The sequence below is a fragment of the Paenibacillus vietnamensis genome (assembly GCF_020169515.1).
Classification (GTDB): domain Bacteria; phylum Bacillota; class Bacilli; order Paenibacillales; family Paenibacillaceae; genus Pristimantibacillus; species Pristimantibacillus vietnamensis.
The window spans coordinates 1-57,671 of record NZ_JAHMHW010000009.1 but is presented as its reverse complement, the minus strand read 5'-3'; the positions used below and the strand labels follow the sequence as shown (position 1 = coordinate 57,671).

Below are 57,671 nucleotides of genomic sequence, written 5' to 3'. Positions count from 1 at the left end.
GCGACTGGGATCCGGCGGCCGAAACGACGGAGATGGACAGCTTGGGCAACGGCTATTACAGCTTTACGGGCCGGCTGCCCGCGGGAACGTATGAATACAAGATCGCCATCGGCGGCAGCTGGGACGAAAGCTACGGCTTCGGAAGCTACTCTAACCCGGGCGGAGAACAATCGGGCGAAAATATTAAGCTGACTTTAGGAACCGATTCGGATGTAACCTTTTATTATAATCATATGACCCATAAAATAGCTGACTCGACTTATTACGAGCCGATTGCCGCCGGCAAGCAGCCGAGAATCGCGGGAGATGTGCAGACGGCGCTTGGGGAAGCGGGCAACTGGCGGCCTGATTTATCGCGGGCGATGCTGGAGGATGCGGATTTCGACAACTTATACACGCTGACGAAGGAGGTGCCTGAGGGAACTTACAGCTTCAAGGTTGTATTGGGAACTTCATGGGAGGATGCCGCAGCTTACCCTGCGGAGAACAAAGCTCTCGTGCTGCCCGAGGCGCTTCCGGTCACGTTCAAATATGATGCAGAAACTCATGAGGTTTTGGCGGACTTTACCGTGCTGGCCGATCCGGCCGAGGATCCGGTGCCGGCGGGCCACCTGCGCGTGCATTACAGCCGGGCGGACGGCCAGTACGACAATCAAGGCTTATGGCTGTGGGACAACGTCGCGTCCCCGTCGGGCAATTGGCCGTCGGGAGCGGTGCCGTTCCCGTCCGGCAATAGGGATGCCTACGGCGCATATGCGGATATTCCGCTTGCGGATCAAGCAAGCAAGGTGAGCTTTCTAGTAGTGGACCGGGTGAGCGGAGCGAAAGACGGCGGGGATAAATCGGTTGCGCTGACATCGCCGTTATTGAACGAAGTATGGATCCGGGACGGCTCCAATGCGGTTTCGACTTATGAGCCGGCGGACATTCCGGCCGGCACGGTCCGCATTCATTACACGAGAGACGATAACGGGTATGCGCCGTTCGGGGTATGGACCTGGGACGGGGCGGCCACGCCTTCCGACGGCAGCAAGTGGCCGGCGGACGCCCTTCCTTTCCGGGAGGAACACACAGACAGATATGGAGCTTACGTCGACGTTCCGCTTAAGGACGGGGCCAAAAAATTAGCTTTCCTGATCGTGAACCGGACGACCGGCGTCAAGGACGGCGGCGACAAAGCGTTTTCGCTGCTCGACCGCTATAATCGGCTCTGGATCAGGCAGGGGGATGACAAGGTCTATATTTCGCCTTACGGCGAAATGGCGACCGGTCTGGTTTCGGCGGAAATTTTGTCGGAATCGAAGCTTCTGCTGGGCTTTACGCTGACGGACGGCCTGGATGAAGCGGCTTTGGCGGAGGAAATCGGCATTACGGATATCAACGGCAATGCCGTTGCCGTCAACAAAGTGACGATTAAAAACGCAGCGGCGGCAGAGGTGGAGGCGAGCCTCAATCTTGAGCATGCGCCCTTTGCCGTTACCTATTCCGGCAGGACGGTGCAGGCGGACACGGGCTGGAGAATGCTTGATGAAATGTATGCATACGACGGGGACGATCTTGGCGCAGTTTACGATGCGGCTTCTGGAAGCGCTGCGCTTAAGCTTTGGGCTCCGAAGGCTACGGAGGTGAAGGTGAGGCTTTACGATAAGAACGATTCTGCGCGGCCGGTCGGAAGCGCGGAGCTCAGTAAAGGCGAGCGGGGCGTCTGGTCGGTCACGCTCGCTCCGGGCGAAGAGGAACTTTCCGGCGTAACCGATCTGCTGGGGTATTTTTATCAGTATGAGGTGACGCATAACGGGGTGATGAAAAAGGTACTCGACCCTTATGCCAAGTCGATGGCCCCTTTCCGGGTCAATACGAAGGGAGAAGCGGGGCCGGACGGCGATACGGTCGGCAAGGCGGCAATCGTCGATTTGAGCGGAACGAGCCCGAAAGGCTTTGATTTTGCCAAGATAGACGGATACAGCCAGAGAGAGGATGCGATCATCTGGGAGGCGCATATCCGCGATTTGACGGCCGACCCGGCGATTGAAAAGGATTTGGGCGAGGACGTAAGGTGGGGGACTTACAGCGCTTTTTCCAAGAAGCTTGACTACATGAAATCGCTTGGCGTCACCCATATTCAGCTTCTCCCGGTTATGGCCTGGTATTTTGGCGACGAGCTTGCCATGGACGAACGAACACTGGCGTACTCCGCCAAGGATAACGAGTATAACTGGGGTTATGACCCGCATGGGTATTTCTCGCCGGACGGGGCTTATTCTAGTAATCCGGCAGATCCGCACCTGAGGATCAAGGAATTAAAAGGGCTAATCGATGCGATTCATCAAAAAGGGATGGGCGTCGTGCTCGACGTCGTCTACACGCATATGGCGAAGGCCAGTTTGCTGAACGATATCGTGCCGGGCTATTACGCGTTCCAGAAGCCGGACGGCACCTTTATCGGGGGCTTCGGCAACAACCTGGCGACGAACCGCATCATGGCGGAGAAGTTGATGGTTGACTCCGTTAAATACTGGTTCGAGGAATACAAAATCGACGGCATGCGCTTTGATATGATGGGCGACGCAACCTACGAGGCGGTGCAGCATGCGTATGACGCGGCGGCGGCCGTCAATCCGAACGCTCTCTTCATCGGCGAAGGGTGGAGAACGTTCGGGGGCCAGCTTTCCGATCCCGCCCTTGAAGGGATGGGCGCCGATCAGGACTGGATGGACGCGACGGACGACGTCGGCGTGTTCTCCGACGAATTCCGCAACGAGCTGAAATCGGGCTACGGCTCCGAGGGAGAGCCGCGCTTCATTACGGGCGGCGCAAGAAGCATTCAGACGATCTTTAACAACATTAAAGCGCAGCCTGCCAACACGCCGGCCGACGATCCGGGCGATATGGTGCAGTACATCGAAGCGCATGACAATTTGCCCCTGTACGACGTCATTGCGCAGTCGATCAAAAAAGATCCGGAACTTCCGGCAGGCGATCTTGAGATTCACAAGCGCATCAGGCTGGGCAACCTGCTCCTTCTGACCTCTCAGGGGACTGCGTTTTTACAGGCGGGCCAGGAGTACGGCCGCACGAAGCAGTGGCTCGCGGAAGGGACGCCGGAGCAGAAGTTCCATGAGTTTAAGGATGAAGACGGCAATCCGTTTACGCATCCGTATTTTATACACGATTCTTACGATTCCTCCGATGCGGTTAACATGTTCGATTGGTCGAAGGCGACCGACGCGGCGCGTTATCCGGTCAATTACGAGACGAAGGAATATACGGCCGGCCTGATCAAGCTCAGAAGGCATACCGACGCCTTCCGCTTGGGCGACAAGGAGCTGGTGGATTCCAATGTCACCCTCATTAACGCCCCTCAAATCAAGGCGGAGGATCTGGTAATCGGCTACAAAAGCAAGGCGACGGACGGCACCGGCCAATATTACGTATTCGTCAATGCGGACAACGAGAAGAGGACGCTGACGCTGAACGAGGATTTGACGGGCGGAGACGTGCTCGTGGATAACGACGAAGCGGGCGTAAAACCTGTCAAAGTCAAATCCGGCTTTGTATTGACGAACACCGCCATTACGCTCGATCCGCTGACGGCCGTCGTGATCCGGATGAAGGCGGCCGCACCGAAGCTGAAATTGCTTCAGCTGGACAGCGGCAAATATTCGCTTGTTGCGGGTTCATCGCATAAGACGGACGTATACGCGGTCTATGATGACGGCAGCAGAAGAAAAGTAACGGCCAATGCCGTTTACGCTACGGATGACGCAGCGGCAGCCGCGGTATCGGCCTCCGGCCTTGTAACGGCGGTCGCTCCCGGCAAAGCGGTTATTACGGCGACATTCGGCGGCATGACGGCAAGCGCAGATGTAACGGTAACCGAGCGGCGTTATGTGCAGCTGAATTACATCCGGCCGGACCGGGATTATACGGACTGGAATTTGTGGGTGTGGAATACCGGCGTGAGAAACGATCAGATTTTGTTCGATAAAGTGGAGAACGGAATTGCGACGGTCATGCTGGAAATTGCGCCGGAGACGACCGGTGTCGGCTTCGTCCTCCGCAAGGGCACGAATTGGGAGACGGCGAAGCAGGATTACCCGGATGACCGGATCATTCCGGTTGCTCCGGGGGCTGTTTTTACGAAGGTGAACGTGACCAGCATGGTGCGCGAGCTTGATATCGTGCCTGATGTCAACGGTCCGCTGCTGCAGGACGGCAGCCTGACCTTCCTATACCGCGACGATGCGCTGTTCAGGGCGGGCCAAATGGAGAGCATTGACGGCGTGAAGGTGAAGATCGGCGGCGTCAGCCGGGATATGCTTTACGATATGCGGAGAGAATGGTTTGCTTATACGGTAAGCGATTTGAAAGAGGGCACCTACGAGTACACGTTCCTGGTCGACAGGGACGGGACGGTAACGGAGACGCCTGATCCGAAAAATTCCGTGGACGGCAAATCGGTCGTCGTCTACAAGAAGCCTAAGGCAGTCATCAAAAGCTCCGTCGAGCCTGCCTCGATCTCGTATAACGAAAGCGCGGTCGTGTCGGTGAAAGCTTCGTTCTCCGAGGATACGGCGCTGCGGGAAGGCTACATGGATTTAACGTCCCTGGGCGGCCCGGCGAAGGTGCCGTTCGATACGGAGCTGATGCAGCAGTCCGTTTCCGTGAAGGATTCCGTTACGGCCGGAGCGAAGAGCGTGCCGGTGACGCTGGTGGACGAATACGGCAACAAGCATACCCATAACGCCTCCGTGAATATAAAAGCCAGAATTTCCGCAGGCAGCCTTGATTTCGACTGGGACGAAGCGCGCATTTATTTTGCGCTGACCGACCGGTTCGCGGACGGCGACGCGGCGAATAACGAAGACGTCGATAAAAGCCATCCGGAGGCGTATCACGGCGGCGACTTCGAAGGCTTGATCGGCAAGCTCGATTATTTGCAGGAGCTTGGCATTAACACGCTGTGGATCACTCCGATTGTAGACAATATCGATTTTAATGTGGGAGCGGGCTTCACCCAATACGGCTATCACGGCTACTGGGCGAAGGATTTTACGAAGCTTGACGAGCATTTGGGCGATATGGAGACGTTTAAGGAACTGATCGAGAAAGCGCATGACCGCGGCATCAAGATTATGGTTGACGTCGTGCTTAACCACACGGGCTACGGGCTGAAGCCGGCGGATAACCGGCCTGAGGTGACGGAGCAGGATAAAGCGCGATTCGAAGGCATGCTTCGTACAGACGGCGTATCCGCGGATACGAATCCGGTAGAGGGCGAGCTTTCGGGGCTTCCGGATTTCCGGACCGAGGATCCGGCCGTCCGTGAGCAGATCGTGGAGTGGCAGGCCGGCTGGCTGGAGCGCGCCCGGACAAAGCGCGGCGACACGATTGACTATTTCCGCGTGGATACCGTAAAGCATGTGGAGAGCTCGACCTGGGTCGCCTTCAAAAATGCATTGACCGAAATCAATCCGGACTTCAAGCTGATCGGCGAATACTTCGGGGCGACGGCCGACAGCGACGGCGGCACGCTGCGAAGCGGCCAGATGGACGGCTTGCTGGATTTCGGCTTTAAGGACCGGGCTCTGGCTTTCGCGAATGGCAGCATTGATGCGGTTGACGCTTATCTGGCCGAACGCGAGGCTAAGCTGGACAATGCGGCTACGATGGGGCAGTTTCTGAGCAGCCATGACGAAAACGGCTTCCTGTCGCATTATGCGGACGGGGATGAAGGCAAGCTGAAGGTCGCTGCCGCGCTGCAAATTACGGCCAAGGGCCAGCCGGTTATTTATTACGGCGAAGAGCTCGGACGTTCCGGCGCGAATGCGGGCGATATGAGCGCAGGGGAGTTCAGCGAGAACCGCGGCGATATGCCTTGGGACCGGCTGGATGAGGAGCGGTCGCTGCACGGCCACTACCGGAAGCTGCTGAACATCCGCGCAAAATATTCCAAGGTGTACTCGAAGGGTACACGCACGAAGATTGGAGGCTCCGATGCTCTGGGTTACTTGGCTTTTAACAAGCAATACGGAGGCGTGAATGTTGTGACTGTCATTAATACGGCGGCAGCGGGAATAGCCGTTACCGTGGACGTTCCGTTCGCGGCGGGCACGAAACTGCTGGATGAATACAGCGGCAAAAGCTATACGGTGACGCAAGAGCGGCAGGTGACGTTTGATCTGCCGGGCAGGGATGACGGCGGGACGGTTATTTTGGCGGCAGTTCCTTCGCCGGATTCTTCAGAGGCGGAACAGCCGCAGACGGCGGGCGATGCGTGGATCGTGAGCGCGGCCTCGCTGCAGGGCGGGAATGACGGCAAAGCGGCGGTTTCGCTTCCGGCCGGCAAAACGTCGGCACTGCTTCCGATGGAGGCAGCCGATCTGCTTGCAGGCAACGACCTCGAGCTGCAGGCAGGCGGGCTGTCCGTTACTCTGCCTCATGAGCTGCTTGGCAAGCTGCAGAAAATGGTCTTGGACGGCGGTGGAGCGGGAATGGGCATTTTGCTCGAGGCGAGACCGCTGCCGGCCGCTCAGTCCGGCGCGCTGCTGAACGGGCTGCAGACGGAGCAGGCCGCCTGGAGAGCGGCTTCCGATATCTATTCTTTCAGGCTGAGCATTGTAACGGCAGGCGGCGGATCGGTGCCGGTGCCGACCTTCGAAGAGCCGGTCGTGCTGACCTTTAAGCTGAATGCCGACGCCGATCGTACGTTAACCGGCATCTATTACGTGAGCGAAGACGGCGCGCCCGAATATGTCCGCGGGAAGCAGGACGGGGATCGGATCAGCGCGGAGGTGTACCATTTCAGCAGCTACGCCGCGCTTGAATTGGACCGGACGTTCGCGGACGTGCCGGCCGGCCACTGGGCTTATGCCGCCGTCAAGGCTTTGGCGGCTAAGCATATCGCGATCGGGCGGAGCGGGGCCCGCTTCGAGCCCGAAGAAGGCGTGACCCGCGCCGAATTCGCGGCGATGCTCGTTCGGATGCTTGGCGCGAAGGCGGGGGGCGCCGTGGGCAGTGCGGGAGCAGGCTCCGCGGAGGCAGGAGCGGGCGCTGTGCGCTTTACCGACGTCAACGAGGACGCCTGGTACGCCGCTTACGTCGCCTCTGCGGTTGCGCTCGGCATCGTCAAGGGGCGGAGCGCGGTGAAGTTTGCGCCGCACGAGAAGGTCACCCGAGAGGAGATGGCGGTCATGCTCGTTCGCGCTTTGGCGGCGAAGAACGGCTCAGACGCCGTCCGGGATGACGGTGCCGTTCCGGCCTCCGGCGCAGGCGCGGACTTTACGGACAGCGGGCAGATCAGCGCATGGGCGCAGGACGCCGTGAGCTTTGGCGCGGAGCAGGGGCTCCTGCGCGGACGGCCGGACGGCAGCTTTGCGCCAAAGGCGGGCATGACCCGCGCGGAAAGCGCTCAGGTTATATTTAATCTGATGAATAAGCAATAACGTTAAAAAATCCCTTGGCCTTGCTGCGGCCGAGGGATTTTTTATTGCGGTGTGTCTCGCTCATCTGAAACTCGTAAAGTGTCCGGACCGTCGTTTACCGACAGTGCGGCGCAAAATTCACAAGACCGACAGCGCCGCGAAGGTTTCTGGCATTTGTTTGTCTATTCCGCCGCCGCCGCCGGGGCAGGAGCTGCTGTCAGCTCCAGCACGATCGGGCAGTGGTCGCTGCCCATAATTTGCGAATCGATACGGGCCTCGGAGACGTAAGAGGCAAGGCGGGAAGAGACAAGAAAGTAGTCGATTCTCCAGCCTACATTCCGCTCCCGGATTTTCGGCATGTACGACCACCAAGAGTACGCATCGGTCCGGTCCGGGTACAAATGCCTGAACGTATCGATGAAGCCGGCTTCCAGCAGCTCCGTCATTTTGCCGCGTTCCTCGTACGTAAACCCGGAGTTGCCGATGTTGGCTTTTGCGTTTTTCAAATCGATTTCCTGATGGGCGACGTTCAGATCCCCGCATACGATGACAGGCTTCCGCTTGTCCAGCTGCTGCAAATAGCCGCGGAACCGGTCCTCCCATTCCAGCCGGTAATCAAGCCGCGAGAGGTCGCGCTTCGCATTGGGCGTATACACATTGACAAGGTAAAAGCCTTCAAACTCCAAAGTAAGGATGCGGCCCTCGGGCTCCAGATCCTCCTCGATTCCATAGCGGACCGTCAGCGGCTTCACCTTAGAATAGACCGCCGTTCCGGAATACCCCTTTTTGACGGCGTAATTCCAGAACTGATGATACTCCTCGCTTATTTCCAGACAAATTTGCCCTTCCTGCAGCTTCGATTCCTGAATGCAGAACAGATCGGCGTCCATCTCGTGAAAATAATCCAAAAACCCCTTGTTGACGCATGCCCTCAGGCCGTTCACGTTCCAGGATACCAGCTTCATCATCTTCAATCTCCCTCTATATATGTGTTGTCGACTTCCGTTCCTGCAGCGTTGAAATAGTTATCAATTTGGATTTCAAAATAACTGGAATCATTGTATTTAAATCCGGCGGATCGCCTTCTTTACGCAAAATAGCTGGATTTCCTGAATATAAACTTAGAAAAATGGGCCGTACCGGGTTTATGGATGAATTAAACGGACCAATTCCAGTTAAATTGCCCAATGCAGCCTCTTCTCCCAAAATAGATGCATCAAATCCAGTCGGACCGCGTAGCCAGCACGGCACTTCTTATTATATCATCTATGGAATCGTCGGGACCATGAAGGTCAGATGATAGATAGAGAGAACCGGGCAGGAGCAGCAACCGGGAAAATAGCAATTGACGGCCTTCGCCGATTCGGATAGAGTAGCCTTACTTGCCATAATCGGAGGAAGGAGAGCTATATGAGCACGACGAAATCAAGCCGGTCTATCGGCCGGTATTACGAAATGCTGAAGCGTTATTTGCTTCCCCAGAAAAAGGCGCTCATCACGCTGGCGGCGCTTCTTTTCGGAACGATCGCCCTGCAGCTGGTGAACCCGCAAATTATCCGCTACTTCATCGACACCGCCCAGTCGGACAAAGCGATGGAGCCGCTTTACTATGCAGCCGGGCTGTTCATCGGCTTCTCGCTGATCCAGCAAGCGATCTCCGTCATCGCCACCTACGCAAGCGAAAATCTGGCATGGCGCACGACGAACCGGCTGCGCGGCGATCTGGCCGAGCACGGGCTCGGGCTGGACATGTCCTTTCATAAAGCGAACACCTCGGGCTCGATTATCGAACGAGTGGACGGGGATGTGAATGCGCTTGCAAACTTCTTTTCCAGCTTCATTATCCATTTGGCCGGCAATTTGCTGCTTATGCTCGGCATTATTATTTTGCTGTTCCGTGAAAACGCCATCGTCGGCGCAGGCATGCTGCTGTTCGTCCTGTTCGCCGTATACGTCATTCAGTGGATCCGCAAATTCGCCGTGCCGGTCTGGGCCAAATGGCGCCAAATTAACGCCGAGTTTTACGGCTTCATCGGCGAGCATCTCGAGGGGACCGAGGATACGCGTGCGAACGGCGCGACGGGGTTCGTCATGGGCCGCTTTTACTCGCTGCTGCGCCGCATGCTGCCGCTCAGGCAGCGGGCGTTTCTCGGTTTCTCCACGATGTGGATTACGACGATTATCGTGTTTGCGCTCGGCAACGCGATGGCGTTTGCGATCAGCGCCTTCCTATGGAAGAAGGGCAGCATCAGCATCGGCACGGTTTATTTGATTTTCTATTATACCGAGCTGCTGGCCAAGCCGATTGAAAAAATCCGGACGCAAATCGAGGATTTGCAAAAAGCCGACGCCAGCCTTCTCCGGATCCGGGAACTGCTGGCCACCCGTCCGAAAATCGCGGACGGGCCAGGCGCGAAGCTGCCGGAAGGACCGCTCGACGTGGCTCTGAAAGAGGTTACCTTCGGCTACGACGAGCATCCGACGCTCGAGGAGCTGAACCTGCGGCTGAAGCCGGGCGAGGTGCTCGGCCTGCTCGGCCGGACGGGCAGCGGGAAAACGACGCTTGCCCGGCTGCTGCTGCGGTTCTACGACCCGCAGCAGGGCAGCATCGAGCTGGGAGGCGTCGACATCCGGCAGTGCAAGCTCGCCGAGCTCCGCTCCAAGGTCTCGCTGGTGACGCAAAATATCGAGATTTTGCAGGGAAGCGTTCGGGACAATTTGACCTTTTACGATGAAAGTATTCGGGATCAGGATATTATTGCCGTGCTTGGGGAGCTCGGACTCACGGAGTGGTACGAATCGCTTCCGGACGGACTCGATACGCCGCTTGCCTCTGGAGGCGGAAGCTTGTCGGCGGGCGAGGCGCAGCTGCTGGCGTTCGCAAGGGTGTTCCTGGCGAAGCCCGGACTCGTTATTCTCGACGAAGCCTCGTCAAGGCTGGATCCGGTTACGGAGCACCGTTTGGAGCAGGCTATCGGCAAGCTTCTGAACAGCCGGACCTGCATCATTATCGCGCACCGCCTGACGACGGTTCAGCGGGCGGATCATATCGTGATTTTGGAGCAGGGACGGATCGTCGAGTCGGGGAGGCGGGCCGAGCTGGCGTCCGATCCGGACTCGCGCTTTAATCGGATGCTGTCGGCGGGGCTCGAGGAGGTGCTGGTGTGAGCACGTTTACGTATATGTGGAGGTTAATCCGCTACCGGCCAGGCTGGTATATGACCAACGCGATTGTATGGACGGTCATTTATTTGATGCCGATTTTTCCGGGGCTCATTACGAAGGCGTTTTTCGATTCTCTGACGATGGATTCTGCAGTCGAAGTCGGGACATGGGGGCTGGTTGCACTGCTGCTGGGGGCTGCGCTTGCCCGGAGCGGAGTTGTGCTTATCGGCTTCATCACCGATGTGAACTTCCGGTTCAGAATGGGCATGCTGCTGCGCCGCAACGTGCTGGAGCATATTTTGAAGGAGCCGGGAGCCAAAGCCATCCCTTGCTCGCCGGGCGAGGCGATCAGCCACTTCCGCGACGATGTCGATCAGTCGGAGGAGGCGGTCAGCTGGTCCGTCGACGTGTTTGGCATGACCTGCTTCGCAGCGGTATCCTGCTTCATCCTCATCCGCATCGACGCGCAGATGACGCTGCTTGTGTTTCTGCCGCTGGTGATCGTCGTCGTGGCGGCCCAGCTGGCGACGACCCGGCTGCAGAAGTACAGGGAGGACAGCCGCGAATCGACGGCCAAGGTAACGGGCGCGATCAGCGAAATGTTCGGCAGCGTGCAGGCGATTCAGGTGGCGGGAGCGGAGAAACGCGTCATTGCGCGGTTCCGCGAGCTGAACGACAACCGCCGCAAAACGATGCTGAAGGACAAACTGATGACGGAAGCGCTGGATTCGATCTTTTCCAATTCGGTGAACCTGGGAACGGGGCTGATCTTGCTGCTGGCCGGGCACAAGATGCGCGGCGGCGAGTTTACGGTCGGGGACTTCTCCTTGTTCGTCTATTATCTGACCTTCGTGACGCAGTTTATTTCCAATTTCGGCAAGTTTTTAACCTATTTCAAACAGATGGCGGTTGCCCTTATGCGGCTGACCGGCATTTTGCAGGGAGCTCCGGCCAAGGTGCTTACCGAAGCGAATGCCCTTCATCTGAGCGAAGACAAAGCGGAGGCGCAGGAGCCGGAGCTTGGTGAAGCCGAACGCCTTGAGCGGCTCACGGTGAAGGGGCTGACCTACCATTATCCCGAGACGGGCCGGGGCATCGAGAGCATCGATCTCGAGCTGCGAAGGGGGACGTTCACCGTCGTCACGGGACCGATCGGCTCGGGCAAAACGACGCTGGTGCGCGCCCTGCTCGGCTTGCTGCCGCAGGATGGAGGAGAGGTGCGCTGGAACGGCAGGCTCGTAGGCGATCCCGGCTCGTTTTTTGTGCCTCCGCGGAGCGCTTACACCGCGCAGGTGCCGAGGCTGTACAGCGATACGCTGCGGGAAAATATATTGCTCGGCCATCCGGACAAGGAGGGCCGGCTCGATAGGGCGCTGCATACGGCGGTGCTCGATGAGGATATTGCGCATTTTCAGCAGGGGCTGGACACGGTTATCGGGCCTCGCGGAGTCAAGCTGTCGGGAGGCCAGGCGCAGCGCACGGCTGCAGCGAGAATGCTCGTCCGCGACAGCGAGCTGTACGTCTTCGACGATCTGTCAAGCGCTCTTGACGTGGAGACGGAGCAGAAGCTGTGGGCACGGCTGTTCCGGGAGCGCGGCGATGCGACCTGCCTGGTCGTCTCCCACCGCAAGGCGGCCTTGGCCCAGGCCGACCGGATCGTGCTGATGAAGGACGGCAAAATCGAAGCGGAAGGCACCGCGGAAGCTTTGCTGGCGGGCAGCGAAGCGTTCCGGAGGCTTTGGCACGGCGAGGAAGGATAGGCAGAAGCTGAACCGCTAAATTTGCAACGATCGTCAAAAATTGAAATGCCGGGTTATCTATTTTTCCCCTATAATAAAAATATTCGATCAAAGGAAAGGAATGGAGTAAATGTCAAAACAAAGAGTCATTCTATTTCAAGGCGATTCGATTACAGACGGTGCAAGAGGAAGGAACGAGGATCCGAATCATATTTTGGGGCACAGCTATGCCTATCTGATCGGCGCAAGGCTGGGCTTCGAGCAAGCGGAGCAAAGGCCGGTCATCTACAACCGGGGAATCAGCGGAAACCGCATCTCGGATGTGTATGCCCGCTGGAACGAGGACGCGATCAGCTTGAAGCCGGACCTGATCAGCATTCTGATCGGCGTGAACGATGCGTGGAGAACGATGAACGCGCTGCCGAGCGGCGTGACGGACCGATTTGGACGGGCCTACCGGCATCTGCTGGAAGAGACGCGTGAGGTGCTGCCGGACACGGAATTGGTGCTTTGCGAGCCGTTCATTCTGAATACGGGCGCTCCCGCCGAAAACTGGCCGGCCTGGTCAGAGCTTCTGGCGTCGTATCAGAATACGGTCCGCGAGCTTGCCCAGGAGTTCGGCGCCGTGTTCGTTACGCTGCAGTCCGTCTTCGATGCGGCTTGCGGGCGGGCTGAAGCCTCGTACTGGCTTTGGGACGGCGTTCATCCGACCGCGGCGGGTCACGAGCTGATTGCTCAGCAGTGGCTTGCGACGGTAAAAGCCGCTGGCTTGGACAAATAGACCGGATGCCGGTGCCGGAGGGCAATCGGGAAGTGGGCGGACAAGCTTGGGCTTGTCCGCTTTTCTGTTTTTGCCAGGGACGGGAGGGCCCTGTCCGCCCGGTTCACCGTCCTGCTGGCAATTTGGCGAAATAAATGGATTGTCTGTATTTAAATCCGGCATAACTCCACTTTTTGCTAAATAACTGGAATTCGCCCATATAAATGCTGGGAATTGGCTGATTCCGGACAGACTGGCCGAATTATATGCAGCGAATCCCGTTATTTATCCGACTACTATAATTTCGTTAGAATTAAATGCGTTAAATCCAGTTACGGAAAAGGTATACTAACTAATAAAAGGGTCAGGAGGAAACCGCCATGGAATGGAACTATTACAATACGTTCATTACGGTATCGCCCGATTGCCTTGCGGAATTCGGCGTCGTGCCGCCGGACAAGAAGAGCGGACGCACGAAGCCCAGCCTGGAGTACGAGCTTGCCAGCCGTCCTTACGCCTACACGCAGGAGGACTTGCTGTATGAAGTACATGTTCGGCACAAGGGGATTTCGGCCGAGGAGCTTGCCGAGAATGGACCGGAAATCCGCGAGGCGTTTTTTTCGAAGCCGATGGCCTGCATGCGTGCATCGATGCTCCCGAAGAAGTACGGCTGGGGCATTCACTTCAACGGAGAGGGCAGGATGAAGCTGATCCCGCGGGAATCCGCCGAATACGCCCATTTTGCGGAAGGCGGGAACGCGAATGTGAAGGTCGTAGCAGGCATGAGGAGCAGTAAAAAATAAGACCGGCAAACGCGCCATCCTTCTAAAAAAGCTGATGCGGCCCTTCTGTGAAGGACTGTGTCAGCTTTTTTTAAATATAAGAGTCTATAAGTTTAAGTTTATAACTGACTTGTATATCTACGCGAAACGAGCTTTAGCCACCAAAGACGGCAACAGCCGTTTATGCTTTGATAGGTCTTTATGCCTATTCAATGAGGGCTGAATTTTGTCGATTAACGACTTAACAGACAGAGGGTGGAGATGGTAGTATGCCTTACATTCGCAGGCTTTCGTTAATGGTTAAATTGACCGCGGCGGCGGGAATTGTTGTCGCAGCGGTGCTTGGCGCTATTTTATTTTTGAATTTGAATCAATTGAAGACGGTTACGGTGGCGAACGGCGAACAGGAAGCGGTCGAGGCGGGCCGGGAATATGCCACAACGTTCAAGGATACGTTTACGGAAATTACCGCTTCGCTCACAACGCTCTCGGAGCTGCTGCTGGACACGCGGGACGATCAAAGCCTGTCGCGCGAGGAGGCTGTTTCGCTGATGAAAGGCATGCTGGCCGAGCGTCCGGACGTTTTTGCGCTTTACACGCTTTGGGAGCCGGGCGCTTTTGACGGCAATGACGCGGCATACCGGGGCAAAACGGCATATGACGACAGGACGGGCCGCTTCGTTCCGTTTTTGACTCACGGCGAAGAAGGAATTAAGGCGGTGCCGCTGCGAGACTACGAAACGCCGGGTGCGGGAGATTACTACCTGCTGCCCAAAGCAAGCAAGAAGCTGACCTATATCGAGCCGTACAGCTACGAGGTTTCGGGGGAGCAGATTCAGATGATGTCCGTCGTCCAGCCGATTGTTGACGAATCGGGACGTTTTCTAGGCATCGTCGGAATGGACGTATCGCTTGCTTATTTGCAGGTGGAAGCCCAAAAATACAAGCCGCTCGGCGGCTACGTGTCGCTCATTACGTCCAAGGGCCTCTATGCCGCAAATCCGAACGACCCGGATTCGATTCTGCAACCTTACGGCGATAATCCGGAGAAGGAAGCGCTGTGGCAGGATGTCGCGCAAGGCAGCCGGCTCACGGGATATACGTTGAATTCAAAGGGGCTTCGGGTGCTGCGCGTGTTCGAACCGGTCTTAATGCCCGGCAGCGATCAAGTATGGTACACGCAGTCGGCCATCCCGGAAGCAACGGTTATGGAGAAGTATACCGAAGCGCAGCGCAGAGCCATTTTGACGGTCGTGTTGGCGATGGCGGCAATGGCGGCGATCATGGCTTTGCTGGTCCGGCTCATGGTCGTGCGGCCGCTTCGCACGCTGTCGGAGAAGCTGCAGCTGATGGCCGGCGGCGATTTGACGCAGCAGCTTCCGGTTCGGTCGGGGGATGAGTTCGGCCGGATGGCCGGCCATTTCAACGTAATGACAAGCAAGCTGCGCGGCATGTTCGGACTGGTGGCCGACTTGACGATGGCAGCCTCGGCAGCGTCACAGCAGCTCACGGCCGGCGCCGAGCAGACGGGGAAAGCGGCCGAGACGATCACCGGATCAATCTCCAGAGTTGCCGAAGGAGCTCAGCAGCAAAACGATTACGCCTCCGAATCGGCGGTGGCGATGAATGAAATGACGCTTGGGGTGCAGAGGATCGCCGCGTCATCTTCGGCTGTCACCGTGTCCGCCCAAGAGGTTGCGGAGCAGACGAGGCAGGGCAGCGACCGGCTGCAGCATGCGGTCATCCAGATGGAGGATTTGCAGCAATCGGTGGAAGACACGGGCAATGCGGTTGCCCGCTTGGAGGAGCGATCCGTTCAAATCGGCGGGATGATCGGCCTCATATCGGCGATCAGCCAGCAGACGAATCTGCTTGCGCTGAATGCGGCGATCGAAGCGTCCCGAGCCGGCGACCAAGGAAGAGGCTTCGCGGTTGTTGCTTCCGAGATCCGCAAGCTGGCGGATCAGACGAAGCAGGCGGCCGAGCAGGTTGCAGAGCTGGTCGCGGACGTCCGCACGGATACGGTTAAGGCCTCCGAAGCGATGGAGGCAGGCAAAGGGAAGGTGCTGCAGGGCGTGCAGAGCGTGAAGGAAAGCGGAGGTTTGTTCGTCTCGATTTTGTCGGAGATGGGTCAGGTAAACGGCCAGATTGAAGAGGTGTCCGCCGCGGCGGAGCAGCTGTCGGCGAGCACCGGGCAAATTTCGGCGAGCGTGGAGCAGCTTGCGGCTCTGGCTTCGGAGGCCTCCTCAGATTCGCAAAGCGTTGCCGCGGCTTCGGAGGAGCAGCTTGCATCTATGGAGGAAATCTCCTCCTCGGCTGCGGCGCTTGGCGATATGGTACAAGAGCTGGTGGAGAAACTGTCCCATTTCAAGGTATAAGCTATTCCTTGCCGAACCGGATGAACAGCCAGACGCCGAACAAAATAAGCGCGCCGGCGCCGAGCTGATAGGCGGTCAGCGCCTCCTTCAGCAGCATCCATGCAAGCAAGGAGGCGATAACCGGTTCGCCAAGCACGGACATGGAGACGGCTGCGGCGCTCATATGCTTGAGCAGCCAGTTGAATAGATAATGGCCGAACAGCGTCGGCACGATCGCAAGCAGCAGGAAAATGCCCCATTCGCCGGCACCGTAGCCGGTAAACGGAAGGCCGAGCGCCAAATTATAGGCGGCAAGCGCGGTAGCGGCGATGAAGAACACCCAGAAGTTATAGGCAAAAGCGCTAATATCCGCGCGCAGCTGCTTGCCGATCAGCATATGGACGGCGACCGCAGCCGCGCCGAGAAAGGACAGCACGTCCCCGGTCAAGGCTTCCCGGGACAGCTGGAAATCGCCGGAGCCGATGATGACCGACCCGATTAAGGCAAGGCCCATGCCCCACAGCATGATCCGGTTCACCTTGGTCCGGAACAGCAGGTAAGAGCCGAGCATCACGAGCACCGGCTCCAGCGTCAGAATAACGGTGGAGCTTGCAACGGTCGTCAGCCGCAGCGATGTCATCCAAAGCAAAAAATGCAGCCCCAGCATCAAGCCGGAGGCCGCAAGCAGTTTGATTTGCCTGGCGCTGAGGCCAAGCAGCTCCGCCCGGTACTTCCATGCGAGCGGCAGCATTAGCAGATTCGTCAGGTACAGCCGGTACATCGCGATAACCGCGACGTCCGCGCTGGACCATCTGATGAATATAGACGAGAACGAAATGGCGACGATTCCAATCACATATAGCAGCTCGAAGGCTTGAAAAGTCTTCTGCTCCCGGACCAGGGTGCTCATCGGCCTTACCCGGCTTGTCCGGCGGACGATTTTCCGGCCTTCTCCACTTCGGCTTCAAAATATTGCTGAAGCTCCGCGACCTTCCGCACATCCTCGAACGTGGCTTTGCCCGCCAAATATTTTTCCGCGAATACTTCCCACTGCGGGACGATCTTTTGCGCCTTCATCGAGCGGATCGCGTTTTTGACCATTCTTCTTTCCTTGGCGTTCGTGTACATGTCCTTGTACTGCTGCTTCAGCTCGAAATCCAGCCCGTCAAAAATTTTCCGGAGCACCTCCGCCGTCATGCGCGCGTCGTCCAATGCCCGGTGCGCCGAGCCTTCGGCCGGAATGTCCAGCTCCTGCAGCGCGGCTTCCACACTGACGTCGTTCGTCACGTTTTTAAAGCGGATATAGCCCTTCAACAGGTCGAAATAGTCCGCAGCCATCCAGAAGGAATCATCGAGCTTATGCATTCTCGTGTCCAGTACGATCCGCTTCATATCCTCGCCGCCCCAGGTGATGAGCATAAAGCTTTCGCTCTTCTTCAGCCAAGCGACAAAGTCGTTATGCACCTTCGGAAAGCGGCTGGCGGTATCGATGTCCTCCTGCGGAATGCCGGTTTTTTTCTTGATAAAGCTGTTCAGCTTGGCAAAATAAACCGGCTTGATCAGCGCGGAAAACTCATCTATGCGCTCCAAAGAGCCGTTCAGCCGAACGGCTCCGATTTCAATAACTTCCATAGGAAGCTCGCTCGCAAATTTGCGGCCGTTAAATTCAATATCCAATACGATGTAGTCCAATCCTTTTACCTCCGATAGCTAAGTAGCGTGTATTCTCCATTTTAGCAGAAAACGAACTGCAGCGGGGAAGTACAATCTGGCAGCCGGCTATCTCGTAAGTTTAACGATGTAAATGATTAAGGTGCCGAACACGGCGGCGAGCGCGGCGGGAACCAGCCAGATGCCGATACCGGACGCGAGGCCCTCCGCATTGCGGATGAACGCCCACTGCATATAGCTGAACAGCAGCACGATTTCGAGCTTCAGCCAGCTGAGCATGTGAATCGCCGTCCGGTATTGATATAGGGCGTTTTGTTCGGTGATCGGCTTCAAATAATTGAAGTGGTGCGGGATTTGACGAAGCGAAGTTAATCCGGCGTAGAGGAAAAGGGTAAGCGCAGGCAGAAGCAGCAGCGTGGCTTTGCTTCCCCAGCCGTCGGGATCTCCCTTCGCATTGAAATGGATAGCGACCGTAGCGGGCAGGCCCGGCCATTTCCATCCAAAATAGACGATGGAAAGCAAGAGGATCACAATCGCTGCTGCATCGTGCCAGCGCTCCAGCGCCGTTCTGGGCACGGCGAGAATCGGACGTTTTTCCATAGGTCGGACCGCCTTTCCGAAGATAAGATGCTCAGGGCTAACGCCCGGTTATTTTTCTATAGTATACGGTGCCGACCGGCTTAAGGTGGCTTTTTGCAGCCTCAAAAAAGCTTGCGGATGCGGGCTCCGCGTTATAAGGTAGAACGTGAAGCCGTAGGACATACCTCGCGATACCGGAAGGATAAGGACAGATCATGATTAACAGACCGTTTCATATGATTAAAGCCTTTAATTTTTTTGTGTACGGCGCTATTGCGGTGTACAGCACTTTTTTTGCCTTGTATTTGCAATCCGTCGGCATGTCGACCTTGGAGATCGGCGCCTTGATGGCCGGAGGGCCGGTCGTATCGCTGCTCGCGAATCCGTTCTGGGGGTATTTAAGCGACCGGTTCCGCAATATCCGGCTTATTCTGATCTTCATGCTGACCGGGAGCATGCTTATTATGCAGTTTGTGTTTTTGAGCGGGTCGTATACGTTAATTTATGCGGCGATGCTCTGTTTTTTCTTTTTTCAAATGCCGTTATTCTCGCAGAGCAACAGCCTGATCTTGAACAGCATCGAAGGGACGGCGCATCAGTTCGGCGCGTTCCGACTGTTCGGCTCGCTTGGCTGGGCGGTCATGGCGGCCGGGGCGGGGCCCGTCATCGGCAGGATCGGCATCGATCGGCTTTGGATCGTTTATACGGCGATGATGCTGCTGGCGCTGGCTTTTGCAATGGCGCTGCCCAAGGGAGAATCGCACGGCGCGGCGGGCAAGCGGAAGGTCCGGATGGTTTCGCTGCTCGGCAACCGGTTGTTTGTACTTTTTTTGGCCATCGGGCTCGTCATTTCGATACCGAATTCGATGAACACGACGTTCATCTCTCTCTATATTTCGGATTTGGGCGGCGAGGCGTCGCTGATCGGCTGGGCGGCCTTCTGGTCGTCGATTTTCGAAATTCCCGTTTTTCTGCTGCTGGACCGGTACTTGAAGAAAAATACGGGAACGATGCTGCTGTGCGTCGTTGCCATCGGCCTATTATATGCCCTGCGATGGTTTCTCATGGCGGATGCGGACAATGCCAGGCAGATCATCTATTTCCAAATGCTGCACTGCCTGACGTTCGGTATGTACTACTATATCGGGACGCAGCTGACGGTGATGCTTGTCCCTGCCGAGCTGCGGGCTTCCGGCCAGGCGCTATACGCGCTTACGTACGGCGGCTTATCAGGCATGGCAGCGGGAGTCGTCGGCGGCTGGATGTTCCAGGCGCTCGGACCGGCTGCGATGTACCGGTCGGGCGGATTTTTGTCCTTGGCGGGGAGCGCCGCGTTTTTGCTGCTCTATTGGCGCTTGCGCAGGAAGGGAGAGTCTGCCTTACCGGTGCAGGCTGGGGGCTGATATCGTGCTTGTGCAACCTTTTCGATTGAGGGAGCGTTGATTTATATAGAACGTGACCAAACTAGTTGAAAAGGTGGAATGTTTTATGAAAAAACGGTTCAGTATGACGGCTGCAGCGCTCTTGCTGTCTGTGTCGATGGCGTCCCAGGCTTTTGCAGCCGATGTGTTTGCCGATATCGCAGGTTCTGCAAGCAAAGCCCAAATCGAAGCTCTTCAGCAGAAGGGCATTATTAAAGGGGTGACGGCTACGGAATTTCATCCGGAGGACCAATTGACGGCAGCCCAGGGCATTTCGCTCATCGTGAGAACGACTCAGATCAGCCTGGCGGCGTTCAGCTTCATAAAAGCTCCTTTAGCGGACGACTATTACACGAACATTGCGAATGACGCTTGGTATGCAGAGGATTTTGTCATTGCTCAGGTTAACGGCCTCGACATCCCGGCGGACATTGACCCGAACGCGGCGCTGACGAAGGAGGAGTTCGTGCATTACCTGGTGCAGGCGGTTGAGCTGACTGGACAGTATCCGACTATCAAAATGTACATTCCGATCGCGGATGAAGATGACATTAACGTGGATTATCAAGGCACGATTCAGCGGGCGCTGCTGTACAAATTCCTCACTCTCGACGAGGAAGGGAATTTCGATCCGTCGCATGTGCTGACCCGCGCGGAGGCGGCCGCCATCTTGTTCGAAGCGCGCGCCTTCATCGATGCTCATCAGGACGACGAGGTCGATATGCCGGAAGAGGAGCCGCAGCAGGATAGCGGAGTGTAATTAGCGAAAGCGGCCGTATGGGAGCTATCCTGTGCGGCTGCTTTTTTGTTGGGAAAAAGTGCGGTGGTGCGCGCGGTCCAAGGCTCCGTTTTTTTTGCGATTTCGTGAGTTTTGGACAGTTGGAGTGACACAGGATCCGTTATTGGCTTCCGAACGCTGCTTTTTAGATCGATTTCCGGCAAGTAGCGGAATAGGAGTCCGGAACCTCGGGAATTCGGGGGTTTTTGGGGGGATAGGGATTGTGTGTCCGTGCCGACTTCATCTCCATCGAAGTGCCGGTGTGTTCTGATCTCTTGAGGTTAGGACTGCAGAAAGCCGCATGTGATTTCAATGGAAAATTGAAAGCTTACCATGCTTTTTGTATAATGCCATTGATTATAATGTATGGCATTGGGAATAATCGATTGTCATAGTAAAATAGATATGTCATGTGAATATTATTCCAGGAGGTTATCGAATGGAGCAAACACCGGTAAAGCTTGGAGAAGGCGGCAGGATCGTAATCCCGTCTGAATATAGAAAGGCCCTTGGTTTAAATATCGGAGACGAGCTTTTGCTGCATATGGAAAATGGCAAGCTCATCCTCATGACTCGGTCACAAGCTATTGCCTATGTGCAGGAGCAAATGGCCCGGTATGTGACCGATGGACGACAACTTTCGGATGAGTTGATTGCGGATCGAAAGGAACAATCCAAGCATGAATGACATTTTCGTTTTCGATGCATCTGCACTGCTGGCATTGTTGTACAAGGAACCTGGGCATGAGATGGTGTCGACCTGCCTGGGTGGCCGCAGCAGGCTATCGGCAGTTAATCTGGCTGAAATAGTAGGTAAAACGCAGCCTTTCGGATTATCTGCAGATCAGCTTTTGTCTTATCTCCATTTGCTTGGTCTGCAAATCATCGACTTCAGTCAAGACTTGGCCATTCAAGTTGGGGCGATGCGAGCGACATCTCAGTTTTCGGGATTATCACTGGGGGATTTAGCGTGCCTTGCATTAGGCAAGCAGTTGGAATGCCCAGTCATCACTGCCGATCGAGCTTGGAAGCATACAGACTTCGGAGTGGAAATTATTCTTATTCACTGATACTCCGGCTGGCTGAAGGGGGCGTCATTAGATGGTGATGCCCCCTTCAGCCGGCAGTCCGTCTATTTGGCAAAAAACACCGCAAAGCCATCATATTTGTACACGCAATCGGCTTCCGCGAAGCCGGCCTCGTTCAGCCATTGCAGCTGCTCCGGAACGGTTGCGTTAATGTCCGATTTTCTGCGTTCGATCGAGGCAGCCAGCGCTTCTTCAGGCAGACCGCTTGCACGTACGGCTGCTTTCCACCTTGACATATAGGTCTTGTCGATAGCGGGAGTTGCGCCTGCCGCCTGATCGGCATTCACGAAGCAGCCTCCCTCGGCCAGAAGTCCGCGAATGGTGCCGAACAGATCTCTTTTGGCCTGATGGGTCAAGTGGTGAATGGACAACGAGGAGATGACCGCATCGTAGCGCTCCGTGAAAGCATAGCTGGTGTAATCGGCCGCAATGTACTGCACGTTCGGATCGCCTGCGAAGCGAATGCGCGCCTGCTCCAGCATTTCTCCGCTGAAATCGATGAGTGTGAGCTCCGCATCCGGGTATTTGCTGCGGATGAACGCGGAGAACAGTCCGGTTCCCGCCCCCAGATCGAGAATGCGCGGTGTTTGCCTTTCGCAAGTGACCCACTCCGCCGCCGTTCCGTAAAAATCATCAAAGCAGGGAATCAGCTGCCTCCTCTGACGGTTATAATGCTTCGCGCCTGCGCTAAACTGTTTTTGCACAATTTCACTCATTGGTTTGCCTCCTTGGGATGGAATATGCATGGGTTAACCATCAAGATGCCTGTGCTGTCGGTTTGGTTAAGGTGTATTTTACAGGGGGAGTTTTTATTTTTGAAATATATAAAGTGAATATACGTTATAGTTTAAAACTATAAACAAAACGTGGTTGCGCATCCCCGCTTTTGGTGGTATTATGAGTGAAATTTAAATTTAACGGTTGTCGTTTATCCGTCAGGATGAGCGAAATAATCATACATTCGATGACGAGAAAGAGTACGCCAAGCGCTTGATCGAACAGAGAGTTGGGGGAGCTGAAAACCAACGTTCGGGCGCCGCGGAAAGCCATCTCCGAGAAGCAGGCTGAAATTCAGTAAGCTCTGCCGCAGGTCCAGCGTTAACGGGAACGCGTATTGATGGATACGTTGCGGAGAGCCGTGCTTTTTGATGTGGAGCGCGGAACTAGGGTGGTAACACGGGTGAAGACTCGTCCCTTTTTGGGGACGGGTCTTTTTTTATTTCAAAAAAGGGGGAAACGCGAATGAAAACATGGACGATGAATGAAAGGTTGGCGCCTGCAGCGCGGCAAATTCCGCCTTCGGGCATCAGGAAGTTTTTTAGCCTCGCGGAGGGGAATAAGGATATGATATCGCTTGGAGTCGGGGAGCCGGACTTTGTCACTCCCGAGCATGTGCGGGCTGCCTGCGTGCGTGCGCTGGAGCAGGGGAAAACGACCTATACTCCGAATGCCGGCTTGCTCGAGCTACGCGAGGAAATTGCGATTTATCTTGATAAAAGGTTCGGGCTGCGCTATGAGCCATCGGACGAGATGATGGTGACAGTGGGGGGGAGCGAGGCGATTGATTTGGCGCTGCGCGCTTTGATCGTGCCCGGCGATGAAATTTTGGTGCCTGTTCCAAGTTACGTTGCGTATTCCCCGATCGCGCAGCTGAACGGCGGCAAAGTGGTTGAGGTGGAGACGTTCGCGAGGGACGGTTTTAAGCTGACGGCCGATGCGCTGCGGCCGCATTTGTCTCCGAAATCGAAGGTGATGATTCTCAATTATCCGAGCAATCCGACCGGCGGAATTATGACTTATGAAGATTGGCTGCCGATCGCGAAGCTGGCGGAGGAGCATGATCTCATCGTTGTGACGGATGAAATATATGCCGAGCTTACTTATGAAGGAAAACATGTCAGCTTCGCCTCGCTGCCGGGCATGAAGGAGAGAACGCTGCTGATCAGCGGGTTTTCCAAAGCTTTTGCGATGACGGGCTGGCGGATCGGTTACGCGTGCGGCAACAAGGAGCTGATCGGAGCCATGCTGAAGATTCACCAGTACACGGTCATGTGCGCCCCTATTCTTGGACAAATCGCGGCAATCGAATCGCTGCGGAACGGGCTTGAGGAGATGGAGATGATGATCGAATCGTACAGCCGGCGCAGGCGGATGTTTGTGAAGGGGCTCCGCGAGATCGGACTGGCATGCCATGAGCCGATGGGCGCCTTTTATGCTTTCCCGTCTATCGCTCGGACAGGGCTAAGCTCCGACGAATTCGCCGGGCGGCTCATTGTCGAAGCGGGCGTGGCTGCTGTTCCGGGGCATGTGTTCGGCCTCGGAGGCGAAGGCTTTCTCCGCTGCTCCTACGCCACCTCGGTTGCCAAGCTGACGGAAGCGCTGGAGCGGATGGACAGGTGGTTGAGGACATTAAAGGGTTAGAGCCAAGGGGACCTACTTGTTCGAAGTTTACTGGCCTGACATAAACTTGTTAACGTCGACTAACCTGCCGTTCACCAAATTTTCGACCACCAGCCGACAGCCGCTGCACTTTTTACATCAAAAACCTGACATGGGAGCGGGGGCGGCGAGTTGTGATGCACATATGCAGCAGAATTCGAGCCAGATGGCGGGTTTGAGCGCTAAATGGTGGATTCTGCTGCATAAAGTGCAGTCTAGCCTAGGCGAAGTTAGTTAATGAGGCTGTTTGCTGCATAAAGCGCAGCCTAGGGTAACGAGGTCGGCAAGAGGGGAAACTGATACATAAAGTGCATCAGATTAGGCCTCTAAAGTAACATAAGTCGATCTAACACCTTTCACCCTGATAGAGAATCGCCGCCGCTGCACTTTTTACATCAAAAACCTGACATGGGAGCGGGGGCGGCGAGTTGTGATGCACATATGCAGCAGAATTCGAGCCAGATGGCGGGTTTGAATGCTAAATGGCTGGTTCTGCTGCAAAAAGTGCAGCCTGTATGAAGGAGAGTTAGTTACGGAGACCGTCTGCTGTATAAAGTGCAGTCCGGCAGAGGCGAAGTTAGTTAGTGAGGCCGTCTGCTGCATAAACTACAGTCTAGCCGAGGTGGATAGTTAGTGAGGCTGTTTGCTGTATAAAGTTCAGCCTGGCGGTGATGAGATTGGCTAGTGGGGGAAACTGCTGCATAAAGTGCATCAGTACGCAGTGATAGTAACTATACAAGTAACGAACTAAAGCGCAAGTTAGGTTACGCATTGTTTCGTCTAACAGCCTTTTAAAACAGCTTCTCCAATGCCCCTTCAGCTAACTTATATTGCCGGACATCTCTGCCATTCTTAACAGGCAGGAGAAGTTTTTGCTCAACAAGGGAATGCAATCTTTTCACGGCGGTACGGTGATTGATGTTCAGCGCGTTGCTGACATCCTTAGGGCGAATATTCCGGCCGAGTGACCACGAAAGCTGCAGCACCTCCCGGTCCCTGGCGTTTATCAGCCGATCTGTCTGATTATTGATGAGATAGGGGGCGAGGCAAAGCTTAAGCAGCATTCGGCAAATCTCAGGACGGTATTTGATATCGTCTACCGTAAAATGCAGCATCCTCCATCCCATCCCGGTCAAAAAAGTATCCCGGTTCACCGCGTAGCTATGCTTCTCTCTATCCATATCTTTGATGTGGCTCTGAAAGCCGTCGCATTCTATTCCAAAGCGTCCAAATGGCGGAAGGAATGCAAAATCCAGATATACCGATTTCCGATTCCAATCCAGAACCTCATACTCCGGATGCAGGTACTCGAAATGACCGAATACAGGCCACCATACATTTTGGAGCATCAGCTTTTCCGCGTAATCATGCCCTCTGACCAGTCTCCTCTTCCGTTCGCCCTTTCGGAGTTCCTCGTGATAGGCGATAAGGTCGTTATGTGCTTGTTCGAATGAGCTCATCTATGAACCCTCCTTTACAACAAATAAAAAAAACGCCCTGAAACCATCGGATGGTTTTAGGACGTTCTTCGTCTGCAGTCAGTATAACATTCAATTCATAATGTTCCAATAGCCTCGATTCTGCGAATCGCTGGCGATATTGAACGTTGATCAAAACGTGTAAAGTTCTGCTGCACTTTTTGCAATAGAAACCTGACATGAGAGCGGGGGCGGCGAGCTGTGATGCACATATGCAGCAGAATGCGAGCCAGTAGGTGGGTTTGAGCGCTAAATGGTTGATTCTGCTGCAAAAAGTACAGTCTGGATGAAGGAGAGCTAGTTACGGAGGCCGTCTGCTGCATAAAGTGCAGTCTAGCAGAGGCGAAGTTATTAGTGAGGCTGTCTGCTGCATAAAGTGCAGTCTAGCAGAGGCGAAGTTATTAGTGAGGCTGTCTGCTGCATAAAATGCAGTTTGACGGTGATGAGGTATGCTGGAGGGGGAGTCTGATGCATAAAGTGCATCGGATTGGGCCTCTAAAGTAACATAACTCGTTCAAACGCCTGTCACCCTGGAAAGAAAATCGACGCTGCTGCACTTTTTACATCAGAAACCTGACATGGGAGCGGGTGCGGCGAGTTGTGATGCACATATGCAGCAGAATTTGAGCCAGTTAGTAGGGTTGAGCGCTAAATGGTGGATTCTGCTGCAAAAAGTGCAGCCTGTATGAAAGGGAGCTAGTTACGGATGCCGTCTGCTGCATAAAGTGCAGTCTAGATGAAGGGGAGCTGGTTACGGAGGCCGTCTGCTGTATAAAGTGCAGTCCGGCAGAGGCGAAGTTAGTTAGTGAGGCCGTCTGCTGCATAAAGTGCAGTCTAGCAGAGACGAAGTTAGTTAGGCTATCTGCTGTAAAAAGTACAGCCTGGCAGCGATGAGGTATGCTGGAGGGGGGAGTCTGATGCATAAAGTGCATCAGAACTTAAGTTGCATAACTGGTTATCGCAGTATAGCACACAGAAGCTTGTTTATGGTACGTTTAGGCTATGTGTCGAGCCAGTCACAAAAAAAGGGAGAGATGAGTGTGTCGGAGCAGTCGAAAGAGTGGATTTTGCATTCGGTCATTTTCAGCTTGAAGCATGAGGAGGGCTCGGAGGAGGAGCGCCGGTTTTTGGAGGACGGGGAGCGGATTTTAACCTCGATTCCGGTCGTGAACAACTTCCGCGTGTACAAGCAGGTCAGCCCCAAAAACGAATACCGCCACGGCTTCGCGATGGAATTCGCCAATCAGGACGATTACGAGGCGTACAACGATCATCCGCTGCATGTGCAGTTTGTGAACGAGCGGTGGCTGACGGAAGTCGAGAAATTTCTAGAAATCGATTACAAGAACTGAGCTGGCGATTGAAGATTTGGACGATAGGGCCTATAATGAGCGATAGAGATAGAACATTTTCGAACAAATATGAACAAAAAGGGAAGAGGGACTTACGGATGAAAAAGCTTAGAGTGCTGCAGCAGCTGACGGAAGCGGGCGTTGTAGCAGTATTGCGCGCGGACTCCCCGGAGGAAGTGGCGGAAATGGCGCGCCGCGCCATTAAAGGCGGCATCAAAGCCATCGAGATTACGATGACGGTACCTTTCGCGCTTCGCGCGATCGAGCAGCTGTCGCAGGAATTTTCCAGCTCCGTATCTCCGGATGCGGACAACTTTGCGATTATCGGAGTTGGTACCGTGCTGGATCCGGAAACGGCTCGCGCGGCGATTTTGGCCGGTGCCGAATATGTCGTTGCCCCGTCGCTTAACGCCGATACGATCAAGCTTTGTAACCGCTATGCGATTCCTGTGATGCCGGGCACGATGACGATCCAGGAAATTCAAACGGCGCTTGAGCTTGGCGTTGACGTAGTTAAGCTGTTCCCGGGCAACCTTTATTCGCCGAGCGTCATCCCGTCCATTAAAGGACCGCTGCCGCAGGCGAACGTTATGCCGACAGGCGGCGTATCGCTGGACAACCTGAAGGACTGGATCAAGGCGGGTGCAGTTGCGGTTGGCATTGGCTCCGACTTGACGAAGGATGCCGTGAAGACCGGCGATTTCTCGCTGATCGAGAAGAAGGCGGCGGCGTATATCGCAGCTTACCGCGAAGCGAAAGGCCTGTAAACGCGGATTTACCCCGGTGGAGCGGTTGACGCTTTGCCGGGGTATTTTTGCGGGAAAAGGAAGGCATTTGCGTAGAAAAAGGTAATGTTAAGCCCGGCTGCTTGCTTCTCGGCGGGAATAGCGTTATAACAGAAACAGGGTCTTTTTGAAATATAGGAAAGTATACGTTTTCTCCGTACTTGGCCTATATTTCTCGGAATGAAACGCGCCGCGCCGCCATAAGCACAGAGCTGAGCTGCGCAAAGATGCAGCTAACCGTTCGTGCGCAGCGACAGCCGTTTCACCTTGCTATAAATGAAATGAACAAGAAGGAGTGTTTTGAAGCGATGGATTACCGGATTGAGAAGGACACGATGGGGGAAATCAAGGTTCCCGCGGACAAGCTTTGGGGAGCGCAAACGCAGCGCAGCCTTCAGAACTTTAAGATCAGCGGAGAGCGCATGCCGATTGAAGTCGTCTACGCGATGGCGTACATAAAAAAAGCAGCTGCGAATGCGAACGAGAAGCTGGGCGTGCTGGATTCCGCCAAAGCGGCTATCATCGGCGAAGCGGTCGACGAAATCGTATCGGGCAAATGGGATGAGCATTTCCCGCTCGTCGTATGGCAAACAGGCAGCGGCACGCAAACGAACATGAACGTGAACGAGGTTATTGCGAACCGAGCTAACGCTTTGCTTGCAGAGCGCGGCAGCGATGTGCGCATTCACCCGAACGACGACGTGAACCGGTCCCAAAGCTCGAACGACACCTTCCCTGCAGCGATGCATATCGCGGGCGTTATTGCGCTTGAGGACAAGCTGCTCCCGGCGATCGACGTGCTGAACGGCACCCTTCGCGCAAAAGCGGAGAAATTTAACGATCTCGTCAAAATCGGCCGTACCCATCTGCAGGATGCAACACCGATCACGCTCGGCCAGGAAATCAGCGGCTGGTACTCGATGCTGGACAGAACGCGCGAGATGCTGGTGCAAAGCGTGGAGCAAATGCGCGATTTGGCGCTTGGCGGCACAGCTGTAGGCACGGGGCTGAACGCTCACCCGGATTTTGCGGTGAAGGTAGCTGAAGAAGTAACCGAGCTGACAGGCAAACGCTTCATTACGGCAGCGAACAAGTTCCACTCCTTGACGAGCCATGACCAAATCGTGTACACGCATGGCGCGGTCAAAGCTCTTGCGGCGGATTTGATGAAAATCGCCAACGACGTCAGATGGCTGGCGAGCGGTCCGCGCTGCGGCATCGGCGAAATTACGATCCCGGAGAACGAGCCGGGCAGCTCCATTATGCCGGGCAAAGTAAATCCGACGCAAAGCGAAGCCATTACGATGGCGGTATGTCAAGTAATCGGCAACGATACGGCGATCTCGATGGCGGCCAGCCAAGGCAACTTCGAGCTGAACGTATTTAAACCCGTTATTATCTACAACTTCCTGCAATCCGTGGCGCTTATGGCTGACGGCATGATCTCTTTTAACGATAATTGCGCGATCGGCATCGAGCCGAACGAAGTTGCGATCAAGCGCAACCTTGATCAGTCGCTTATGCTTGTAACGGCGCTGAACCCGCATATCGGCTACGAGAATGCGGCGGCCATTGCGAAGAATGCGCACAAAAAAGGACTGACCCTGAAGGAGTCCGCCATCGCAAGCGGCCTGCTTACTTCGGAACAGTTCGACGAGTTCGTCCGTCCGGAGAACATGATCGGCAAGCGTTAATCGCTTGTTCATATAAGGCTGCTGCCTTGTCATCATAATTATGATGGCGGGGCGGCGGTCTTTTTTTGTTAAGATGACCGTTAAGTGGATTGGCTACAGTTATTTTTCAGAGAAAGCTTGTTTCCGGGGGGATAGCTGGATTTGATGTAGTTCCTTTGCGCACTTTTCCGGTTTTGGCCAAATGCTTTCCTATTTAGCTACGCCGAATGCAGTTATTTTTAGGACACGAGTCGGAAAGCCGGTATTAGATACATGCAATACAGTTATTTTCTTCGAATCGGGGGTCAAATTTATGGCGGAACGGATAGGCTTACAACACCGCTGCGACGCCGTTTGAAGTGAAGAAACGGCCTATTTGTGGTATGATACGAGTGGTTGTGTGCGGGACTATATCTTTTGAAAAAGTAGGTTTGCCAAATGCATTTATTATCTGTTGAACATATAACGAAGAGCTACGGGGAGAAGGTGCTGTTCGAAGATGTCACGTTCGGAGTCGAGGACGGGGACAAAATCGGCATCATTGGCGTTAACGGCACGGGAAAATCGACCTTTTTGAAGGTGATCGCGGGTCTCGAGCAGGCCGATTCCGGCACGGTGTCCGTCGGCAGCCGGGTAACGGTGCGGATGCTGTCGCAGGATCCGGCATTCGCTCCCGGCGAAACGGCGCTGGAGCATGTGCTCGGCGGCGATTCGCCGCAGCTTCGCGCGGTCCGCGCTTACGCGGACGCCTTGACGGCAATCGAGCTGAAGCCGGGCGATGAGGCGCTGCAGGAGCAGCTGATTAAAGCGAACCAGCGCATGGACGAGCTGGATGCTTGGCAGCTGGAGAGCGATGCGAAGACGGCGCTTTCGAAGCTCGGCATTCAAGATTTTGACGCGAAGGTGGAGACCTTCTCCGGCGGGCAGCGCAAACGTGTCGCCATGGCGGCGGCGCTGCTGCTGCCGTCCGACGTCCTCATTCTCGACGAGCCGACGAACCATATCGACAACGATTCGGTAGCCTGGCTGGAAGGGATGCTCCAGAAGCGCAGAGGGGCACTGCTCATGATCACGCACGACCGTTACTTCCTCGATCGGGTCAGTAACCGCGTCATTGAGCTGGATAAAGGCCAGGCTTATTTCTATCAGGCGAACTACAGCCGGTTTCTCGAGCTGAAGCTGGAGAGGGAAGAGCGGGAGGCGGCATCGGAGGCCAAGCGCCAAAACTTGCTCCGGAACGAGCTGGCCTGGATCCGCCGCGGCGCCAAGGCGAGAACGACGAAGCAGAAGGCAAGGATCGACCGTTTCGAAGCGCTGAAGGCGGATGCGCCGAAGCAGGCGGGCGGCAAGCTGGAGGTATCGGTGGCCTCGAGCAGGCTTGGCCGCAAAATTATCGAAATCGAAGGCGTGAAAAAAAGCTACGGTGACCGGACGCTCATCCGGGATTTCAGCTACATTGCCGTGCCGGAGGACCGGGTCGGAATCGTCGGCCGCAACGGAAGCGGGAAGTCGACGCTGCTTAAGCTGATCGCAGGCCGGCTGGCGCCGGACGAGGGGACGGTGGAGCTGGGCGCAACGGTCAAGCTGGGCTGGTTCTCGCAGGAGCATGAAGAAATGGACCAATCGCTGCGCGTCATCGAATATATTCGCGAGGGCGCGGAGCAGGTGAAGACGGCGGATGGCACGACGATTTCGGCCAGCCAAATGCTCGAGAGGTTTCTGTTCGCGTCGGCGATGCAGTGGACACCGATCTCCAAGCTGTCGGGCGGCGAGAAGCGGCGCGTGCAGCTGCTGCGGGTGCTCATGAATGCGCCGAACGTGCTTCTGCTCGATGAGCCGACGAATGATCTCGACATTGCGACTTTGACGGTGCTGGAGGATTATTTGGACGATTTTGCGGGCGTCGTGTTTGTCGTTTCCCATGACCGCTACTTCCTGGACCGGACGGTGGACAAAATCATTGCGTTCGAAGGGAACGGCGTCATTACGCATCATACGGGCAATTATTCCGATTATCAGGAGTTCGTGGAAAAGCACGGCGGCGGTCCGGAGCGGGAAGCTTCGGCTCCGTCGAAGGCTGCGGCTGCGAAGACAGAAAGCGCTGCCGTATCGGGCGCCGGCAAACCGGCAGGCCGCGAACGCGCCTTGAAGATGTCTTACAAGGATCAAAAAGACTTCGAGCAGATCGACGGCTGGATCGCCGATGCCGAAGCGGAGCTGGCTTCCGTCGCCGAACGGATGGAGGAGGCCGCCAGTGATTCGGTGCGGCTGCAGGAGCTAGCGGCCGAGCAGCAGCAGCTCGAGGAGAAGCTGGAGCAGCTGATGGACCGCTGGACCGAGCTCAATGAGCTGGCCGAGAAAATCGCGGCTCAAAAATAACGGATAGGCTGCTATCGTGCAGAGGGGCATTTTACATGCTTGACTTTTAAGGGGGTTAAGGACGAATGGGAGCTACCGATATTCGCAACATTTATTGCATCGGCCGGAATTACAGGCTGCATGCGCTGGAGCTGGGCAATGAGGTGCCCGACGAACCGATGGTGTTCACGAAGCCTTCGCACGCTGTTGTGCCGATGAACGGGAGTGCCGTTGAAGTGCCAGGTGATGCAGGTGAAGTGCACTTCGAGCTCGAAATCGTGCTGCGGATCGGCGCAAGGTACGAGCCTGGTGCGGACACGGACCGGCTTGTCGACGGCCTGGCGCTCGGACTGGATTTGACGCTGCGCGACGTGCAGTCGAAGCTGAAAGCGAAGGGACAGCCATGGCTGCCGGCGAAAGGCTTTAAAGGCTCGGCGCCCCTTGGCGAGTGGTTCCCTTACCCGGGCTCGGCCGCGCTGGCAGAGACGGAGTTCGTTTTGCTCCGGAACGGAGAAACGGCGCAGCGGGGCAAAGCGGCCGACATGCTGTTCGGAGTATCCGAGCTGATTCACTATATCGGCAAGCACTATGGACTCGATGCGGGCGATATCATTTACACGGGAACGCCTGCCGGCGTTGCTGCGCTGCATGAAGGCGACCGTTTGCAGGCTTTATGGTCAGAGAAGGAAGTAGGAAGCTGTACGATTAAGCTGGCATAGGAAGCGGCAGTACCGAGACGATTGAACGAGGTTTCGGACTGGCTGCTTCAGCATCGATCACTGTTACATGAATACCCCCGGACAGTCCGAAAATCGGACGATCCGGGGGATTTTTGCATGTAGGAATTAGATCATTTACCGTTAAATGCGCTAAGCATCCATACATGCTTCTCGAGTGACGTGTGGATCGCGAGCAGCATGTCGGCCGTTGTTTCGTCTCCGGCTTCCTGGGCGGCTTCCATGCCTTCCTTCAGCTCGCCGATCACGGTCGTGAAGTCCTCGATCAGCTGATCGACCATTTGTACGGCATCTTCTTTGCCGGTGGCTTCCTTAATGCTGGATGCTGACAGATATTCCTTCATCGTGGCGACAGGCTTGCCTTTCACGGCAAGCAGACGTTCGGCGATTTCGTCGACGTGAAGGGCGGCTTCCTCGTATAATTCCTGAAATTTGGCATGCAGCGTGAAAAACTGAGGTCCGGTTACATACCAATGGTAGTTGTGAAGCTTAATGTATAGGACGCTCCAGTTCGCAATTTGCAGGTTCAGTTGATCTTGTACTTTTTTTGACATGTTGATCATCCTTTCTCACGGTAGTTTGCGCCGTAAACAGCCCTTGAATACGATAACGGAGGAAAAAGATAGTCTGTTGATCGCATTAAATTTAGACCTGATCCTTGTTTATAATTATTACAAACTAGGCTGCGCTTGTCAAGATTATTACACCGGATGGGAAGAGATGAAACAGGCTTTCGTCAGGATAATTTTTGAGGTGGTGACGAAGCGTATTGCGGCGGGTAACGAAACTTTCTATCGTTCATGTGCTGATCGAGGTAACTTGTGGGACTAATAGCGATAGTAAATAGCGTTAAATGTGTCGTCCGGCGAGTTTTGGGCAAGGGGAAGACAGAGGGATAGCGGGATAGCGATACTTCTATCGCTCTCGTGCGGTTCGAGCTAACTTTTGGAATTATAAGCGATAGTTATTAGCATTAATTGCGTGGTCCGGCGAGCGCGGGATAGACGCCCAGTCAACCTGCGCCAAAAAATAAGCCCGAAGCATCGCTTCGGGCTTCCACTCGCGTTATAACACGTTTCGCAGATAATCAAACTTACCCTTGTACCTCGCGAAACGGTCCGTATCCGCCATTAAACGGCGTTAACCTTTTACATCGTTCGCGTCATTCTGTCAACACTGCATCAGCGATCATTCATGCCTCGGAGCGCTGCGCTTATCAGCACTAAATCAGCACTCTATCAGCACCCCGTCAGCGAACAAATTACACTTCCGCTACCCCTGGCTGTACGGCTTCCGCTTTTTTCTCCGCCTCCGCCAGCATGAACAGCGTTAGAACAAACATCGCATGCGACCAGGTCAGCGGGACGACCCAGGCGGTTTCGCCTGTGAATTTGTCGATCTGCTCCGGAAGGAGGCCCGTTTCCGTACGGTGCCGGACCGCCCAGCTCAGCAGCCGCTTCGCCTCGTCGATCGCGCCCGTCTGGATACGGTAATGGGCAAGCCACAGCGTCGTCAGAATCCAAGGGTTACCGCCGATATAGTGATCATCTTCATAACGCTTGATGCCGCCGACGCCGGAAACGGTCAAAGCCGCTTCGACCGCATCGGCCGTGCGGCGCATCCGCTCGTCATCGGCAGAAACGGCGGCGAACGGAACGGAAATGCCGAGCAGGCTGATGTCGAGGACAGGATCTTGCTCAAGAATGTGCTTTTTGTAGCCTTTGTTGCCTGTAACGATGCGCCCCGCCGCTCCAGCCGCGACAGCTGCCGCATATTTCTCCGCGTTCACCGTCAAATTCACGCCTCTGTAAAAGCTGCCGCCTGCCTCATTCCAGCATAGCTCCCCGATCGCCGCCGCGATCCGGCCGGCCGCAGCCTGCCACTGCCCGGCCAGGTCGCTGCGTCCGGCCAGGCCTGCAAAGCCGGCCGCCGCCGTCAAGCCGCCGTACACGGCCGCGGAAGAATAGGTGTGGGATGCTTCGCGCTCCTCCCACAGATCCATGCTCGGCCGCGGCAGCCCGCTTTCCGGATCGAGGAAGCCGATCAGGAAGGCGGCGCCTTTCTCGACGGCCGGCCAAACCTGCTCGGCGAAGCGGTCATCCTTTTTTTCCAGATAATGCTGCCACATGCCCCATAGGATGGAGGAGCCTTCGTCGATCTGCAGGCCCCAGGACGGAGCCAGGCTGCCGTCATGGTAGTGGCGCTGCTGCCAGGAGCCGTCCGGCGACTGGGCCGATAGCGTCCAGGCATAGAAGCGGTCGGACAGGGAGCCGAGTCCGGCTTTATCGAGCGCCGTCGTAATGAACGCGGCATCGCGGCCCCAACAGTACGAATATCCGCCGCAGCGGACGAAGTTCTCGTCAAACTCGGGAGCGGCAATGATGCTGCCGGTTTTCTCGTCGGACATCAGCTTGAACATCAGCAGCGAGCGGTCGTACAGCTTGGAAAGCTCGGCATCTTCGACCGGGCAAGGGGCCGCCGCATCGAGAAAGCTGTTCCAGTAAGCTGCGGTTTGCTGCGCCCATTCGGAGCCCGATTTGCTCTTGGCGACGCTCATTTGATGCACAACGCCAGCTTCGTCATGGCCCGCCGCGATATAGACGGGAATAGTCACGGATGCGCCGGGAGCCAGCTCCTCGATCGCCCATTTTAAGGCGCCGTCGGGCCGCATGTCGATGCCGCACCCGTTTAAATCGCCTGTCTGCACGCTGTCCCAGGAGAGACCTGCCTGATAACCAGCGCATACGTTTGCACTCGAAAGCGCAAAATAATACTTATGCCGGAAGTGAACCAAGCCGTCCATTTCTTCATTGAACATCGTCGTGTTGTATAACCGGTTTTCGTTTAAATAAAAAGAAGAATGAAGGACGAAAGAGAAACTAACCGGGCTCACGTCCGTGTTCGTAAACGTATATTCGCGTACGATCAGGTCCTCGCCGGGAACGGCGAAGTGCCGGCTTACCACTTCAACCGGATGTTGCGTGGAGCGCGCTCCGATCCGCAAGATGTTCGTTCGGGCAACATAGGTGGCTTCATGCGACCACCCGTCCGCCTCCCCGTCAAACCAGGAGACAGGGGATTGCCCCTGCTGAATTCCGGTGCGGATGGCGTCGACGTGCTGCGGCAGATCGATATTCGGCCACCACAGGCGGTAAAGCTTGCCGGTGCGGCCGAGTGATGCCAGTAAGCTGGAGTTGCCGATAATGGCGTCTACGAGAAACGGTTTTTTGCTGGACATAGAGTCAGCTCCTTTTGGATACGGTTTGGATGGATGATTCCCGGACGATTAACCGGTGCGGGATGATCATGCGGCTTTGATGAACGTCTTCTTCTTGAATGAGACGGATGAGCATTTGCGATGCGGTGTAGCCGAGCTGATACGTGCCGATATCGATGGAGCTGATCGGCGGCGTTGCGAGCTCCGACAGGGCGATGTTGTTGAAGCTGACCAGGCTGAGATCGTCCGGCACCTTGTAGCCGAGCTCGGTCAAGCCGCGCAGGACGCCAAAGGCAACGACATCGTCAATGGCGACCAACCCGCTCGGCCTCTCCGGCAGGCTCATCATAAACGACATGGCGCGGTAGCCGCTTTGCTGCAAAAACTCTCCTTCGACGATCCATTCGGAGCGGACGGGAAGCCCGGCCTCCTGCATCGCACGGCGGTAACCATTCATCCGGTCCTGCGCAACGGTCAGCGCGGGGGGACCGCTTACAAAACCGATTCGTTCATGCCCCTGTAAAATCAGATGCTGTGTCGCGTCGTATGCCGCTTGTTCATTATCGTTGTCGACGGACAAAATGTTCGAATGCCCTTCCGTGCGGCCGATCAGAACAGTCGGAAATTTGTGCTTATCGAGCAGGTCGATCAGCGGGTCGTTTACCCGCGAGGATAAAAGGATGACGCCGTCGACTCTGCGGCCGAGCACCAGGCGTGACACCGTCTCGGTTTCATCGTTCGGCGAGGTGGCGGTCGTGAGCAGCATGTCGTAGCCGGCGCGGGTGGACTGGGTTAAAATGCCCCGCAGCAATTCTCCGAAGAAGAAGTCCTGAAAGAGCTCCTCGGCAGGGCGCGGCAGCATAATGGCCAGCGTCTGCGTCGTCTTCGAAACGAGGCTCTTCGCCATCACATTCGGGTGATAACCCATTTCTTCCATGAAGCGTTTAACCTTCTGCGAAGTCGCTTTGCTTATTCTCGGGTGGTTGGATACAACTCTGGAAACCGTAGAAGGCGATACTCCTGCGGCTTTGGCAATATCTTTTATCGTTACCATACGGAAAGCCTCCATCGTGCAATCGAGTGTGCAAGTATATGCTTCATCCTAATGCAACTGTTGCCTAAATGTAAATATATATCTTAGGAAAGCGTTGCACAAATATTGAAATACTGACTAAACCGGAGATTTCGTTAGAAAAATGAAGATATGCCCCTGTTCTTTCTTCATAACGAACTGTGCAAACGTTTTAACAAATTCATTGGGCTGTTGTATGATGAACACACGAATAGAACGCTTACAACGCGCCAACAAGTCCGGAATCATGCAGGGAAAAGGTGAAAATACCGTTTTTTCTGCATTTTCTCGACATGCTTGTACAAACGTTTGCCCAAACTTGTCGTCCTAAGAAAAACGCCTTGCGAGGCGTGTGAAAAAGCTGGATTGCGCAGCGTTTGCGGGTACACAGCATTTTAAGAGAGTGGGCTTACCGGAACGGTTGGAGCGGACATCATTCAGAAAGTCAGGCATGCCACACATTTATGAAGGGGGATCATCCAGTATGAAAAAATGGTTGGTTACGACTATGGTTGCGGCTTTGTTCGTCGTGTCCGCATGCGGCGGAGCGAATAAAGGAGCAGGCACCGAAAATCCGGGCAATGCGACGAATGCGCCAACGAACAACGCTTCCGGCAACGCAAATGAAGGAACTACCGGCGCGGAGGACATCGTTCCGGAAGAAGGCGCATCGCTGCTCGTATGGGAAAGCAAGGAGGAGCGTCCGTTCGTCGAGGCGATTGCGAAGGAGTTCACGGAGAAATACGGAATCGACATCAAGTTTGAGGAAATCGGCGCCGGCGATCAGGTCAACAAGCTGGTTACGGACGGACCGGCCGGGCTTGGCGCGGACGTGGTGCTGTTCCCGCATGACAACCTCGGCAAAGCCGTAACGGCCGGCCTTATTCTTCCGAACGATTTCTATGAGGAGCAATCGAGAAGCGCCAACTCCGAAATCGCGGTTAACGCGGTATCTTACGACGGAGTCCTCTACGGGTACCCTCGTTCCGTTGAAACGTATGCGCTGTTTTACAATAAAGCACTTATTAAAGAGGTGCCTAAAACGTTCGACGAGATCGTCGAATTCGCCAAAACGTTCAACGATCCGAAAAACAACAAATACGCCCTCATGTGGGACGTAGGCAATTTTTATTTCAGCTACCCGTTCATCTCGACCGGCGGCTACGTATACGGCGACAACGGACAGAACAAGGACGATATCGGCCTGAACACGGAAGGCGCCATCAAAGGCCTGAGCTACTACGGCTCCCTGAAAAACAGCCTTTTGCCGCTGAACTCCGGCGACATTAACTACGATATCAAAAAAGGCCTGTTCACGGCCGGCACGCTGGCGATGGACATTAACGGGCCTTGGACGATCGGCGATTACAGAAACGCGGGCATCGATTTCGGCGTAGCTCCGCTGCCTAGCATTAACGGCCAGCCGGCTTCCTCGTTCTCCGGCATCAAAGCCTGGTACGTCAACTCGTTCTCGAAATACCCGAATGCGGCTCGTTTGTTCTCGTACTTCGCATCGACGAAGGAAGCTCAGCTGAAAAACTTCGAGCTGACGGGAGCGATTCCTGCGAACAAAGAAGCGGCTGCGGATCCTGCCGTACAAAGCAACGAAATCGTGAAGGGCTTCCTGGAGCAGTTCAACCAGTCGACGCCAATGCCTTCCATTCCGGAAATGGGCAACGTATGGAGCCCGATCGGAGCGGCGTTCTCGGACGTATGGAACAACGGCAAAGACGCGAAAGCGGCGCTTGACAACGCGGTTCAGCAAATCAAAGACGCGAACAATGGCGCAGCCGCCAAATAACCAATTCCGAAGACGGTCTGCCCGCCGAAGCGATTCGGCGGGTAAACCACCGTTTATCACGCATATTTCTTCATATGAGAGGAAGGGAGCCAGGCGGCATGAATCGTCACCGCAGCACCGCGGCTATTTTGTCAGCACTCTTCATGGGGCTTGGGCAATGGTATAACCGCCAGTTCATCAAAGGCTTGATTTTATTCGCTGTCGAAGCGGCAGCGCTCGCTTATTTTATTCCGAATTTCGGCAGAGCCGTATGGGGCGTTGTGACGCTCGGAGAAAAGACGCAAGGGTTTGAGAAGGTAGGCAGGGTCATGGTTCGGGTCGAAGGGGATCACTCGATTTTTCTTCTGATCAGCGGACTTATTACGATTTTTTTATTTGCGATTTTTCTCGTTTTTTATATCTCGAATATCCGCGATGCATATCAGACGGGCAAGTTAAGGGAAACAGGCGTCAAGCCGGCAGGCTTCAGGCAAACCTGGGAGCATGTTATGGATCAAAAATTCCCGCATCTCATGCTGACGATACCTGCAATCGGCGTTTTGTTCCTGACGATTATGCCGATCGTTTTTATGGTCATGCTTGCTTTCACGAACTATGCATCGCCTGACCATATTCCGCCGAATAAGCTTGTCGACTGGGTCGGCTTTCAGACGTTTGCGAATTTGCTGACGCTCAAAACGTGGAGCCATACGTTCATCGGCGTCTTCACGTGGACGATCATATGGGCGGTCATCGCGACGGTGACGACTTACTTCGGGGGCATTCTCGTCGCGCTCCTGATCGAATCGAAGGGCGTCCGCTTCAAAAAGCTTTGGCGCACGATTTTCATCATTCCCTATGCCATCCCGCAGCTCATTTCGCTGCTCGTGATGCGCAATTTATTTAATGGACAGTTCGGTCCGATCAATCAGTATCTCGGTTATTTCGGACTCGACCGGCTGCCGTGGCTGACCGACCCGTTCTGGGCGAAGGTGACCGTCATCCTGGTCAATATGTGGGTCGGCATTCCGGTGTCGATGGTGCTTATTCTCGGCGTGCTGACAGCCATTCCGAAGGATCTTTACGAGGCGGCGGACGTGGACGGGGCGACGGGCTTCCAAAAATTCAAAATCATTACCATCCCGTTTATCCTATTCTCCACTGCGCCGATTCTGATCATGCAGTTCGCAGGCAACATCAACAACTTCAACGTCATTTTCCTGCTGACGAACGGCGATCCGGTCAAGGGCGATTACCAGTTCGCGGGAAGCACCGACCTGCTGGTTACCTGGCTGTATAAGCTGACGCTGAACAACAGCCAATTCAATATGGCTTCGGCGATCGGCATCATCATATTCCTGATCGTGGCGTCCTTCTCCATCTGGAACTACCGCCGCTCCCGGTCATTCAAAGAGGAGGATATGATCCAATGAAAATGGGACGCAAAACCGCAAATGCGGTTCGTCTGACTTTTAGCTACCTGATCCTGATTGCGATTGCCGTTTGTGCCGTCTATCCGGCCCTTTGGGTGCTGCTGTCCTCGCTGCGTCCGGGCACCGCGCTGTTCAGCCCGACGCTCATTCCGGACCAGTTCACGCTGGCGCATTACAAGGAATTGTTCACGAGCCCGAGCTTCCGCTACGGCAACTGGTATGTGAATACGCTGAAAATCGCGATGCTGACGATGATTTTCTCGACGATTCTGACGACGCTCAGCATGTATGCCTTATCGAGGTTCCGCTTCCGCGGCCGCAAAAATATTTTGACCACGATGCTGGTGCTCGGCATGTTTCCCGGCTTCATGAGCATGATCGCGATCTTCATCTTCCTGCTGCAGCTGAACCTGCTCGATACGCATACGGCGCTTGTTCTTGTGTATTCCGCGGGCTCGGTGCTGGGCGGCTTCGTCGTAAAAGGGTTCTACGACACGATTCCGCGCAGCCTGGACGAGGCGGCGCGCATCGACGGCGCCTCGCATTTGCAGGTGTTCATCAAAATCATGCTGCCGCTATCGCGGCCGATGCTGACTTACGTAGCGCTTACGTCCTTTACGGGCGCATGGGTCGACTTTATTTTTGCCAGACTTGTGCTGCGCAGCAAAGAAAACTGGACGCTTGCGGTCGGCATGTGGGATCTGGTCAGCTCGTATCAAAACAGTAATTTCACGCTGTTCGCGGCGGGTGCCGTTCTCATCGCGATTCCGATTACGCTCCTGTTCGTCTTCCTGCAGCGTTTCCTGGTGCAGGGCTTGATGTCGGGCGCCTCGAAGGGATGATGCGATGAGCTCCTTGCGTTTGCGCCGGTTGTTGCCGGCGCTGCTGATTTTGCTGCTCGCCGCTCTGGCGGCATGCTCAGGTAACGACGGGGGAAGCGGCACCGCTTCCGCACCGGAGAGGGAAGAATCCACTGAGCAGGCGGATTCTCCCGGTGCCGTTCCCGCCTCCTATGAGGCGGATGAGCAGCCGGGAAGCGTTTTTTATGAAGTATTTGTCCGCTCCTTCTACGATACGAACGGCGACGGGGTTGGCGATCTGAACGGCGTCACCGCCAAGCTCGATTATTTGAAGGAGCTCGGAATAGGCGGCATTTGGCTGATGCCGATTACGGCTTCGCCCAGCTATCACGGCTACGACACAACCGATTATTATGCGGTGAATCCGGAATACGGCACGCTGGACGATTTGAAGAAGCTGACGGAAGAAGCGCATAAGCGGGACATTAAGGTCATTATGGATCTTGCCGTCAACCATACCGGCAGCGAGCATCCCTGGTTCAAGGAGGCGCTTGCCGATCCCGGGAGCCCGTACCGGAGCTGGTATACGTTTAAGCCGGCAGCGGAGCAGGCGCCTGCAGACGGAGCGGTGGACGGCAATCCGTGGCATGCTGCCGGCGACTCGAAATATTTAGGCGTTTTCTGGGGCGGAATGCCCGATCTGAACTTCGACGAGCCGAAAGTGCGGGAGGAAATGATCAAGATCGGCCGGTTTTGGCTGGAGCAGGGGCTGGACGGCTTCCGTCTGGATGCGGCCAAGCATATTTACGGCGACTTCAAGTCCAGCGTCAGCACTCCCGAGGTCCAGGCAGCCAACCAAAAATGGTGGCAGGAATTCCGCGCCGGCCTGAACGAGACGAATCCGGACGCCTATTTGATCGGGGAGGTATGGGATTCGCTGGCCGTCATCGCTCCTTATTTCGACCGGGCGTTCGATTCGGCCTTCCACTTCGATCTGGCTGACCGTCTGATCAGCTCGGCACGGAGCGAGCAGGATGCCGATCTGGCTTTCTCGCTTGGAAGAGCTTACGGCGTGTACGGCAAAGCGTCGGGAGGCACGTTTGTGGACGCGCCTTTTCTTAGCAATCATGACCAAAACCGGGTGATGACGGCGCTGGACGGAAATATCGAGCATGCCAAAATGGCGGCGGCGCTGCTGCTTACCCTGCCGGGGACGCCGTATCTCTATTACGGCGAGGAGATCGGCATGAAGGGCGCCAAGCCGGATGAATATATCCGCGAGCCGATGAACTGGTACAGCGATCCGGCGGGCGGCGAAGGCCAGACGTCGTGGGAAAGCTCCCGCTACAATGCGGAGGCGGGAGCGGTATCCGTCGAAGCGCAGCTGGAGGATGGAGAGTCCCTGCTCAGCCATTACCGCGAGCTGATCAAATGGCGGAACGAAGAGCCCGCTTTGCGAGACGGAACGATCGCCGAGTTCAAGCTGCAAGCTGCGAACCCGAAGCTGAGCGCCTATGTGCGCGTCACCGAAAATGATCGGGTGCTCGTCGTGCATAATCTGTCGGGCGAGCCGCAGACGGCGGAGCTTCCGACATCTGATGTCTATGGTGCGTTCACGGAGCTGATCCGCTCGACCGTCAAGGACGCCGCGCTGGAAGAAGGCAGGCTGACGCTTCCCGCTTACAGCAGCGTTATTTTGAAGTAATTGGAGAGAACCGCCGGATCAAGGGCAGGATGACCCTTGATCCGGCGGTTTTGTGTTTTTTGGAGGTATGGTGGACGGGGGGCGCGTGAAGAGGGTTAGTCGAAGCGGCGGATCGTCGTTAACCGCATCGATGCGGCGGCTGCGGCGAGCAGCATGCATGCTCCGCTGGCGGAGATGATGAGCGATGGGCCGAATTCATCGGATAAGGCGGAGAAGACGGCCAGCCCGACGGGCGGAGCCGCGCTGGTCAAGGAGCCCAGCATGCCGAACACGCGTCCTTGCAGGCCGGGCTCGATTGCTTCGCGAAGAACGATATACACGATGGTCGTGCTGAATGAGAAGAGGAAGCCGACCAGCAAAATAAACGGAAGAGCTCCCACAGCCGAAGGCATTTGCGCAATAACGATAAAAACGGGACCCATTAGCAGCAAGCTGCCGAGGATCCAAATGCCGCGCCTGCGGATCCGCTTGTCAAGCCGCATGATAAGGGCGGAGCCGGCAACGTAGCCGAGCGGAATGCAGGCCTCCAGCAGCCCGAATACGAAAGGGGGCGCCAGCCATACCTTTACGGCCATGACCTGGATAAGCATGAAGGTGGAGAGGAAGAAAAACATGACCACCGTCAGCAGGATGACCGCTGCTTTGGTGAACGGATCACTCCACATATAGCGGAGGCCTTGGGCCAGATCTTCTTTGAACGACGTTTTCGGTTTGGAGGGTTCCTTAGCTGCGGCGTAGGGGAATTTGCCGGATGCAAACAGGAGGACCGCAGAGACGAGAAACGCCGCGGCGTCGATCGCAATGGCGAATGCGCCTCCGAAAAACGCAACGGCGATCCCGCCGAGCGCGAAGCCCGTTATGCGGATCAGATTATCGGCAATGCCGATCGCTCCGACGGCTTGCGTCACCTGAGCTTTGCTTACAATTTCCGCGAGCGAGGCCTGGAAGGCCGGTGTGCGGAACGTTCCGGCGAATGCGGTCAAGCCGGTCAGCAGGACGATGTAGACGAAAGGGACGGACGGCAGGTAGACGAGGATGGCGATGGCCGCCACGAGTGCAAACCGGACAAGATCGGTCACCCACATGAGCGTACGCCGGTCCACCCGGTCGGCTACCGTACCGGCGAAGGAGCCGAACAGGATGCCGGCGGCCAAGTGGGTGATCAGGACGGCGGACATCAGTTTGGCGCTCCCCGTCGTTTGCAGCACCCACAGGTTAAGCGCGATGCTGTGAAACGTGTTGCCCAGCAGCGACAGGCTGTAGCTGGCGAACACGGCCAGAAACGTCCGGCTTCGCCAGATGGAGGCAGGCGTCCCGGGCTCCTCGGGTGCCCCGGGCATCGGTTTCCGACTCTCGGCAATCTCAAGCATGGAATAACCTCCTCGTAGTTATGCAATACTCACATACTTAATCGCGCAGGTCGCCGTCATCCCGCCGGCCGCATGGGTCAAACGCGTGGAACGCCTGCCGTCATCCCGCCCTCCGCATGCCGAAACGCTCCGAACGCCGCATATAACGCTAAAATCTATCGCAATTGGCCGCAAAGTTACCTCACTCGAGCACGAGAGCGATAGGAAGTATCGTTATCCCGCCGTTAACCTACCTGCTGCTTCAGAACGACGTAGCCGTAAGCTGGAAGGGAGAGCTTGAGCTCACCGTCCTCGCTGCTGACTATTTCAGTCTCCTGCCAGCCGGAGCAGGAGAACAGCGTCGTCCACTCGGAGACACCGCCTTTAGCCGCATCCGCGAACACTGCCTCCACAGCCGCGGCCTCTGCGGCCTCTGCGATGGCCTCCTCCGTCTCCGCCGTATCGATCTCGGCGGCCGCTTCGGCTTCCTTCAGCGGTCCGTCTGCAGCGTCCTCCTCATCGGCAAAGCCGGCGAAGGAAGGAGCGTGCGGCGCCCCTACACCGCTGTCCGCCGGCACCGTATCGACGGTAAAGCGGATTTCCGCCGCCTCGCCGCGTGCGTTCATGGCGATCAGAAGGCGCTCGCCGCCGCCCAGACGCTCATAGGCAAGCGTACCGTCCGCCTCGCCGACGTGCACGAAACGGATATCCGCGCTGCGAAGCGCATCGTAGCTGCTGCGAAGTCCGATCGCTTCCTTGTAGAAATGCAGAAGCTCCCGGTTTTGCCCGGCCGGCTCCCAGATCATGCACTTCCGGCAGCCGGGGTCGCCGCCGCCGTTCAGGCCGATCTCGTCCCCGTAGTAAATGCATGGCGTGCCCGGATAGGTGAGCTGGAACAAGGAGGACAGCTTCATCGCGTCCGTATTGTCATCGCAAATCGTGAGCAGCCTTGGCGTATCGTGGCTGTCCAGCAGGTTAAACGCCGCTTCCGTCACCTGCTGCGGATAAGCGGCAAGCTGCGCGCCGATCGCGTTCGCGAAGGCGGCGGCGCCGATTTTTTGATAAGCAAAAAAATCAAGAACCGCATTCGTGAACGGATAGTTCATCACCGCGTCAAATTGGTCCCCCTGCAGCCACATCAAGGAGTCATGCCAGATTTCACCGAGAATGTACGCCTCCGGATTGACGTCTTTCACCGTCTTGCGGAATTCCCGCCAAAACTGGTGATCCACTTCGTTCGCGACGTCGAGACGCCAGCCGTCGATGCCGATCTCCTCGATCCAGTAGCGGGCCACCTCCAGCAAATACTGCTTGACCTCGGGATGCTCGGTATTCAGCTTCGGCATCAGCGGCTCGAACGCAAATGTCTCGTAGGTCGGCACGCCGTCCACCACCTGCAGCGGCCATTCGCGCACGTGGAACCAGCTGGCGTATTTGGACTCCCGGCCGTTTTTTTGCGCGTCGACGAACGGAGGGAAGGTTTTGCCGGAATGGTTGAATACGGCGTCCAGCAGCACCCGGATCCCCCGGGCGTGGCAGGCGTCGACCAGCTCCTTCAGCTTCTCGTTCGTGCCGAAATGCGGATCCACCCGCAAGTAATCCTGCGTATCGTATTTATGGTTGGTCGTCGCTTCGAACACCGGTGTGAAATAGATCGCGTTAATGCCGAGGCCGGCTATATGGTCCAAGCGGTCGATGACGCCCTGCAGATCGCCGCCGAAAAAATTGCTCGGAGTCGGCTCGCCGCCCCACGGCAGCACGTCTTTCGGATCGATGGACGGATCGCCGTTCGCGAACCGCTCGGGAAAGATTTGATAAAAGACGGCGTCCTTCACCCAAGCCGGAGGCTCGAACACGTCGGCCGGATTGATATACGGAAAGTCGAAAAAGGTGTTCGGATTGTCAGGAAGCGTCCCGTTAAAGCCGTTCTCCGTCAAAAATACGGTTTCGGAACCGTCCGCCAGGCGGAACGCGTACCGGAGGCGGCGGAACGGAGGGATGACGGCCGTCTCCCAGTAATCGAACAGGGCGTCGGATGAGAAGATGCGCATCTCCACGCTCGTGACGGTTTGATTCCATGCATATTTGTCGCCTACGATCGCCTGCACGTCCGACACGTCCGCTTTTTTGGTTCGCAGCCTGATGTGCAGCGTTTGGCCGTCATAGGCATATGCCCAGTTTTGCTTTGGCCGGTGGTAAACCGCTTCTAATAACATACACTCATCTCCTTAACGGGTATTGGGTATCGTTTTTGGCCCTGTAAACGCGAAAAAGGTACAACCTCCCGCTCATTACAAGCCGAGGTTGTACCTTTTCCATTAACACGTTCAGGCGCCGCATTCGCGAAGCGCACTAAGAACGATGGTCCGGTAGCATTGCCTTTATATTGTAGCTCTCAACACGTACATTATAACTAATAAGCTGCCGATGTGCCAGTCCGTTTTTTCTAAACAAGCTTAAGAATGGACCGCTTGATGGGCTTGCGACTCCAGGAACCGTTCGCAGTCGAGTGCGGCCATGCAGCCGCTGCCCGCCGCGGTAATCGCTTGGCGGTAGTTGCGGTCCTGCACGTCTCCGCAGGCGAAGACGCCCGGAATATTCGTTTCGGAGGTGCCCGGCTTCACGATGATGTAGCCTTGCTCGTCCAGTTCGATCTGGCCGCCGAGGAAGCCCGTGTTCGGCGTATGTCCGATCGTCACGAACAGGCCGTCCGATTCCAGCAGCTCTTCCTCGCCCGTTTCGTTATTGCGCACTTTCAGCCCTTTCATGCCCATGCCCGTTGCCTCAACTTCAACCGGAGTCCGGTTCAGGCTCCAAACGATTTTCTCGTTCGAGCGGGCGCGGTCCTGCATGATCTTCGAAGCGCGAAGCTCTTCGCGTCGATGCACGAGGCGAACCTCGGAAGCGAAGCGCGTCAGGAAGACCGCCTCCTCCATCGCGGAATCGCCTCCGCCGACGACGATGATCTTTTTGCCGCGGAAGAAGAAGCCGTCGCACGTCGCGCAGGTGCTGACGCCGCGTCCGATGTTTTCCTGCTCGCCGGGGATGCCGAGATATTTCGCCGAAGCGCCGGTCGAGATAATTACCGATTCCGCCTGCAGTTCGCCAAGACCTTCTACGTCAAGAGTGTACGGACGTTTGCTGAAGTCGACGCTTTTGACGGAGCCGGTTTTGAAGGTCGCCCCGAAGCGCTGCGCCTGCTTGCGCATGTTCGACATCAGCTCGCTGCCGAGAATGCCGTCCGGGAAGCCCGGGAAGTTCTCCACCTCGGTCGTTGTCGTCAGCTGTCCGCCCGGCTGCCAGCCCTCGATCACGAGCGGCTCCATGTTGGCACGCGCCAAGTAAATAGCGGAAGTCAGGCCGGCGGGACCTGTACCGATAATAATCGTTTTGTGTACCATCTATAATTCCTCCAATCGGAAATAGCCGATATAATGAATCCTAGTTTAAAATTATTATAATCTAACGGAAGTGTCAATATCGTTCATGTAACGTTCATGTTGATGAAGTATGCTTAAGAGTAACGACTTGATAATGCCAAGCTGGAGGAGAAAAAATGCCTAAAATCGTAGTTGCGGACGACGATTCGAATATTAGAGAGCTGGTCAGTCTTTTCCTGAGAAGGGAGGGCTGTCAGGTCATTGAGGCGTCGGACGGGCTGGACGCCTTGGCGAAGCTGGAGACGGTAAGCGCCGATCTCGCCATTATCGATGTGATGATGCCCCGGATGGACGGCTGGTCGCTTTGCTCGGCGCTGCGGGCGAGCTACGACATCCCGCTGCTTATGCTGACCGCGAAGGGGGAAACCTCCCAGAAGGTGAAGGGCTTCGAGCTCGGCGCGGACGATTATATGGTCAAGCCCTTCGATCCGCCGGAGCTGATCGCCAGGGTGAAGGCGCTGCTGAAGCGGTACCGGATCGCGGCATCGCAGACTGTTCAGTTCGGCTCCGTCTCCATGAACCGGGCGGACTTTCAAATGACCGCGGACGGCGACCGGATCACGCTCCCGCCGAAGGAGTTTGAGCTGCTGTTCAAGCTGGCCAGCTACCCCGGCAAAACCTTTTCGCGAGATCAGCTAATCGAGCAAATATGGGGAATGGATTATGAAGGGGACGAGCGCACGGTCGATGTGCATATCAAGCGGCTGCGCGACCGTTTTCCGGAGCAGAGGTACGGCTTCCGTATAGCAACGATCCGCGGGCTAGGCTACCGGCTGGAGGAATGGGCATGATCCGCAGCCTTTACGTCCGGATAACCGCAACTTTCCTTATTATTGTTATCATCAGCATCGGCGTGGCTTTCTTATTCACAAGCCAGCTGTTCAAGAGGGACGCCAGAGGGCAGCTTCCGGGGCAGCTGGATCAGTCGATCCAGAGGATCGAGCAGCTGTATGCCGTGTCGGAGCCGGCGTCCGTTCAGCAGTTTTTGAATGAAATGTCCAGGCTGCAGGGACTGTCGATTATTGCGGTCAGCCGGACGAATCAGCTTGTAGCTTCGGGAGAGCGGAGCGCGGAGATGGCCGGCAAAATAACATTCGAGCATCTGTCCCGCGTGTTCGGAGGAAACACGGTCAGGATCGGCGTCATCGAACCGGGCTCCGAGGAGCGGCCTGTACCGCCGGGGCTGGGCAGGCAGGTACAGTTCGGCGGGGAGAGATGGGCATTGTTCGTGCAGCCGGACCGTTTTCCCCAGAACAGCAATTTTCTCTGGACGGCGGTTACGCTGCTGGTCACGATTTTGATCGTCGGCAGCGGCCTCATCCTGGTAGCAGCCCGTTATCTGGTCCGGCCGCTCAAAATGATGACATCCGCTGCGACGCGCATGGCGGAGGGCGATTTCTCCGTCCGGCTCCCTGCAAGGCGGGGCGATGAGCTTGGCGAGCTTGCGGGGAGCATGAACCGGATGGCGCGCAGCCTGTCCCAGCTGGAGACGATGCGCCAGGATTTTGTGGCGAGCGTCTCGCATGAAATCCAGTCGCCGCTTACGTCGATCGGCGGCTTCGCGGAAGCGCTTCGCAGCGGAGAAGTGACGGAGGCCGAGCGCAACCGGTACATCAGCATCATCAAGGAGGAGAGCACCAGGCTGTCCCGGCTGAGCGAAAATTTGCTGAAGCTCGCTTCGCTTGATTCGCAGCAGCATCCGTTCCGTCCGGAGCCGTACCGTCTGGACCGCCAAATGCGCGACGTCGTGCTCGCCTCCGAGCCGCACTGGCTGGCCAAGCGGCAGACCGTGGAGCTTCGGATGGAAGAGACGGTCATTACGGCCGACCGGGATCAGCTGAGCCAGCTGTGGGTCAATTTGCTGTCCAACAGCATGAAGTTTACGCCTGAGGGAGGCGTCATTTCCTTCACGCTGACGGAGCTGGAGGGCTCAGCGGTCGTCCGCGTTTCCGATACGGGGATCGGCATTAAGGAGGAGGACAAGGACCGGGTGTTCGAGCGGTTCTACAAAGGGGACTCATCGCGGGACAGAAGCGCCGGCGGCAGCGGTCTCGGGCTGTCGATCGCCCGGAAAATCGTCCGGATCCACGGAGGCTCGATCGCGCTTGAAGCCCAGCCGGACCGGCAGGGAGCATGCTTTATCGTCCGCTTGCCTCTGGGGGGACCGGCCTCCTCATCCTATGTTGGATAATTAGGCAGAAAAAGGGTATGATGGAGGCAGTGTTTCGAAAACTGCGACCAGTGGGGGTATGCTCGTATGGAGAAGCGGATTAGGAAGGCGATTATTCCTGCCGGGGGACTCGGAACCAGGTTCCTGCCGGCTACGAAGGCGCAGCCGAAGGAAATGCTCCCGATCATCGACAAGCCGGCGATCCAGTATATCGTTGAGGAAGCCGTTTCGTCGGGCATAGAAAGTATCATTATCGTCAGCGGCCGGAACAAGCGTGCGATCGAGGACCATTTTGACAAGTCCGCCGAGCTTGAAATGGAGCTGGAAGCGCGGCATAACGAGGACATGCTGAAAATGGTGCGGGATATTTCACGGCTCGCCGACATTTATTACGTCAGACAGAAGGAGCCGCTCGGCCTCGGTCATGCCGTCATGTGCGCCCGGCGCTTTATTGCGGATGAGCCGTTTGCGGTCCTTCTCGGCGACGATATTTTGAAATCCGACCCTCCGTGTCTGAGCCGAATGATTGAGATCTACGAGCAGCAGCGCTCGTCCGTGGTTGCGGTCATGGAAGTGCCCTGGGATCAGACGCATAAATACGGGATCGTCGACATTGAGGCGGGGCAGCAGGTCGCCCGCGTCCGCGATATTGTAGAGAAGCCGGCACCCGGGCAGGCGCCGACCAATTACGCGGTCGTCGGCCGTTATGTGCTCGATCCGGCCATCTTCGATTTGCTGGAGAAGGCGGAGCCGGGCAAGGGCGGAGAAATCCAGCTAACCGACAGTCTGCAGCAGCTGAACCGGCTTTCCTCCTTAACCGCCTACCGTTTTGACGGACGCAGGCATGATGTGGGAGATAAGCTCGGCTTCGTGCAGGCCACGATCGATTTTGCGCTGGAGCGCGACGATCTGGGCGAGGACGTCAGGCGGTATTTGCTGGAGCGGCTGAAGGAGACCCATAAGTAAATGCCGAGCAGCAAGTAAAAATTGAAAAGCCGATTAGGCGGTGCGCGGGATGCGCTGGCCTGGTCGGCTTTTTTGGCGCTGGGTTTCCCAATTTGTATTTGATGTACGTACAAGTTAAGCTTGTGGTATACTACTAGGCATACAACTAACGGAGCAGAGGTGTGAAGTGAAGGAACAGCAACAGCCGAAATATATGCAGCTTAAGCAGCAGATTTTATCCTGGATCGTCACTGCGCAGTTCAAGCCGCACGATAAGCTGCCGTCGGAGAACGAGATCGGCAAGCAGTTCGAGATGAGCCGCCAGACCGTGCGCCAGGCTCTGGGCGATCTGGAGCAGGAGGGATGGCTGTATCGCGTGCAGGGAAAGGGGACGTTCGTCTCCGACCAGACGGCTCCCGAGCGCCGCGGCGGCTCCAATGGCATGACGATCGGCATGATTACGACGCATATATCGGATTATATTTTTCCGACGATCGTACGGGGCGTCGAATCCAGTCTCCGCTCGGTCGGGGCAAGGCTGCTGCTTGCCAGCACGGACAACGAGAAGGAAAAGGAGAAGGAGAGCCTGGATTCGATGCTGCGCGAGCCGCTTACGGGCTTGATCATCGAGCCGACGAAGAGCGCCGAAGGCAATCCGAATTTTAATTATTTCCTCGCTTTGGATGCAATGAAAATTCCCTATATCATGCTGAACGAGCGCTACAGCGACCTGGATGCGCCGTGCCTGCGGGTGGACGACGAGCTTGGCGGTTACCGCGCGGCGGAGCATCTGATCAAGCTGGGCCACAGCCGGATCGCAGGTTTTTTCAAAACCGACGATTTCCAGGGCGTTCACCGGATGCGCGGCTTCCTGAGGGCGCACCGCGAACGGGGGCTGACCGTGCCGGCCGACTTTTTGCTGCGGTACACGACGGAGGAGAAGCGGACGCTGCCCGCAGACGCCTTGCTTGCGCTGCTGCAGCGCGATCCGGAGCAGCGGCCGACCGCCATGATCTGCTATAACGACGAGCTGGCCGTCCGGATGCTCGACGTCGTCCGCCAGCTGGGGCTCGCCGTGCCCGAGGACCTGTCGATCGTCGGCTTCGACGATGCGAACCTGGCGACCGCGACGGAGGTCAAGCTGACAACCGTTGCCCATCCGAAAACGGAGATGGGCGCCGACGCCGTTGCGCTGCTTCTGGCCATGGTGGACAAGCAGGGACGGCAGGTGCAGGATAAGGTGTACGATCCGCAGCTGGTCATCCGGGAATCGACGCGGCAGCCGAACCGGTAGCCGGGGATTTTTTTTAGAAGAATTGAAGTAAAAAACACGTGACACACTTGTACGTACAACTTATAATGAAAATGATGGATTGACGTGAAAATGTCCGTATAACTGTGAACGGGCAATCAAAATGAAGCGAGCTTGAAGGGAGCGGTTAGTCTCATGTTGGAAGCGTTGAAGCATGCGGTTTGGGAAGCGAATATGGATTTGCCGAAATACGGGTTGGTTACTTTCACTTGGGGCAATGTCAGCGGGATCGACCGGGAGTCCGGTTATGCGGTCATTAAGCCGAGCGGCGTAGCTTACGAAGAGCTGAAGCCGGAGCAAATGGTCGTCGTCGATTTGGACGGCAACGTCGTGGAGGGCAATCTTCGTCCTTCTTCGGATACGGCGACTCACGTTTTATTGTACAAAGCTTTTCCGAAAATCGGAGGCATCGTGCATACGCATTCGCCGTGGGCGACGAGCTGGGCGCAGGCGGGACGCGCTATTCCGGCTCTCGGAACGACGCACGGGGATTATTTTTACGGGGAGGTTCCTTGTACGCGCGCAATGACGGAAGCGGAAATTAAAGGCGCGTATGAGCACGAAACGGGCAACGTGATCGTTGAAACGTTCAGATCGAGGGAAATCGACGAGAATCAGGTGCCGTCGGTGCTCGTGAACAGCCACGCTCCGTTCTGCTGGGGCAAAGACCCTCACAATGCGGTTCATAACGCGGTCGTTCTCGAGGAATGCGCGAAGATGGCGCTGCACACGTTCCAGCTGAATCCTAACGTACAGCCGATGGATCAAAACCTGTTAGACCGCCATTACCTGCGCAAACACGGCGCTAACGCCTATTACGGCCAAAAATAAGGAGTACCCGGACAGCAATGGGTAAAAAATACGCAATTGGCGTCGATTACGGCACGCAATCCGGCCGCGCGGTGCTTGTGGATTTGTCGAACGGGGCCGAAGCGGCGGAGCATGTCACACCATATACGCACCATGTTATCGACGAACAGCTGCCCGTATCCGGCATTAAGCTGGAGCATGACTGGGCACTGCAGCATCCGCTGGACTACATCGAGGTGCTTGAAAAATCCGTGCCGGCGGTGATGAAGGAGTCGGGCGTCAACCCCGGGGACGTCATCGGCCTTGGCATCGATTTTACGGCTTGTACGATGCTTCCGGTCGATGAGGCCGGCCAGCCGCTTTGCGTCCAGGATGCCTACAAGGATAACCCGCACAGCTGGGTGAAGCTTTGGAAGCATCACGCGGCGCAGGACGAAGCGAACCTGATCAACGAGCTTGCGGCGCAGCGCGGCGAGAAATGGGTGACGCGCTACGGCGGCAAAGTTTCTTCCGAGTGGATGCTGGCGAAGGTATGGCAAATTTTGAACGAGTCTCCGGACATTTACGAGGCGGCCGACAAAATGGTGGAAGCGACCGACTGGGTTATCGGCCAGCTGACCGGCAGCATCGTGCGCAACAGCTGTGCAGCCGGCTATAAGGGCATGTGGCATAAGCAGGAAGGCTACCCGAGCAAGGAGTTTTACAAAGCGCTTGACCCGCGTCTCGAGAATCTGACGGAAACGAAGCTGCGCGGCGAAGTCGTTCCGCTCGGCTCCAAGGCCGGCGAATTGCTGCCTGACATCGCGGCCCGCATCGGTCTTGCTCCGGGCACGGCGATTGCGGTCGGCAACGTGGATGCGCATGCCGCCGTACCTGGAGCAGGTGTCGTTACGCCGGGCAAGCTCGTCATGGCGATGGGCACGTCGGTCTGCCATATGCTGCTCGGTACGGAAGAGAAGGAAGTCGAAGGCATGTGCGGCGTCGTGGAGGACGGCATTATTCCGGGCTGCTACGGCTATGAGGCAGGCCAATCCGCCGTTGGCGATATTTTCGAGTGGTTCGTGAAGGAAGCCGTTCCGGCTTATGTGTACAAGGAGGCAGATGAAGCCGGTGAAAATGTACACGCCTACCTGACCCGCAAGGCGCAGGAGCTGAAAGCCGGCGAGTCCGGCCTGCTCGCGCTTGATTGGTGGAACGGCAACCGTTCCGTCCTGGTCGATACGGATTTGACCGGTACAGTCCTTGGTCTGACCCTGCTGACGAAGCCTTGGGAAATTTACCGCGCCCTTCTGGAAGCGACGGCGTTCGGCACGCGCAAAATCGTCGACGCCTTCCACAGCAGCGGCGTAGAGGTGAACGAGCTGTATGCGTGCGGCGGCTTGCCGCAGAAAAACGCGCTGCTGATGCAGATCTATGCCGACGTAACGAACCGTGAGATCAAGGTGACGGCTTCCAGGCAGACGCCGGCGCTCGGTGCGGCGATGTTCGGCGCCGTAGCGGCAGGCGCAGACAAAGGCGGCTTTGACAGCATCGTGGAGGCGGCGCAGAAAATGGCGCGCGTACGCGAGGAAACGTTCAAGCCGATTCCGGAAAACGTCTCGGTGTACGAGAAGCTTTATGCGGAGTATGACCAGCTTCACGATTACTACGGCCGCGGCGCAAACGACGTCATGAAACGTCTGAAAGCGATTAAGGAAGAACAGGCATAATGCTGTAATAGGGAACGGTTCTGCCGGCGACGGACAAGGCAGAACCGTTTTTTTTTGTGCATTGGCAAGTTGGGCGAGGCCTTTCGAAGCTGGGGGAAATGGCGTTCGTTAAAAAGTTGCCGTTCCCATCATTTTAGAATGGAGAACATTTACTTTTTCATATAGAATAGATAGATATATTGAGAGAGAATGACTTGCTGGGAGATGAAAGGAAATTGTATTGCCATTATTGCGCCAAGAAGCGCCCGGACGATGCTGTCTACTGCCAGCAGTGCGGACGGCTGCTCGCTGCGGACGATGACGCGGAGGCTGCAGCCGGGCTGGAGCCGTCCGTTCCGTCCGTTCCGACGATCCCGGCCCCGCGAGCGGATTCGCATGCACCGGCCGAGATGCGCGGCGGGAAGAGCTCCGTGCGGGCTATACTTCTGCCGCTTCTTTTGGCTGTGTTCACGTCATGCGGGCTGGCGGCTTACTATATGTACGAAGAGGGCCTTAACGACAGGGTGCTTGAGCTGCAGGCGGAGGCAAAGGCCAAGGCGTTGGCCGGAAGCTATTCGGAGGCGCTGGAGAAGCTGAGGCAAGCGGCCGAGACCCGTCCGGCGTTCGCCGCCATTCATGCGGATCTGGAGGTTGTTCTGCATGTAATGGAGCTTGAGGAGAAGGCGGAAGAGGCGGACAAGCTTTTGAAGGAGCAGAAGACGAAGGATGCCGAGCAGGCGATCGTTGAAGCGCGGAGCTTGCTGAAGGGCCATAACGAGCCGATCTATGCGAAGGTGAGAGAGAGGCTAGATGGCAGTGTGACGCAGCTGGGTATTTTGAAGCTGAAGCAGGAGCTGGACGGCTTGCAGACGGTTGAGGAGCTGGAAGCAAGGCTGCAGGTTGCGAAAAGCTTGGACGGCGGGGAATCGGCGGAGGTTCAGGCGGAAATTATCGGTCGAATCGCCGACATCTGTTACAAGGATGCAGAAACGCTGCTATTGAATAAAAATTACTCGGGAGCGCTGGCCGTTACGGCCAAGGCGCTTGAGCATGCGCAGGATAATGAGAAGCTGCTTGCCTTGGAGAACCGGATTAAGCAGGAAAAGGAGAAATACGAGAAGGCCGAGCAGCAGCGGCTGGAGCAGGCCATGCAGAAAGCGGCGGCCGAGGAGTTGAAAAACCAGACCGCCGCTGTCGAGGTAGTTCTCATCCAAACTTCGCTTGACGAATACGGTGACCTGACGGTGGAGGCCCAGCTGAAAAATGTGGCGACCAGGCCGATCTATTCGGTCGTTGTCAATTACATCGTATACGACGCCGAAGGAAACGAGATCGCATCAGGAAAGGCCGAGGCGACTCCGAATTACGTGGAGCCGGGAGAGACGATGACATTTTTAGAGATTATTCCCGGTGTGAATGCGGAGAATACAACAGCTGCCGTCGATCATGCGACGTGGTATTTGGACTGAGGGAGGCCGGTCAGATGAAAAAACAAATGTGGATCGGCATCCTCGCTTCGGTCCTTATACTGGGCGGCGGAGCGGCCGGAGCTTACGCGATACATACCGAGGTGCCAAGCCGGCTGAAGGGCAAGCCTATGCTTGCTTCGTCCGGGCAGGGGACTCCGAAATCGTTAAAGGATATTATTTTTGAAACGCAAAAGCTTGTGGTCATGATCGAAACGGAGAGCGGCAAACAAGGCTCCGGCTTTCTGTATAATTCGGAAGGGGATCTGATTACGAACGCACACGTAGTAGCCGGAACGGACAGCGTTACGATCAAAACCGCCGATGCCCGCGAGCTGAAGGGTGAAGTGATCGGCATCAGCACGGAGACGGACGTCGCGGTTGTCCGCGTTCCGGGGCTGTCCGGCACGGAGCCGCTGCAGATTGTGCGCGGAGAAAAGGCGGAGGTAGGCGATGAGGTGCTGGCTGTCGGAAGTCCGTTAGGATTTCAAAATACGGTGACCACAGGCATAATCAGCGGCGTCGGCCGGAGTTTTGAGATCGAGCCGTATCTGTATTCCGATTTGTACCAAATTTCGGCTCCGATTGCCCCCGGCAACAGCGGCGGACCTCTCGTCGATAAGAAGACGGGCGAAGTGATCGGCATTAATTCGGCCGGCTATGAGCAGGGCTCGATCGGCTTCAGCATCCCAATCGGAAATGTCATCGGGCTGGCGGAGGGCTGGTCGAAGGAGCCGATGAAGGAGCTGCCTGAACTGGAGACGGAGAGCGGAGCGGGCAATATCGAGGTTGAGTCGGGAATGGGCGAGATGGCCGAATATTTGGTTTCCCACTTTTATGACAGCTTGAATAATGCCGATTATGTGTACGCCTATTCGCTGCTGGGCGGTAACTGGAAGGACGGCACCAGCTACGAGCAATTCCGGGAAGGTTATCTCGGTACGAGAAATGTCGTGATTGACGACATGCACGTGAGCGAAGGCAAGGACGACCGGGCGACGGTCATTGCCGTCATCTCGGCTGACGAACGGACGGACGGGGAATACGTGCTGAGCAAATATCAGGTTACGTATGAGATCGCCTACGAGAACGACCAGCTGAAGCTGATTAGCGGCAAAGGAAAGGTGATAGAATAGCGTTCATTGCAGAAAAAAGAGCCGAAGCGTTCGTCCGGGGGAGACGGCGCTTCGGCTCTTTTTTTGGGGGACATGGGGGTTAGTGCAGCTTTTGGGCTTAAGACAGCAGGGCAACGGCTTCGGACAGCGGCTTGGCGACACGGGATCCGCTACCTGCCTCAAAGCGGCTGTAGTTCGGCTTCAGCCGGGCAGATAGCGGATTGTGGATCCGATGGTTTAGCGTTTGGAGTAATACGGTTTAATCACAGATTTGGAGTCCGTGTCACTCTTCGTCCTGAGGCATTTGTTGGCCGTCTGCTTCTTCACGCTGAAAAGGCGTGTAGAAGAGTGCGAGCCCTACATTGTCGTTCCGCTGAATCGGCAAGCCGAGTAACGATTGCGGAATCGCGCGGCCGTTCAGCTGCAGCTGATAGCCGATGCCGCCGCCGACCGGGATGCCGCTGACGGATACGATCTGCCCGAACCGGTTAAAGCGGACGGCTCCGGTTTCTGCAAGCGCCAGGTAAATCGTCATTCCCGGACGGAACGGAACGCGATACGCACGTGTCGCGAATGGGAACGCTCTGCCGCCGTTAATGAAGACGGATACCGTGTTCAGCCCCGGCGGGAATGGCCCAGGGAACGGTCCTGGGAACGGTCCAGGGAACGGCCCAGGGAACGGTCCAGGGAACGGCCCTGGCGGGAATGGCCCCGGCCCTGGCGGGAATGGCCCCGGCCCTGGCGGGAATGGCCCCGGCCCTGGCGGGAATGGCCCCGGCCCTG

Annotated in this window: 41 protein-coding genes and 1 other annotated feature (1 of these 42 running past the window's edge); of the genes, 28 read left to right on the top strand and 13 right to left on the bottom strand. The window is 56.2% G+C overall.

The window, feature by feature from the left end; translation table 11 throughout:
• Nucleotides 1-7,445 carry the 3' portion of a pullulanase gene (locus KP806_RS17515; RefSeq protein WP_224725018.1) on the top strand. 169 nt of this gene lie to the left of the window's left edge, so 7,445 of the gene's 7,614 nt are visible here — the last part of the coding sequence; the start codon falls outside the window, past its left edge; it ends in the stop codon at nucleotides 7,443-7,445.
• A gap of 161 nt (nucleotides 7,446-7,606) precedes the next feature.
• Here the strand turns inward: KP806_RS17515 and KP806_RS17510 are convergent, their stop codons facing one another.
• Nucleotides 7,607-8,389: an exodeoxyribonuclease III gene (locus KP806_RS17510; protein ID WP_224725017.1), complete on the bottom strand. Its 783-nt coding sequence runs from the start codon at nucleotides 8,387-8,389 to the stop codon at nucleotides 7,607-7,609.
• Nucleotides 8,390-8,834: 445 nt separating this feature from the next.
• Here KP806_RS17510 and KP806_RS17505 point away from each other — a divergent pair, with 445 nt between their 5' ends.
• The 5 genes from KP806_RS17505 (at nucleotide 8,835) to KP806_RS17485 (ending at nucleotide 16,248) form a co-directional block, all read left to right on the top strand.
• On the top strand, nucleotides 8,835-10,592 hold the full coding sequence (locus tag KP806_RS17505) for an ABC transporter ATP-binding protein (RefSeq protein WP_224725016.1): 1,758 nt from the start codon (nucleotides 8,835-8,837) through the stop codon (nucleotides 10,590-10,592).
• Complete coding sequence (locus KP806_RS17500) at nucleotides 10,589-12,349, top strand: ABC transporter ATP-binding protein (protein ID WP_224725015.1); 1,761 nt, start codon at nucleotides 10,589-10,591, stop codon at nucleotides 12,347-12,349. Before KP806_RS17505 ends, KP806_RS17500 begins: the two co-directional genes overlap by 4 nt.
• Nucleotides 12,350-12,458: 109 nt before the next feature.
• On the top strand, nucleotides 12,459-13,109 hold the full coding sequence (locus KP806_RS17495) for an SGNH/GDSL hydrolase family protein (protein ID WP_224725014.1): 651 nt from the start codon (nucleotides 12,459-12,461) through the stop codon (nucleotides 13,107-13,109).
• A 359-nt stretch (nucleotides 13,110-13,468) separates the two neighbouring features.
• Nucleotides 13,469-13,891, top strand: a complete 423-nt coding sequence (locus tag KP806_RS17490) for a DUF6157 family protein (RefSeq protein ID WP_224725013.1) — start codon at nucleotides 13,469-13,471, stop codon at nucleotides 13,889-13,891.
• A gap of 248 nt (nucleotides 13,892-14,139) precedes the next feature.
• Nucleotides 14,140-16,248, top strand: a complete 2,109-nt coding sequence (locus KP806_RS17485) for a methyl-accepting chemotaxis protein (RefSeq protein WP_224725012.1) — start codon at nucleotides 14,140-14,142, stop codon at nucleotides 16,246-16,248.
• Nucleotide 16,249: 1 nt separating this feature from the next.
• Here KP806_RS17485 and KP806_RS17480 read toward each other — a convergent pair whose 3' ends face one another.
• From KP806_RS17480 to KP806_RS17470, 3 genes are all read right to left on the bottom strand, one after another.
• Nucleotides 16,250-17,137 (bottom strand): DMT family transporter, encoded by an 888-nt coding sequence (locus KP806_RS17480; RefSeq protein ID WP_224725011.1) that lies wholly within the window; start codon nucleotides 17,135-17,137, stop codon nucleotides 16,250-16,252.
• A 5-nt stretch (nucleotides 17,138-17,142) separates the two neighbouring features.
• The gene (locus KP806_RS17475; RefSeq protein WP_224725010.1) at nucleotides 17,143-17,919 is read right to left on the bottom strand and encodes a 3'-5' exonuclease; all 777 of its coding nucleotides are present in this window, start codon (nucleotides 17,917-17,919) and stop codon (nucleotides 17,143-17,145) included.
• Between the two features lie 87 nt (nucleotides 17,920-18,006).
• Nucleotides 18,007-18,498, bottom strand: coding sequence for a DUF1648 domain-containing protein (locus tag KP806_RS17470; protein WP_224725009.1), 492 nt, complete (start codon nucleotides 18,496-18,498; stop codon nucleotides 18,007-18,009).
• A gap of 194 nt (nucleotides 18,499-18,692) precedes the next feature.
• Here KP806_RS17470 and KP806_RS17465 point away from each other — a divergent pair, with 194 nt between their 5' ends.
• From KP806_RS17465 to KP806_RS17450, 4 genes are all read left to right on the top strand, one after another.
• On the top strand, nucleotides 18,693-19,880 hold the full coding sequence (locus KP806_RS17465; protein WP_224725008.1) for an MFS transporter: 1,188 nt from the start codon (nucleotides 18,693-18,695) through the stop codon (nucleotides 19,878-19,880).
• Between the two features lie 85 nt (nucleotides 19,881-19,965).
• Entirely contained in the window at nucleotides 19,966-20,658 is a 693-nt protein-coding gene (locus tag KP806_RS17460) for an S-layer homology domain-containing protein (RefSeq protein WP_224725007.1), read from the top strand.
• Nucleotides 20,659-21,115: 457 nt separating this feature from the next.
• The gene (locus KP806_RS17455; RefSeq protein WP_224725006.1) at nucleotides 21,116-21,364 is read left to right on the top strand and encodes an AbrB/MazE/SpoVT family DNA-binding domain-containing protein; all 249 of its coding nucleotides are present in this window, start codon (nucleotides 21,116-21,118) and stop codon (nucleotides 21,362-21,364) included.
• Nucleotides 21,357-21,746: a type II toxin-antitoxin system VapC family toxin gene (locus KP806_RS17450; RefSeq protein WP_224725005.1), complete on the top strand. Its 390-nt coding sequence runs from the start codon at nucleotides 21,357-21,359 to the stop codon at nucleotides 21,744-21,746. The genes KP806_RS17455 and KP806_RS17450 overlap by 8 nt, the downstream gene beginning before the upstream one ends.
• Before the next feature lie 62 nt (nucleotides 21,747-21,808).
• Here KP806_RS17450 and KP806_RS17445 read toward each other — a convergent pair whose 3' ends face one another.
• Nucleotides 21,809-22,480: a class I SAM-dependent methyltransferase gene (locus KP806_RS17445; RefSeq protein WP_224725004.1), complete on the bottom strand. Its 672-nt coding sequence runs from the start codon at nucleotides 22,478-22,480 to the stop codon at nucleotides 21,809-21,811.
• A 239-nt stretch (nucleotides 22,481-22,719) separates the two neighbouring features.
• Nucleotides 22,720-22,963 (top strand) — a binding site (T-box leader).
• A 43-nt stretch (nucleotides 22,964-23,006) separates the two neighbouring features.
• Between KP806_RS17445 and KP806_RS17440 the strand changes: the two genes are divergently transcribed.
• Nucleotides 23,007-24,185: an aminotransferase class I/II-fold pyridoxal phosphate-dependent enzyme gene (locus tag KP806_RS17440; protein WP_224725003.1), complete on the top strand. Its 1,179-nt coding sequence runs from the start codon at nucleotides 23,007-23,009 to the stop codon at nucleotides 24,183-24,185.
• Between the two features lie 809 nt (nucleotides 24,186-24,994).
• On the opposite strand, the gene KP806_RS17435 is transcribed toward KP806_RS17440, so the two are convergent.
• Entirely contained in the window at nucleotides 24,995-25,663 is a 669-nt protein-coding gene (locus tag KP806_RS17435) for an endonuclease domain-containing protein (RefSeq protein ID WP_224725002.1), read from the bottom strand.
• A gap of 1,052 nt (nucleotides 25,664-26,715) precedes the next feature.
• Between KP806_RS17435 and KP806_RS17430 the strand changes: the two genes are divergently transcribed.
• The 5 genes from KP806_RS17430 (at nucleotide 26,716) to KP806_RS17410 (ending at nucleotide 32,568) form a co-directional block, all read left to right on the top strand.
• Nucleotides 26,716-27,033 (top strand): Dabb family protein, encoded by a 318-nt coding sequence (locus tag KP806_RS17430; RefSeq protein ID WP_224725124.1) that lies wholly within the window; start codon nucleotides 26,716-26,718, stop codon nucleotides 27,031-27,033.
• A gap of 98 nt (nucleotides 27,034-27,131) precedes the next feature.
• The gene (locus KP806_RS17425) at nucleotides 27,132-27,800 is read left to right on the top strand and encodes a bifunctional 2-keto-4-hydroxyglutarate aldolase/2-keto-3-deoxy-6-phosphogluconate aldolase (protein ID WP_224725001.1); all 669 of its coding nucleotides are present in this window, start codon (nucleotides 27,132-27,134) and stop codon (nucleotides 27,798-27,800) included.
• A gap of 326 nt (nucleotides 27,801-28,126) precedes the next feature.
• Nucleotides 28,127-29,512 carry a class II fumarate hydratase gene (gene fumC / locus KP806_RS17420; RefSeq protein WP_224725000.1) on the top strand — a complete coding sequence of 462 codons (1,386 nt, stop codon included), beginning with the start codon at nucleotides 28,127-28,129 and terminating at the stop codon, nucleotides 29,510-29,512.
• A 417-nt stretch (nucleotides 29,513-29,929) separates the two neighbouring features.
• Entirely contained in the window at nucleotides 29,930-31,870 is a 1,941-nt protein-coding gene (locus KP806_RS17415) for an ABC-F family ATP-binding cassette domain-containing protein (protein ID WP_224724999.1), read from the top strand.
• Between the two features lie 65 nt (nucleotides 31,871-31,935).
• Nucleotides 31,936-32,568, top strand: a complete 633-nt coding sequence (locus KP806_RS17410) for a fumarylacetoacetate hydrolase family protein (protein ID WP_224724998.1) — start codon at nucleotides 31,936-31,938, stop codon at nucleotides 32,566-32,568.
• Nucleotides 32,569-32,699: 131 nt separating this feature from the next.
• Here KP806_RS17410 and KP806_RS17405 read toward each other — a convergent pair whose 3' ends face one another.
• The 3 genes from KP806_RS17405 to KP806_RS17395 form a co-directional block, all read right to left on the bottom strand.
• Nucleotides 32,700-33,140: a Dps family protein gene (locus tag KP806_RS17405; RefSeq protein ID WP_224724997.1), complete on the bottom strand. Its 441-nt coding sequence runs from the start codon at nucleotides 33,138-33,140 to the stop codon at nucleotides 32,700-32,702.
• A gap of 707 nt (nucleotides 33,141-33,847) precedes the next feature.
• Nucleotides 33,848-35,824, bottom strand: a complete 1,977-nt coding sequence (locus KP806_RS17400; RefSeq protein WP_224724996.1) for a glycoside hydrolase family 15 protein — start codon at nucleotides 35,822-35,824, stop codon at nucleotides 33,848-33,850.
• A 4-nt stretch (nucleotides 35,825-35,828) separates the two neighbouring features.
• Nucleotides 35,829-36,857, bottom strand: a complete 1,029-nt coding sequence (locus KP806_RS17395) for a LacI family DNA-binding transcriptional regulator (RefSeq protein WP_224724995.1) — start codon at nucleotides 36,855-36,857, stop codon at nucleotides 35,829-35,831.
• Between the two features lie 502 nt (nucleotides 36,858-37,359).
• On the opposite strand from KP806_RS17395, the gene KP806_RS17390 reads away from it, so the two are divergent.
• The 4 genes from KP806_RS17390 (at nucleotide 37,360) to KP806_RS17375 (ending at nucleotide 42,593) form a co-directional block, all read left to right on the top strand.
• Entirely contained in the window at nucleotides 37,360-38,676 is a 1,317-nt protein-coding gene (locus KP806_RS17390) for a sugar ABC transporter substrate-binding protein (RefSeq protein WP_224724994.1), read from the top strand.
• Between the two features lie 98 nt (nucleotides 38,677-38,774).
• Nucleotides 38,775-40,088 carry a carbohydrate ABC transporter permease gene (locus tag KP806_RS17385; protein WP_224724993.1) on the top strand — a complete coding sequence of 438 codons (1,314 nt, stop codon included), beginning with the start codon at nucleotides 38,775-38,777 and terminating at the stop codon, nucleotides 40,086-40,088.
• A gap of 2 nt (nucleotides 40,089-40,090) precedes the next feature.
• A complete protein-coding gene (locus tag KP806_RS17380) occupies nucleotides 40,091-40,930 on the top strand; it encodes a sugar ABC transporter permease (protein WP_224725123.1) in 840 nt (279 codons plus the stop codon).
• A gap of 4 nt (nucleotides 40,931-40,934) precedes the next feature.
• Nucleotides 40,935-42,593, top strand: coding sequence for an alpha-amylase family glycosyl hydrolase (locus tag KP806_RS17375; protein ID WP_224724992.1), 1,659 nt, complete (start codon nucleotides 40,935-40,937; stop codon nucleotides 42,591-42,593).
• A 95-nt stretch (nucleotides 42,594-42,688) separates the two neighbouring features.
• Here the strand turns inward: KP806_RS17375 and KP806_RS17370 are convergent, their stop codons facing one another.
• The 3 genes from KP806_RS17370 to trxB form a co-directional block, all read right to left on the bottom strand.
• On the bottom strand, nucleotides 42,689-43,963 hold the full coding sequence (locus KP806_RS17370) for an MFS transporter (RefSeq protein WP_224724991.1): 1,275 nt from the start codon (nucleotides 43,961-43,963) through the stop codon (nucleotides 42,689-42,691).
• Nucleotides 43,964-44,187: 224 nt separating this feature from the next.
• Complete coding sequence (locus KP806_RS17365) at nucleotides 44,188-46,158, bottom strand: glycoside hydrolase family 13 protein (RefSeq protein ID WP_224724990.1); 1,971 nt, start codon at nucleotides 46,156-46,158, stop codon at nucleotides 44,188-44,190.
• A 240-nt stretch (nucleotides 46,159-46,398) separates the two neighbouring features.
• Nucleotides 46,399-47,343 carry a thioredoxin-disulfide reductase gene (trxB, locus tag KP806_RS17360; protein ID WP_224724989.1) on the bottom strand — a complete coding sequence of 315 codons (945 nt, stop codon included), beginning with the start codon at nucleotides 47,341-47,343 and terminating at the stop codon, nucleotides 46,399-46,401.
• A 155-nt stretch (nucleotides 47,344-47,498) separates the two neighbouring features.
• On the opposite strand from trxB, the gene KP806_RS17355 reads away from it, so the two are divergent.
• From KP806_RS17355 to KP806_RS17320, 8 genes are all read left to right on the top strand, one after another.
• Nucleotides 47,499-48,173: a response regulator transcription factor gene (locus KP806_RS17355; protein WP_224724988.1), complete on the top strand. Its 675-nt coding sequence runs from the start codon at nucleotides 47,499-47,501 to the stop codon at nucleotides 48,171-48,173.
• A complete protein-coding gene (locus tag KP806_RS17350; RefSeq protein WP_224724987.1) occupies nucleotides 48,170-49,573 on the top strand; it encodes a sensor histidine kinase in 1,404 nt (467 codons plus the stop codon). Before KP806_RS17355 ends, KP806_RS17350 begins: the two co-directional genes overlap by 4 nt.
• Nucleotides 49,574-49,639: 66 nt before the next feature.
• Entirely contained in the window at nucleotides 49,640-50,518 is an 879-nt protein-coding gene (gene galU / locus KP806_RS17345) for a UTP--glucose-1-phosphate uridylyltransferase GalU (protein ID WP_224724986.1), read from the top strand.
• Nucleotides 50,519-50,684: 166 nt separating this feature from the next.
• A complete protein-coding gene (locus tag KP806_RS17340; RefSeq protein WP_224724985.1) occupies nucleotides 50,685-51,791 on the top strand; it encodes a GntR family transcriptional regulator in 1,107 nt (368 codons plus the stop codon).
• A gap of 153 nt (nucleotides 51,792-51,944) precedes the next feature.
• Nucleotides 51,945-52,640, top strand: coding sequence for an L-ribulose-5-phosphate 4-epimerase (araD, locus tag KP806_RS17335; protein ID WP_318153669.1), 696 nt, complete (start codon nucleotides 51,945-51,947; stop codon nucleotides 52,638-52,640).
• Nucleotides 52,641-52,657: 17 nt separating this feature from the next.
• Nucleotides 52,658-54,328 (top strand): ribulokinase, encoded by a 1,671-nt coding sequence (locus KP806_RS17330; protein ID WP_224724984.1) that lies wholly within the window; start codon nucleotides 52,658-52,660, stop codon nucleotides 54,326-54,328.
• Nucleotides 54,329-54,543: 215 nt separating this feature from the next.
• Nucleotides 54,544-55,776: an FxLYD domain-containing protein gene (locus KP806_RS17325; protein WP_224724983.1), complete on the top strand. Its 1,233-nt coding sequence runs from the start codon at nucleotides 54,544-54,546 to the stop codon at nucleotides 55,774-55,776.
• Nucleotides 55,777-55,790: 14 nt separating this feature from the next.
• On the top strand, nucleotides 55,791-56,909 hold the full coding sequence (locus KP806_RS17320) for a S1C family serine protease (RefSeq protein WP_224724982.1): 1,119 nt from the start codon (nucleotides 55,791-55,793) through the stop codon (nucleotides 56,907-56,909).
• Between the two features lie 262 nt (nucleotides 56,910-57,171).
• Here KP806_RS17320 and KP806_RS17315 read toward each other — a convergent pair.
• The coding region (locus KP806_RS17315; RefSeq protein WP_224724981.1) for a hypothetical protein at nucleotides 57,172-57,671 on the bottom strand (500 nt) is incomplete at its 5' end.

Coding starts and splice junctions, on each gene's coding strand:
- KP806_RS17510 (WP_224725017.1), bottom strand. CDS start 8,389: ATGAAGCTGGTATCCTGGAACGTGAACGGCCTGAGGGCATGCGTCAAC.
- KP806_RS17505 (WP_224725016.1), top strand. CDS start 8,835: ATGAGCACGACGAAATCAAGCCGGTCTATCGGCCGGTATTACGAAATG.
- KP806_RS17495 (WP_224725014.1), top strand. CDS start 12,459: ATGTCAAAACAAAGAGTCATTCTATTTCAAGGCGATTCGATTACAGAC.
- KP806_RS17490 (WP_224725013.1), top strand. CDS start 13,469: ATGGAATGGAACTATTACAATACGTTCATTACGGTATCGCCCGATTGC.
- KP806_RS17485 (WP_224725012.1), top strand. CDS start 14,140: ATGCCTTACATTCGCAGGCTTTCGTTAATGGTTAAATTGACCGCGGCG.
- KP806_RS17480 (WP_224725011.1), bottom strand. CDS start 17,137: ATGAGCACCCTGGTCCGGGAGCAGAAGACTTTTCAAGCCTTCGAGCTG.
- KP806_RS17470 (WP_224725009.1), bottom strand. CDS start 18,498: ATGGAAAAACGTCCGATTCTCGCCGTGCCCAGAACGGCGCTGGAGCGC.
- KP806_RS17465 (WP_224725008.1), top strand. CDS start 18,693: ATGATTAACAGACCGTTTCATATGATTAAAGCCTTTAATTTTTTTGTG.
- KP806_RS17460 (WP_224725007.1), top strand. CDS start 19,966: ATGAAAAAACGGTTCAGTATGACGGCTGCAGCGCTCTTGCTGTCTGTG.
- KP806_RS17455 (WP_224725006.1), top strand. CDS start 21,116: ATGGAGCAAACACCGGTAAAGCTTGGAGAAGGCGGCAGGATCGTAATC.
- KP806_RS17450 (WP_224725005.1), top strand. CDS start 21,357: ATGAATGACATTTTCGTTTTCGATGCATCTGCACTGCTGGCATTGTTG.
- KP806_RS17445 (WP_224725004.1), bottom strand. CDS start 22,480: ATGAGTGAAATTGTGCAAAAACAGTTTAGCGCAGGCGCGAAGCATTAT.
- KP806_RS17440 (WP_224725003.1), top strand. CDS start 23,007: ATGAAAACATGGACGATGAATGAAAGGTTGGCGCCTGCAGCGCGGCAA.
- KP806_RS17435 (WP_224725002.1), bottom strand. CDS start 25,663: ATGAGCTCATTCGAACAAGCACATAACGACCTTATCGCCTATCACGAG.
- KP806_RS17430 (WP_224725124.1), top strand. CDS start 26,716: ATGAGTGTGTCGGAGCAGTCGAAAGAGTGGATTTTGCATTCGGTCATT.
- KP806_RS17425 (WP_224725001.1), top strand. CDS start 27,132: ATGAAAAAGCTTAGAGTGCTGCAGCAGCTGACGGAAGCGGGCGTTGTA.
- fumC (WP_224725000.1), top strand. CDS start 28,127: ATGGATTACCGGATTGAGAAGGACACGATGGGGGAAATCAAGGTTCCC.
- KP806_RS17415 (WP_224724999.1), top strand. CDS start 29,930: ATGCATTTATTATCTGTTGAACATATAACGAAGAGCTACGGGGAGAAG.
- KP806_RS17410 (WP_224724998.1), top strand. CDS start 31,936: ATGGGAGCTACCGATATTCGCAACATTTATTGCATCGGCCGGAATTAC.
- KP806_RS17405 (WP_224724997.1), bottom strand. CDS start 33,140: ATGTCAAAAAAAGTACAAGATCAACTGAACCTGCAAATTGCGAACTGG.
- KP806_RS17400 (WP_224724996.1), bottom strand. CDS start 35,824: ATGTCCAGCAAAAAACCGTTTCTCGTAGACGCCATTATCGGCAACTCC.
- KP806_RS17395 (WP_224724995.1), bottom strand. CDS start 36,857: ATGGTAACGATAAAAGATATTGCCAAAGCCGCAGGAGTATCGCCTTCT.
- KP806_RS17390 (WP_224724994.1), top strand. CDS start 37,360: ATGAAAAAATGGTTGGTTACGACTATGGTTGCGGCTTTGTTCGTCGTG.
- KP806_RS17385 (WP_224724993.1), top strand. CDS start 38,775: ATGAATCGTCACCGCAGCACCGCGGCTATTTTGTCAGCACTCTTCATG.
- KP806_RS17380 (WP_224725123.1), top strand. CDS start 40,091: ATGGGACGCAAAACCGCAAATGCGGTTCGTCTGACTTTTAGCTACCTG.
- KP806_RS17375 (WP_224724992.1), top strand. CDS start 40,935: ATGAGCTCCTTGCGTTTGCGCCGGTTGTTGCCGGCGCTGCTGATTTTG.
- KP806_RS17370 (WP_224724991.1), bottom strand. CDS start 43,963: ATGCTTGAGATTGCCGAGAGTCGGAAACCGATGCCCGGGGCACCCGAG.
- KP806_RS17365 (WP_224724990.1), bottom strand. CDS start 46,158: ATGTTATTAGAAGCGGTTTACCACCGGCCAAAGCAAAACTGGGCATAT.
- trxB (WP_224724989.1), bottom strand. CDS start 47,343: ATGGTACACAAAACGATTATTATCGGTACAGGTCCCGCCGGCCTGACT.
- KP806_RS17355 (WP_224724988.1), top strand. CDS start 47,499: ATGCCTAAAATCGTAGTTGCGGACGACGATTCGAATATTAGAGAGCTG.
- KP806_RS17350 (WP_224724987.1), top strand. CDS start 48,170: ATGATCCGCAGCCTTTACGTCCGGATAACCGCAACTTTCCTTATTATT.
- galU (WP_224724986.1), top strand. CDS start 49,640: ATGGAGAAGCGGATTAGGAAGGCGATTATTCCTGCCGGGGGACTCGGA.
- araD (WP_318153669.1), top strand. CDS start 51,945: ATGTTGGAAGCGTTGAAGCATGCGGTTTGGGAAGCGAATATGGATTTG.
- KP806_RS17330 (WP_224724984.1), top strand. CDS start 52,658: ATGGGTAAAAAATACGCAATTGGCGTCGATTACGGCACGCAATCCGGC.
- KP806_RS17320 (WP_224724982.1), top strand. CDS start 55,791: ATGAAAAAACAAATGTGGATCGGCATCCTCGCTTCGGTCCTTATACTG.